We start from the raw sequence: 56252 nt of genomic DNA, 5'->3' as shown, positions 1-56252 counted from the left end.
CCGCCGTGGTGACCTGGGTTGCCGAGGAAGGCCTCCGGTTGGACACTGCCTCCGGTGGTGAACTGGCCGTCGCAGCCCGGGCCGGTATTGCCGGTGAGCGCGTGGCCTTGCACGGCAACAATAAATCCGACGCCGAGATCAACAGGGCGTTGGATATGGGCCTGGGCCGGATCGTGGTGGACAGCTTGGACGAGCTGACCCGGGTCGGTGCCATTGCCCAGGGCCGCGGTGAACTGGCCAAGGTGATGCTCCGGTTGACCCCTGGCGTGCACGCCCACACCCATGAATTCATTGCCACCGCGCATGAGGACCAGAAGTTTGGCCTGTCCATGGCGTCGGACAGCACTGAGGAAGCAGGACTTTCCGCCGCAGAGCAGGCAGTTGCCGCCGCAGCAGCGCACCCCGGGATTGACCTGCTGGGCCTGCACTGCCACATCGGCTCGCAGATCTTCGAACCTGACGGCTTCGCGCTGGCCGCCGAGAAGCTCCTGCGCTTCCTTGCTGCAATGCAGGATAAGTACGGCATCGTCATGCCCGAGCTGGATCTGGGTGGCGGTTACGGCATTGCCTACACTCCTGTGGATACCCCGCGCCCAGCCGCCGACATCGCGGTGGCCATGGCCGCCGTCGTGCGTTCCACCTGTGCCGAACTGGGCATCACGGCACCGCGGATTTCGATCGAACCGGGACGCGCGATCGTCGGCAGCACCACGTTCACGCTTTACGAGGTGGGAACGCGCAAAACCGTGCGCGTAGACGCTCCGGGCGGCGATGGCGCAGCCGACAACGTTACGTACCCCCGCCGCTATGTTTCGGTGGACGGCGGGATGAGCGATAACGCCCGTCCCGTGCTCTACGACGCGGATTACTCGGCGATTTTGGCCAACCGTACCTCGGACGCCGCCGCCCAGCTGTCCCGCGTAGTGGGCAAACATTGCGAGAGCGGCGACATAGTTGTTAGAGATGTATATCTGCCCGCGGACGTGGCAGCCGGAGATTTGTTGGCTGTCCCGGGGACCGGCGCCTACTGCTGGGCCCTGTCGAGCAACTACAACTACCTGGCCAGGCCCGGAGTTGTGGCCGTCCGCGACGGCTCTGCCCGGCTTATTGTCCGCGGAGAAACAGAAGAAGATCTATTGAACCGCGATATGGGAGCCTGAATGACGGAAATGCGAACCCTGAAGGTGGCCCTTCTGGGTTGTGGCAACGTGGGCGCACAGGTAGCGAGGATCCTTCTTGAGGACGCCGACGCCCTGGCTGCCCGGACAGGCGCCCGCCTGCAGTTGAGCGGCATTGCCGTCCGCAACCTGGACACCAAGCGCGACGTCGAGTTGCCGCAGGAGCTTTTCACCACCGACGCCGAGACCCTGGTCAAGGACGCCGACCTGGTCATTGAGCTGATGGGCGGGATTGAACCTGCCCGCACGCTCATCCTCGCTGCCCTGCGCAATGGCGCCTGCGTGGTCACCGGGAACAAGGCCCTGCTGGCCCAGGACGGACCCACCCTCTACGAAGAAGCGGACAAGGCTGGCGTCCAGCTCTCCTACGAAGCTGCAGTGGCCGGTGCCATCCCCATCCTGCGACCCATCCGCGACAGCCTCTCCGGCGACCGGATCACCCGCGTCCTGGGCATTGTCAACGGCACCACCAACTTCATCCTCGACCAGATGGACTCCACTGGTGCGCAGTTCGCCGATGCCCTCGCCGAGGCCCAGCGGTTGGGTTACGCAGAAGCCGATCCCACGGCCGACGTCGAAGGACACGACGCTGCCGCCAAGGCAGCCATCCTTGCCACGCTGTCCTTCCACACCCGGTTTGCCCTGGAAAACGTCTACTGCGAGGGCATCACCGCCGTCAGCGCAGCCGACATCGCTGCTGCCAAGGACGCCGGCTTTGTCATCAAGTTGCTGGCGATCGCCGAGAAGCTGGTCGACGCAGACGGCGCCGAGGGAGTTTCGGTCCGCGTGCACCCCACCCTCTTGCCTCGCGAACACCCGCTGGCTGCCGTCCGCGGGGCCTTCAATGCGGTGTTCATCGAAGCGGAAAACGCCGGCGAGCTGATGTTCTACGGCCAGGGCGCTGGTGGCACCCCCACCGCGTCTGCTGTTTTGGGCGACCTGGTCTCAGCTGCCCGCCGGCTGGTCCTGGGCGGACCGCAGCGGACCGAGACCACCACCGGTCACGTCCCGGCGTTGCCCATCGACGCCGCCGCGACAAGCTACTACATCGGCCTGGACGTGGCTGACCAGCCAGGCGTGCTGGCCAGGATCGCTCAGCTCTTTGCCGAGCACGGCGTCTCCATCGAAACCCTGCGGCAGGCTGTCCACCGCGAACCCGATTCCGTGCAGGAATCGGCAGAGCTCCGGATTGTCACCCACCGCGCATCCGAGGCCGCACTTGCGGCCACCGTCGAGGCCGTCAAGGGCCTGGACGTCGTCAATTCAGTGACATCCGTCCTACGGGTAGAAGGAGTCTAAGTGGCTCACCAATGGCGCGGCGTTATCCGCGAATACGCTGACCGTCTGCCCGTCACGGACGCCACCCGGGTCATCACCTTGGGCGAAGGCGGTACCCCGCTGGTGTACGCGCAGAAACTCTCTGAGCTCACCGGCTCCGAGGTCTACCTGAAGGTGGAGGGGATGAACCCCACCGGCTCCTTCAAGGACCGCGGCATGACCATGGCCATGACAGCTGCCGTGGAGTCCGGCGCCAAGGCCGTGGTGTGCGCCTCCACCGGCAACACCTCAGCTTCCGCCGCCGCGTACGCTACGGCTGCCGGCCTGACGTGCGCCGTGCTGGTGCCCGAAGGCAAGATTTCGATGGGGAAGCTCAGCCAGGCGATTGCCCACGGCGCAACCCTGCTGCAGGTTGACGGCAACTTTGACAACTGCCTGGACATTGCCCGCAAGCTGGGGGAGTCCTACCCCGTCTTCCTGGTCAACTCCGTGAACCCGGCCCGCATCCAGGGCCAAAAGACCGGGGCCTTCGAAATTGTGGACGCCTTGGGCGACGCCCCCGACATCCACGTCCTGCCCGTAGGAAACGCCGGCAACATCACCGCGTACTGGAAAGGCTACAAGGAGTACTCGGCGCCCTTCGAGTCCGCTACCGCCGGCACACTGCCCGCCGTCTCGACCAAGACGCCCACCATGTGGGGCTTCCAGGCGGCCGGTGCGGCCCCGTTCGTGGCGGGCCACCCGATCACCGAACCGGATACCATTGCCACGGCCATCCGGATCGGCAACCCTGCCTCATGGGACGGCGCCATCAACGCCCGCGACGAATCCGGCGGCTTGATCGATGCCGTCACGGATGAGGAAATCCTGCACGCCCACCGCTGGCTGTCCGCCCGCGAAGGCGTCTTCGTGGAGCCGGGCTCAGCAGCCGGCGTGGCAGGCCTGCTCAAGAAGCACGCCGCCAATGAAGTACCCGTAGGGAAGACCATCGTCATCACCGTCACCGGCCATGGGCTGAAGGATCCACAGTGGGCCCTGCGCACCGAGGATGGCGCTGAAGTACAGCCGGTCAAGGTGTCCAACGACGTGGTCACTGTTGCTGCCGCCTTGGGACTGGACGAAAAATAGCCGTGGACACCACCTCGCAGGCCGCTCCGGTCCTGGAAACTGTTGCGGCCGGGCAGCGCGTCACCGTCCGCGTGCCCGGAACCTCAGCCAACCTGGGCCCCGGGTACGACAGCCTTGGACTGGCGTTGGCCTTGCACGACACCCTCACCGTGGAGACCCTTGACGGCGACGCCTTGGAGTTTGACCTCCGCGGCGAGGGCGCCCAGACGCTGCCCCAGGACGCCAGCCACCTGGTGGTTCGCGCCATGGATGCAGCTTTTGAACGCCTGGGCTTCCGTCGCGGCGGCCTGCGGATCATCGCCGACAACGTCAACCCGCACGGCCGCGGCCTTGGCTCGTCGGCGTCTGCCGTCGTGGCCGCCGTAACAGCCGCCAACGCGTTGGTACCTGCCACCAGCAGCCGGGGCCGGAACTGGGTCCTGCAGCTCACCAGCGAACTGGAAGGGCATCCGGACAACGTTGCACCGGCCATCTTTGGCGGGCTGGCGCTCTCGTGGCAGGACAGTGACCGGTACAGCAGCACGTGCGCCACGGTTGCCAGCGGCGTCATTCCCATTGTTGCCATTCCCGACTACGAGCTCTCCACTGAAGCTGCCAGGGCTTTGCTGCCCGCATCGGTGGGGCACCACGCTGCGGCGATGAACTCGGGCCGCGCTGCCCTGCTCATCCACGCATTGACGTCAGATCCGGAATTGCTGTTCCCCGGCACCGAAGACTACCTGCACCAGAGCTACCGGGCCGAGGCCATGCGGCCCAGCGCCGCACTGATCAGGGCCCTGCGCGCCGCCGGCCATGCCGCCGTCGTCTCCGGTGCCGGTCCCACCGTGCTGGTGCTGGCCAACGGCGAGGTGGAGGCGGCTGCCGTCCTGGCACTGATTCAGGCAGCTACGGCAGAGAACAGCCAGGACATTGGCTGGCGCGTGCTGAAGCTGGCTGTGGACGTTGAAGGTGCTAAGGTGGACGTGCACCGGCGGTAATTGACGCCTACCAGAAACGTTGGTTCAGAAAGTAGCCAGCCGCACTGGTACTGCACAATCAATGCTGGTGCCACCTGCTCGGTCTGTCGCAGGAATTTGCAGCATTCAACTGCCCATTGACGTGTCAGTCCGGCGTGCCGCCCAAGTGTGGGGCGCAAGGTGTATCTCTTACCGGCGTTGCCGACCGCAAAAAATCAACTGGCAAGGCCGAAAATATCGCGGCTGCAGATCTGAACTGCAGCCCAGATCAAATCATTGCGCCCGGCTCCAGTCCGGGCGCCGTCGAGGGGGAAGGATCCTTCGTGACCGAAACCACTGAGCTGTTGCCAGCTGTGGACACAACATCTTCTGCTGCCGAATCACCGGCCGCACCTGCCAAGAGCAGCGGCCTGGCCGGCCTCAAGCTGGCCCAGCTGCAGGCTCTGGCCAGCCAGCTCGGTATCTCTGGCGGCTCGCGCATGCGCAAGGGCGATCTGGTGACCGCCATTTCCGCGCACCGTGCCGGCACCCCCGTGGTCAAGGCGCCCGCCAAGGCTGCCGAGAAGCCTGCCGAGAGCGTTGCCGCTCCCGAAGCGGCCGCAGCACAGTCGTCTGCCAAGCAGGCTCCTGCCCCGCAGGCTGCTGACGCGCCCGCCGAGCCTACCCGCGCCCGTCGTAGCCGGAGCCGCCGCGCAGGCAGCGACGGCGTTGTGGCGGCTGCCGCTGAGCCCACCGCGGCACCCGCCGCCGAACCTGCAGCGGAGCGCGCTGCCGCCGAGCCCGCAGGTGCAGAGCGCACCGCGTCGGAGCCTTCAGCTGCCCAGGCAGGGGAAGCTACCGACAGCGCCGAGCGTCGCCAGCCCCGCACCCGCAACCGCCGCCGCGGCGAGGCCGCAGCGACGTCCAGCCAGGACGCTGCTGCGGAGACCGCCGTCGAGCAGTCCGTTGCCGAGCCCCGCACGGAAGCGTCCACCGATGCAGCCGATGCCGGCCAGCGCGGTGATCGCCGGGAAAACTCCCGCGGCCGCGCCGCCCGCGATACCCAGGCTCGCGACTCGCAGTCCCGTGATACGCAGACTCGCGACTCGCAGCAACGCGACGCCAACGAGAACCGCGACAGCTTCGGCAGCCGCGACGCCGGCCAACGCGAGAACAACCGCGATCTCGACGAGAACGACGGCGGCAGTCGCCGGAATCGCCGCACGCGCCGGGACCGGAACGATCGCACGGATCGTAATGACCGCACCGATCGTAACGATCGCACGGAGCGCAACGACCGGACCGCCACCCAGGACCGGGACGCCAACTCCCGCAACGATCGCTTCCGTGACCGCAACGACCGTCGTCGTGGGCGTTCGCAGGGTCCGGACGTGGACGATATCGAGATCACCGAGGACGATGTCCTTCTGCCCGTCGCCGGCATCCTGGACGTGCTGGAGAACTACGCGTTCATCCGCACCTCCGGCTACCTTCCCGGCCCCAACGACATCTACGTGTCCCTGGCGCAGGTCAAGAAGTACAACCTCCGCAAGGGTGACGCCGTGGTGGGCGCCATCCGCGCACCCCGTGACGGCGAGGACCGCAGCCAGCAGTCGGCGCGCCAGAAGTTCAACGCCCTGGTCCGCGTCACGTCCGTGAACGGCAAGACGCCCGAGGAGCTCAAGGACCGCGTCGAGTTCGCCAAGCTCGTCCCGCTCTACCCGTCCGAGCGCCTGCGCCTGGAAACGGATCCCAAGAAGATCGGCCCCCGCGTCATCGACCTGGTGGCCCCGATCGGCAAGGGTCAGCGTGGCTTGATCGTCTCCCCGCCCAAGGCCGGCAAGACCCTCATCCTGCAATCCATCGCCAACGCGATCACCACCAACAACCCTGAGGTCCACCTCATGATGGTGCTGGTTGACGAACGCCCCGAAGAAGTCACCGACATGCAGCGCACCGTCAAGGGTGAGGTCATTGCCTCCACCTTCGACCGGCCCGCCGATGACCACACCACTGTTGCCGAACTCTCGATCGAACGCGCCAAGCGCCTCGTGGAGATGGGCATGGACGTGGTGGTCCTGCTGGACTCGATGACCCGTCTGGGCCGCGCCTACAACCTGGCAGCACCGGCCTCCGGCCGCATCCTGTCCGGTGGTGTGGATTCCGCAGCGTTGTACCCGCCGAAGCGCTTCTTCGGTGCTGCCCGCAACATCGAGAACGGTGGCTCGCTCACCATCTTGGCAACGGCGCTCGTGGAGACCGGATCCAAGATGGACGAGGTCATCTTCGAAGAATTCAAGGGCACCGGCAACATGGAACTTCGCCTGTCCCGGCAGCTCGCTGACAAGCGGATCTTCCCCGCCGTGGACGTCAACGCATCCGGGACCCGACGCGAAGAGAACCTGCTCTCCGCTGACGAGGTCAAGATCATGTGGAAGCTCCGCCGCGTCCTTTCCGGCCTTGAAACGCAGCAGAGCCTTGAGCTGCTGACCAACAAGATCCGGGAAACCCAAAGCAACGTCGAATTCCTCATGCAGATCCAGAAGACCACTCTGGGTAACAAGGCGGACAACGACAAATAGCTGAGCTCACCGCTCAAAATATGCTGGCTCGCCCTTATGCGGGCCAGCATATTTTGAGCGGTTCGTCGTTAAGTCACCGTTGTGCATTACTAGACTTGTACAAGTCGAAAGAGGTTCTGAAAATGTTTGAGTCCGTACAGGGACTGCTCGATGAGCATGATGCCATCCAGGCGCAGCTTGGCGATCCTGCTGTCTACGCCGACCAGCGGCTTGCCCGGAAGTTGGGGCGGCGTTCGGCCCAGCTCAACGGCATCGTTGAGGCGTACCACCGTTGGGAAGGCATCAGCGAGGACCTCGACGCCGCCAAGGAAATGGCAGCCGAGGATCCCGAGTTTGCCGCAGAAGTCCCTGAACTGGAGACTGCCCTCGAGGCAGCTGCGGCGCGGCTCACCCGTCTCCTCATCCCACGCGACCCAGACGACGCCCGTAACGTGATCCTTGAGGTCAAGGGCGGTGAAGGTGGCGACGAGGCAGCCCTGTTTGCCGCCGATCTGCTGCGGATGTACACCCGGTACGCGGAGTCGCGTGGCTGGAAGACCGAGATCATCTCCGCCACCGAGTCGGATCTGGGCGGCTACAAGGACGTGCAGGTTGCCGTCAAGGGCAGCTCCAACGATCCTGCCGAGGGTGTCTTTGCCCGGCTGAAGTTTGAAGGTGGCGTGCACCGCGTCCAGCGCGTTCCCGTCACTGAGTCCCAAGGCCGGATCCACACTTCCGCCGCTGGCGTGCTGGTGCTGCCCGAAGTGGACGAGCCCGAAGAGCTGGATATCAACCAGAACGATCTCAAGATCGACGTGTACCGTTCGTCTGGTCCCGGCGGGCAGTCCGTGAACACCACCGACTCGGCCGTCCGCATCACCCACCTGCCCACGGGCATCGTGGTGGCCATGCAGAACGAAAAGTCGCAGTTGCAGAACCGCGAGGCCGGCATGCGGGTCCTGCGGGCTCGCATCCTGGCGCACCAGCAACAGATCATCGACGCCGAAAACTCGGCGCAGCGGAAGTCGCAGATCCGCACCATGGACCGGTCGGAGCGGATCCGGACGTACAACTACCCGGAAAACCGCATCGCGGACCACCGGACCGGCTACAAGGCCTACAACCTTGACCAGGTCATGAACGGGGACCTTGAGCCGGTCATCCAGTCGGCCATCGAAATGGACGAACAGGCCCGCCTGGACGCCATTGGCGACTAGCGCGTCCCGGACATGAGCATTGCCCCCGGCCAGACGCTGGCTGCCGCAGTCACCGAAGCTACCGCCATCCTTGCCGACGCCGGCGTTCCCAGTCCGCGCGTAGACGCCGAACTATTGGCGGATCACCTGCTGAAGGTGGGGCTCGGCCGGCTTCGGGCCCTGTTGCTGGGCGATACGCCGGCGCCGGAAGGATACGCAGCACTGGTGGCCGAGCGGGCAGCGCGGACACCGTTGCAACACATCACCGGCGTGGCCTATTTCCGCTACCTCGAGCTGGCCGTGGGGCCGGGCGTGTTCATCCCGCGTCCGGAAACTGAGTCGGTGGTCCAGCTGGTCATCGACCACCTCAAGGGTGTGTCGCAGCCTAAAATCGTGGACCTGGGGACCGGGTCCGGAGCCATTGCCGGCTCACTGGCGGCCGAGGTGCCTGGCGCCGAGGTGCACGCCGTCGAGTTCAGCGCCTTCGCGCACGCCTGGGCAGCCAAGAACCTGCAGCCCCTGGGCGTCCACCTGGTCCTGGGGGATCTCCGAACGGCCCTCCCTGAACTCAACGGAACCTTCGACGTCGTGGTGTCCAACCCGCCGTACATTCCCGCCGACGCCGTTCCGCACGAACCCGAAGTGTTCCTCCACGACCCACCCGAGGCTCTGTACGGCGGGGGAGCGGATGGCATGGAACTCCCGACGGCGGCCGCCACCTCAGCTGCCCGGCTGCTGCGGCCAGGGGGCTACTTTGTCATGGAACACGCCGAGGTGCAGGCCGGCTGGATCGCCGCGATGCTGGACCGGCAGGGAATGTGGCGGAGCATCGAAACACATCTGGACCTCAACGGTAAGGAGCGCGCCACCAGCGCCCTCTTGGAGCATCCGCACACTTTGAAGTGAAAGAATGGGCCTGTGACCACAACGTACAACTGCACCACTGACGACCAGCGCGCCGCCGGACTCGAGCACGCCCAGCGAGCCATCAGCAGCAAGCAGGTGGTGGTCCTGCCCACCGATACTGTCTATGGCATCGCCGCAGACGCCTTCTCGGCCCAGGCCGTCACCCTCCTCCTGGCCTCCAAGGGCCGGAGCCGTGCCATGCCGCCGCCCGTGCTGATCCCGCGGATCAACGCCCTTGACGGGCTCGCCACCGATGTCTCCGACGATGCCCGCAAGCTCGCGGGTGCGTTCTGGCCCGGCGGTCTGACGCTGATCCTACACGCCCAGCCGTCGCTGGACTGGGACCTCGGCGAGACCAAGGGCACTGTTGCGCTGCGCATGCCGGCCGATGACCTTGCTCTCGAACTCCTCACGCTCACCGGGCCGTTGGCGGTTTCCTCAGCCAACCGCACCGGCCAGGCTCCCGCCCAAACCGCGGCCGAAGCACGCCAACAGCTCGCAGAGTCCGTCGAGGTGTACCTTGAGGGCGGCTTCCGGCCGCTGGAAGGTACCGACGCCGTTGCCTCCACCATCGTTGACGCCACCGGCACGGTGCTCCGGGTAGTCCGCGAAGGCGCGATCACCCTGGACCAGCTCCGGTACTACGTTCCGGCCATGCTGGGACTTGGCGAGGAAGCGCCGGTTGACGAGGACGAAGAGGTAACGACTGTCCCGGAGGTGGCTGTAGCTGCTGCCGCTGAGACTCCCGCCGTAGAAGTGCCGGCCGTCGCGGAAGCAGCTCCCGACGCCCCAGCCCCCTCCTCTGAACCGGGCAAGGCACCCTCGCGGCCGACTGAAGCCTGATGGCGCTGACCCGCCAGCCGGTTCCCGTCTTGGGGATCGACGCCACGCCCTTACGGGTGCCTGAACTCGTGGCGGTCTTGGGCCGCTACATCAGTGAGGGAACCACGCGGACCGTGTTGGGCCACAACTTGCACAGCGTCACCCTGTCGTTGTCTGACGCCGGCTTCAACGGCCTATATCAACGCAGCGACGTGGTGCTCCTCGATGGCGCTCCCGTCCTCTGGTTGTGGGGCACCACCGGCAAGGCTCAGGGGCCGGTGATGGATTACCGCCTGGGGTCCACCGACTGGCTGCCGGAACTGGGTAACGTCGCCGGCCTCGAGCGGATCGCCGTGCTCGGCGCTGGTGCCGACGCCAACGCTGCAGCGGTTGGCAGGCTGGCAGGAATTGTGCCGGGCGCAACGGTGGCTGGCTTCAGCGGCGCTGACTGGAACGCTGCGCTCGAGGAATCAGCGGTGGCCTGGCTGCACGAGCAGCAACCTCAGCTGGTCCTGTTGGGCCTGGGCATGCCGCTGCAGGAAGACGTGCTCCAGCGTCGCCTGGCCGAACTCCCGCCGGCGGTGTACTGCGCCGTAGGCGGCGCCATCGAGCAGCTGGCTGGCGCGCAGAAGCTGGCCCCTCGCTGGCTGGGCCGGCTGGGCCTGGAATGGGCGTGGCGGCTGGTCCTGCACCCCCAGCGGGTGGCTTACCGGGTTTTCGGCGAACCGTGGGTGCTGCTGTGGCTGCTCGCCAAGAGGCGCGTGACCGGCAAATCCGGCGCGTAGCAGGCCACCTTACTCGAGGCTGAGACTACCCTAGAACTTCTGGTCCGCCAGCGGCGCAAAGCCCTTACCGCGGAGACCAGCGGTGAACGCCTTGGCCCAGGACAGGAAGCCGCGCAGGTCGCGCTGCTGGATGAAGTATCCCGTGTAGCCGCCCACATCCGCCACGAAGGATTTGACCCGGAAGTAGCGGCGAATCAGGTAGCCCCGGTTGCGGTAGTAGTAGTACCGCTTGAACGCGGACTCCGGCACAATCACATGCCAGCGCGCACCGAAGACGTGCTTCGTCTCGGCAAATGCGTGCGGGTGGGTAATGGCCGCCGTGGTGACGGTGCCAAACCGGATCCCGGCCTTCCGCAGCCGGAGCGTGAAGTCCACCTCGTCGCCGCGGATGAACAGGCGTATGTCCGGCAGCCCTACCTTGAAGAAGACATCGGACCGGATCAACGCACCGTTGAAGAAGTGGCCGTCACCTGCCAAAAAGCCGAGGCGTTCGACAGCGGCCCGGCTGTGGGTGACCTGTCCGTCGATGCGGAAGAAGAAGGACAACTTGTCGGGCTCGCCCGGCGCCGTCACCAACGGAACCACCGCTTCAAGGTCGCGGGCCTCAGCCTCGCGAAGCAGCGTGGCGAGAATTTCCGGGTCGGCTGGCTCGGCGTCGTCGTCCATCAACCAGATCCAGGTGGCACCCGAGGCGATCGCCTTGAGCGTTGCCAGCGCGAAACCTCCTGCCCCACCGAGGTTCGCTTCGGAACGGACATAGTCCACGTTCGGATGGCCAGACGCCACATCCTTGGCAGGTGTGGTGCCACTGTCCACCAGGACCAGCGTCTCCACCGGAGCGGTCTGGGCGTTGATGGCGGAGAGGAGGACGGCCAGCTCTTTGGGCCGATCGAAGGTAACGGCTGCCACTGCAACGCGGGGGGTCATGGGGGTCCTTTCAGCATGGCTGCTGGGGCTTTCCCCGCTCGCTGTGCGCCCGTGTGGCGCAAAGCCATGAGGCTGTTGACGCTAGTATCTTTGACTAGAGTCCACTGTAATACAGCCCTGTATGGCACCACGCACTGCCTGCTGCGCGCCCGGCGACGGAGAATTTCATTTACCGAAGTACAGAGTCCAGGCCAGTGAGCCCACCCCTGCATGATCGATTGCGCACGCCCTCTGCCACGGCCACGTCGGCGCATGAAATGGCGCCCATGCCATGATCATGTACCTGTTGATGGGCCTCACCGCTGCCATTGTTTCCTACGGCGCCACCTGGGCTGCCAGGGTCGTAGGGCAACGGCTGGAGCTGAACCTGCCCATCCGCAGCCGCGACGTGCACTCGGTTCCGGTGTCCCGGCTGGGCGGCGTGGCCATCTTCATGGGGGTCTTGGTTGCGCTGATTGTGGCCAGCCAATCGTTCTTCGTGAAGGACATCTACCGGAACAACTTCCAACCCTGGGGAGTGCTGGCGGGCGCCGCAATCATTGTCCTGATCGGGGTGGCGGATGACTTGCTGGACATCCGCTGGTGGGTCAAGCTGATCGGCCAGAGTGTGGCCGGGCTGGTGGTGGCGGTCTGGGGCGTCCAGATGACCATCGTTCCATGGGTTCCCGAGCCGATCTACCTGGAAAACAACACCTTAAGAATCGTGCTCACGGCCGGACTGATCGTGGTCAGCATGAATGCCTTCAACTTCATTGACGGCCTGGACGGCCTGGCCGCAGGCGTTGCGATCATTGGCGGCACGGCCTTCTTCTTCACGGCCTACTGGGTGCACCGCAACGCGGTACTCCTCGACTATTCCGACCTGGCCACCCTGCTCACCGCGGTGCTGGTGGGAAGCTGCCTGGGTTTCCTGCCGCACAACTGGTTTCCCTCCAAGATCTTCATGGGCGACTCCGGGGCCATGCTGATTGGGCTCCTGATGGCCTCCGCCGGCGTGGTATCAACCGGCCAAATCACCTCCGGACTCTACGACCGCGTCAACGGCATTTCCACCATCATCCCCATCCTTTTGCCGTTCGCTGTCCTCTTCCTGCCGCTGCTGGACCTGGGCCTGGCAGTGGTCCGACGCACGGCACGCGGACGCTCGCCCTGGACCGCCGACCGCGGCCACCTGCACCACAAACTCCTGGACATCGGCTATTCCCACCGCGCCGCGGTGGTGCTGCTCTACCTGTGGACGGCGGTGCTGTCCTTCGGCGGGCTCGCCTTCGCCGTGTTCCCCTGGCAGGTGGTGCTCGTCGTGGACATCATTGCCACCTTGGCTATGGCGCTGGTCACAGCATGGCCGTATCTGACGCGGAAATCCGGGCAATCCGCTACGTAACGCCGTGCGGGTTTATTTCTATCTCGTGTAGAATTCAAGGGCAGCTTCAACTGCAACCAAACCACCCTTCAGTACCGACGATTGGGAACGCATGAGCTCCAACGCCGAGTCTGGGCCTGTGCCTGGAAACTCACCAGTTGGTGCTTCGGGACCCACGAAGTCGCTCTGGCTTCACCTGTTGAAAGTCAGCTCGATCGCCGGCGCGGCGGGCCTCATCCTCTGCTCAGCGTTGGCCACAGTGCTGAACGGCCTGACCGGTGGCCTCTCCAGCGCGTTCGGGGGAGTGTTGGTGATGCTGTTCTTCGGCATCAGCCTCCTCGTAGGCCATTACGTCGGGCGTAATAATCCGGCAGGTGCAATCGGCGTTTTCGTCGCCACCTACTTCATCAAGGTGGTTGGTTTCGCCGCCGTCCTCTTCATCCTTGGTGCGCCGGCCTGGCTCCACGACCGCTGGTTCGTGATCGGTGCGGTCGTCACCGTGGTCCTATGGCAGGGCGCCGAGATCTTCGGGTTCAGCAAGGCCCGCCTGCAGATCTACAACGATCCCGACAGCGAGGACTCCACCCATGCGTGAACGCGCAAACTCCCGTGACCGCCGTCGCTCCAACCGTTCCGCAACCAGCTCAGCGCCGGGTGTTTCAGACAACGGCAGGGACGGCGGATACAACGCTGGAATCGCCGTCTTCAGCTACATTATTGGCGGAATCATCGTCTGGAGTTTGATAGGGTGGGGACTGGATAATCTGTGGGGAACGCGCTGGATTGTGCTCGCAGGCGCTCTGCTTGGAGCCGTCGGAGGTTTTTACCTTTCCCACATGCATGGCCTCACCAGTTCACGTAAGACTACTGGCGAGCGTCACGCTGCCAGCGGGCCGTCCGAGGACGGCATGACAGATGCCAAATAATTTCACAGGGGGAGCAGCGGGCCATCCGGCCGCCGGTCCCCGCCCAACGCCCAATGATGGACACTGCAGAGAGGAAACGCGTTGATCGCGCTTGCGCTCCCGGCCCAAGATTCAGGAGAGTTCACTCCTCCTGGAATTAACGAAATGCATTTGCCGGCAATCCTGCCGTGGGGTGCCGATGAGGGATTCTCCAAGCAGATGCTGCTTGTTCTCCTCTCCGTCGTCTTTATCGCTATCTTCTTCGTGCTTGCAGCACGTAAAGGGCAGTTGGTACCCGGCAAGCTTCAGTTCGCCGGCGAGGCCGCCTACGGCTTCGTCCGCAACGGCATCGCCAAGGACATCATCGGCGGCAAGGACTTCATCAAGTATGTTCCGCTGCTGTTCAGCCTGTTCTTCTTCATCCTGGTAAACAACATCTACGGTGCAATTCCGTTCTTCCAACTTCCTACGTTCTCGCACGTCGGTGGCGCCTATGTCTTGGCCGGAATCGTTTACTTCACCTGGTTGATCATCGGCCTCAAGAAGAACGGAATCCGCTACTTCAAGCTGGCTACCGTTCCTTCAGGGGTGCCGTGGTACATCCTGCCGATCGTTATCCCGATCGAAATCATCTCCAACTTCATTGTCCGCCCGGTCACGCACAGCCTCCGTCTGTTCGCCACCATGCTCGCAGGACACTTGATCGTGATGATCGCTGGCTACGGCATCGAGTTCCTGGTCATGCAGGAGAACGTCCTGCTGCAGGGCACCTCGGTCCTGGTCCTGGCAGGCGCCATCGCCATGTACATGCTTGAAGCTTTGATCATGGTCCTGCAGGCCTACGTCTTTACCCTGCTGACCGCGATCTACATTGAAGGCGCACTGCACGCCGACAGCCACTAGGCTCCCTCACACTTCCCCATTGCGGGGATGAAGCAACCCAAACAACCTGCCACACGGGTGGCATCTTGAAAGGAAGAAAAATGGAAGGCACCATCAACGGCTCCATTAACCTCATTGGCTACGGCCTGTCCGCGATCGGTGGTGGTATCGGTGTTGGTCTCGTGTTCGCCGCTTACATCAACGGTGTGGCACGCCAGCCGGAAGCCCAGCGCGTCCTGCAGCCGATCGCATTCCTCGGCCTTGCGCTGACTGAAGCCCTCGCCATCCTCGGCCTGGTCTTCGCCTTCGTTCTTTCCTAAGAACCGAAGCGAAATTCAGAACCGAGTAGATAAGGACGGGTGAAATATGAATCAGCTGATCATCTCAGCCGCCACTGAAGGCGAAAAGGTCAACCCCCTTGTTCCCAATGTTTGGGAAATGGGCGTTGTCCTGGTTGGCTTCGCGATTCTCATGTTCATCGTGGTCAAGTTTGTTGTCCCGATGTTCGAGAAGACCTTTGCCGAGCGTGCCGAAGCCATCGAAGGTGGCATTGCCAAGGCTGAGAAGGCCCAGGCGGAGGCCTCTGCTGCACTCGAAGAGTACAAGCAGCAGCTGACGGACGCCCGCGCTGAAGCCAACCGCATCCGTGAGGAAGCCCGCGCCGAAGGCGCGCAGATCCTGGCTGAGCTGAAGGAGAAGGCGGGCGCCGAGTCTGCCCGCATCACCGCTCAGGCTCACACCCAGATCGAATCCGAGCGCCAGGCGGCCGTTGTGTCGCTGCGCGCAGAGGTTGGCTCGCTCGCCACCACACTGGCAGGCCGCATCGTCGGCGAAGCACTCAATGACGATGAGCGTTCAGCTCGCGTTGTGGACCGCTTCCTGGCAGATCTGGAGAACCAGAACGCGGGTGCTGCTAAGTAATGGCAGGTGTATCGAGTCAATCGCTGGCATCAGCGCTGGCAGGTTTGGAAGCAAAGCTTCCCACCGCGTCGCTTCAGTTGGCAAAGGAACTCTTCGGAATTCTGGGAACGGTGGACAGCTCGGCTGGTTTGCGCCGCGCCTTGACTGACCCGTCCCGCTCAGGCGACGAGAAGTCGGCGCTGGTCAGGCAGCTGGTTGGCGGGAAAGTCTCCGCTGATGCTGCTGACATCGCAGCCGGATTGGCCAGCTTGCGCTGGGCAGCCGCACGCGATATCGGCGATGCACTCGAGACCCTCGCCGCGACGGTTGTCATCTCCGTTGCCGAGACCAAGTCGGCCGTTTCCGCCTCCGGAATCTCCGGTCTGGAAGAACTGGAGAACGATCTGTTCTCCTTCAACCAGACTGTTGCCTCCAACCACGAGGTACAACGTGCCTTGTCCGAGCCGCAAGCCTCGGCCGCTGCCAAAACCACCCTCGTTGAGCGGTTGGTTCCCAGCGCCAGTGAGGAAGCAAAAATCCTCATCAGCCAGGCAGCAGCCCACCCACGCGGCGTCAAGCCGTCACGGCTCGTGGCCCAGTTCGCGGAGTTGGCAGCTAAGCGCCAGCAACGTTGGATCGCCACTGTTGCCGTGACCCGGCCCATGACACAGACCCAGCTGGACCGCCTCCAGGCGGGCCTAGATGGACTGTATGGACGGGAATTGAAAGTCAACGTCATCGTTGATCCTGCCTTGATTGGCGGCATCCGGGTCCAGGTTGGCGACGAAGTGCTTGACGCTTCCGTCATCACCCGCCTGGGTTCGCTGCAACGCCAGCTGGCCGGCTAGCCGGACAAGCACACCAAAACTGATACAAACCCCGGTCATCGTGAGCAACGATGATCACGAAAACAGGAGAGCAGGGACTGCAGATGGCCGATTTGACCATCAACGCCGACGACGTCCGTAATGCGCTGAACGAGTTCGCGGCGTCCTACGAACCCGGAAACGCAGAACGCGTAGAGGTTGGCCGCGTAACCACCGCAAGTGACGGCATCGCCCGTGTTGAGGGCCTTCCCTCGGTCATGGCGAACGAGCTGCTGCGTTTCGAGGACGGCACCCTGGGCCTGGCCCAGAACCTTGACGTCCGCGAAATCGGTGTGATCGTTCTTGGCGACTTCACCGGCATCGAAGAAGGCCAGGAAGTACACCGCACCGGACAGGTTCTGTCTGTTCCCGTGGGTGACGCGTTCCTGGGCCGCGTCGTGGATCCGTTGGGCGTGCCCATCGATGACCTCGGCGAGATCAAGGCTGAGACCACCCGTGCCCTGGAACTCCAGGCACCGGGCGTGACCCAGCGTAAGTCTGTGCACGAGCCCATGCAGACCGGTATGAAGGCTATCGACGCCATGATCCCGATCGGCCGCGGCCAGCGCCAGCTCATCATTGGTGACCGCCAGACCGGTAAGTCCGCGATCGCGATCGACACCATCATCAACCAGAAGGCCAACTGGGCTTCAGGGGATGTCACCAAGCAGGTTCGCTGCATCTACGTGGCTATCGGCCAGAAGGCATCCACCATCGCCGCTGTCCGCCAGACCCTCGAGGACAACGGCGCGCTGGAGTACACCACCATCGTGGCGTCTCCCGCATCCGACCCCGCAGGCTTCAAGTACCTGGCTCCCTACGCAGGTTCTGCCATTGGCCAGCACTGGATGTACGGCGGCAAGCACGTCCTCATCGTGTTTGATGACCTCTCCAAGCAGGCCGAGGCCTACCGTGCAGTGTCGCTGCTGCTCCGCCGCCCGCCGGGACGCGAAGCCTACCCGGGCGACGTCTTCTACCTGCACTCCCGCCTCCTGGAGCGTTGTGCCAAGCTCTCCGACGAGCTCGGCGCCGGCTCCATGACGGGCCTGCCGTTGATCGAGACCAAGGCAAACGACGTTTCCGCCTACATCCCGACCAACGTGATCTCCATTACCGATGGCCAGATCTTCCTCCAGTCGGACCTCTTCAACGCCAACCAGCGCCCCGCTGTTGACGTGGGCGTCTCGGTGTCCCGCGTTGGCGGTGCCGCACAGGTGAAGTCCATGAAGAAGGTTTCCGGCACGTTGAAGCTGGAGCTTGCCCAGTACCGCGACATGCAGGCCTTCGCCATGTTTGCCTCGGACCTGGACGCCGCTTCACGCCAGCAGCTCACCCGTGGTGCACGCCTGATGGAACTGCTCAAGCAGGGCCAGTACCAGCCGTTCCCGGTTGAAGAGCAGGTTGTCTCCATCTGGGCTGGCACCAACGGCCACTTGGATGACGTTCCCGTTGAGGACGTCAACCGCTTCGAGACTGAGTTCCTGGAACACCTCCGGCACAAGTCCTCCATCCTCACCACGCTGGCTCAGACCAACGTGATGGACGATGACACCGCTGCAGCTCTGAAGTCCTCGATTATCGACTTCAAGAAGGGCTTCTTCGGCGACGGCGACAACCACCTGGTGGGCGCAGGCCACGAGGCACACGAATCCCTCACCGAGGGTGACGTTGACCAGGAAAAAATCGTCAAGCAGAAGCGCTAGTTCCACTGAATCGGGTGTGCCGGGCCTGAGGGGCCGGCACACCGATTGAGGGAATGTTAGGAAAGGATAAGTATGGGAGCCCAGATTCGGGTCTACCGCCAGAAGATCAGCTCGACCACGTCGATGCGCAAGATCTTCAAGGCGATGGAACTGATCGCTACCTCGCGCATCGGCAAGGCCCGTGCGCGCGTAGCAGCTTCACTGCCTTACGCGAACGCGATCACACGCGCCGTTTCTGCTGTCGCAAGCCAAAGCGAAATCGACCACCCGCTGACCACTGAGCCGGAGCAGATCCGCCGCGCCGCAGTCCTGGTACTTACCTCGGACCGTGGCTTGGCTGGTTCCTACTCGGCTGGCGTCCTCAAGCAGGCGGAAGGTCTCAACGAGCTGCTCCACGCCGAAGGCAAGGAAGTCAAGACCTACCTCGTCGGACGTAAGGCCCAGGCCTACTTCGACTTCCGGAACCGGACCTATGAAAGGGTCTGGACCGGAGGCACCGACGCACCCGAGTTCGCCACCGCGCGCGAGATCGGTGAAGCATTGCTCGCCGAATTCGCTGCCGACTACGAAGACGGCGGCGTCGACGAGATCCACGTGGTCTACACCCGCTTCAAGTCGATGGTCACCCAGGAACCGACGGTCATCCGCCTTCTGCCCCTTGAGGTAGTGGAGGAGGAAGCCGCGTCGGAGTCGGAGCTGCTGCCGCTGTACGAATTCGAACCGGAAACGGAAAAGGTTCTGGATGCGCTGTTGCCCCGCTACATCGAATCCCGCCTCTTCGCAGCAATGCTGCAGGCAGCAGCTTCCGAGCTTGCCGCCCGCCAGCGTGCAATGAAGTCGGCAGGCGACAACGCCACTGACCTGATCAAGAAGTACACGCGTCTGCGCAACACGGCCCGCCAGGCCGAGATCACGCAGGAGCTGTCCGAAATTGTTGCTGGCGCCGACGCACTCGCGTCCTAGCCCGCACGGTATCGGTTCCTGCGGGACCTGCACCACAACAGATAAACTTAACGCCATCTACTGAGTGAAGTGAGAGAGATGACTGCCACTGCTACCGAACACGTAGCCGCAACGTCCGGTGCTACCGGTCGTATCGCGCGTGTTATCGGCCCGGTTGTCGACGTCGAATTCCCGGCTGACGCAATCCCGTCGATCTACAATGCACTATCCACCGAGATCACCCTCAACGGTGAGACCAAAACCATCACGTTTGAGACCTCCCAGCACCTGGGCGACAACCTCATCCGCGCCATCTCCCTGCAGGCTACCGACGGACTTGTCCGCGGCACCTCGGTGGTAGACAGCGGTGCGCCCATCTCCGTTCCCGTTGGTGACGGAGTGAAGGGCCACATCTTCAACGTCCTGGGCCAGCCCCTGGACATCACCGAGTCGGAACTGCAGACCACCGAGCGGTGGCCCATCCACCGCAAGGCTCCTGCGTTCGCAAGCCTCGAAGGCTCCACCGAGATGCTGGAAACCGGCATCAAGGTCATCGACCTTCTCACCCCGTACATCAAGGGTGGAAAGATCGGCCTGTTCGGCGGCGCCGGCGTGGGCAAGACCGTGCTGATCCAGGAAATGATCACCCGTGTTGCCCGTAACTTCGGTGGCACCTCGGTGTTCGCCGGTGTTGGCGAGCGTACCCGTGAAGGTAACGACCTCTGGGTTGAAATGGAAGAGGCAGGCGTCCTCAAGGACACCGCCCTTGTATTCGGCCAGATGGATGAGCCGCCGGGAACGCGTCTGCGCGTTGCACTGTCCGCCCTGACCATGGCGGAATACTTCCGCGATGTGCAGAACCAGGACGTGCTGCTCTTCATCGACAACATCTTCCGCTTCACGCAGGCAGGCTCCGAGGTTTCCACCCTCCTCGGCCGCATGCCTTCGGCCGTGGGCTACCAGCCCAACCTGGCTGACGAGATGGGTCTCCTCCAGGAGCGCATCACGTCCACCAAGGGCCACTCCATCACCTCGATGCAGGCCATCTACGTTCCCGCAGATGACTACACCGACCCGGCTCCGGCCACGACCTTCGCACACCTGGATGCCACCACGGAACTTTCCCGTGAAATCGCATCCCGTGGTCTGTACCCGGCCGTTGACCCGCTGACGTCCACCTCGCGCATCCTGGATCCCCAGTACATCGGCAAGGACCACTACAACACGGCTGTCCGTGTGAAGCAGATCCTGCAGAAGAACAAGGAACTCCAGGACATCATCGCCATCCTCGGCGTTGACGAGCTTTCTGAAGAGGACAAGATCGTCGTGTCGCGTGCACGCCGTATCCAGCAGTTCCTCTCGCAGAACACCTACACCGCCAAGCAGTTTACCGGCGTCGAAGGCTCAACGGTTTCCATCAAGGACACCGTCGAAGGCTTCACCGCTATCTGCGACGGCGAGCTGGACCACATCGCGGAGCAGGCGTTCTTCAACGTCGGTGGCCTCGATGACGTCGAGCGCCAGTGGGCCAAGATCCAGGAACAGACCAAGTAATATGGCTGAGCTTGAGGTTGAGATTGTCGCAGCAGACCACTTTGTGTGGTCTGGAGCGGCCAAGATGGTCAAGGCCCGCACCAGCGATGGTGAAATCGGAATCCTGCCCGGCCACTCGCCCCTGCTGGCGATCCTGGCTGAAGGTGAGCTGGCCATTGAGCCGGTAACCGGTGACCGCATTGCCGTGGACGTTGACGGTGGCTTCTTCTCCGTCGACAACAACCGCGTCGTCATTGTTGCCGACAACGCCAAGTTGGGCGGCTCGGCTACCGCTGGGATTCGCTAGCACGACCTTGGTGAACGCACCGGAATTTCCGTTCATCGCCTTGGCAGTCGCTTTTGGACTGCTGGTATTTGCACTGTGCCTTTCGGGGGTGCGCCGCTTCAATCTGCGGCGCGCCCTCGGCACCGTGGACGCCTCCATTTGCATGGCTGGAAACAGCTGGCAGATGGGGGTTTGTCGTTATCAGGACAACGACCTTGAATGGTTTCGGCTGATCTCGCTGAACGTCCGGCCCAAACACAAGTTCAAACGCAGTTCCCTCGAATTGCTGGGCCGCCGCAAACCCACAGAGGACGAGGCTGTCAGGGTTCAACCCGACGTCGTCATCGTGGAACTCCGCTACGAAGGCCAAGACGTGCGCCTTGCCATGAAGTTTGATGCCTACACAGGGCTGTCCTCCTGGCTTGAAGCCGGGCCTGTGGTGGGCGTGGGAACCTGGCGTTAGCGGCTGTGGATTGGTTCTATGACATTCGCTTGACTGACGGGCCCGTGTACTGGGGTGCTCTGGTCCTCGGCCTGCTGGGCGCTGCAGTCCTGCTGCTTCCGCCCCGGCGCGGTTTTGACCGCCGGCTCCTTCGCTGGCTCGTGACCGTCGTTGCCGCGGGCCTGCTGGCGTTCGCCGTGGTGCAGGCCGTTCACTGGGCGCTCATTAACATTTGGGCGGTCTTCCCGGAAAACATCCCGGACACCGTCCTGGCCTGGCTGGTTCCCGCCGTCGCCGCCTTCCTCCTCGTGTTGCTGCGTTGGTGCCGGTCGTCGTGGCGCGTCAGGGGACTCCGTGTGGTGGCGTTCGTGTTGGTGGGACTGCTGTCAGCAGTGCAGATCAACGCCTACTTCGGCTTGAACCGCACCGTCAGTGATCTGCTGGGGACCGCCGTTGCCAACGTCCCCGAGCTTGAACCTGCCCTGATGAGGTCAGCCGGTGCGCCCGACGGCGGATCCCGCCAAGGCTGGCAACCGCAAGGTGAGCTGCCGGCTGGGGGAGAGCTGCGCAAGTCCGCGATTCCCGGTACCGTTTCCGGGTTCGACGCCCGGGAAGCGTACATTTACCTGCCGCCCGCCTATTTTGCTGCCAACCGCCCTGCCCTGCCGGTCCTGGTCCTCGTGGCCGGGCAACCCGGCGGGCCTGCCGACTGGTTGACAGGTGGTGCTCTCCGTGGCCACATGGACACTTTCGCTGCAGCGCACGGCGGCGTGGCGCCCGTGGTGGTCATTCCGGATCCCAACGGCTCCCAGAATGCCAACACCATGTGCCTGGACAGCAAGATTGCCCAGGCTGATACGTACCTGGCCAAGGACGTGACCCAATGGATCAGTGCCACCCTGGCGGTGGACACCAACCACGCCTCCTGGGCTATTGGCGGCTTCTCCTTCGGCGGCACCTGCGCCATCCAGATGGGCACCCGGCACCCGGATCTCTTCCCGGCCGTCGTGGGATTCTCCAGCGAAGTTGAACCTGCGGTTGCCAAGGAACGCCAGAAGACCATTGACGCGTCCTTCCCCGGCGATGCAGCAGCATTTGACCGGCAGACACCCCTCGCCATGATGGCCACCGAGCGTTTCGACGGGCACGGAATGTACCTCACCGCGGGTCAGGACGATACTGAATTTGTGGGCTATCTCAAGACTCTCGCTGCGGCTGCCGAGGCGGCAGGCTTCACCGTGCGCGCCTACCAGGTGGAGCACGCTGGCCACTCCTGGGACACCTCCTCCCGCCGGATCGCTGATGCCTTGGACTTCCTGGCACAGCGCTGGGGGATGACGCCGTGAGTGGTGGGCAGCAAACCACCTTGGGGCTGGCCTGGGCCACTGTTGCCCGGCCGGTCCTGGGTCGGCTGGGACGCACTGTGGCAGCGGTGCCCGTGACCTTGGTTGTCTTGGTGCTATTCCTGGGAACGGCGGGCCTGACGGGTAGTTTCTTGGCCGGGCCGCCCGCGGGACTTCTCGATCTTGCGGGCGTCAGTCTTTCCGGGCTGCAGGATGGGCATTGGTGGACCATGTTCACCAGCATCTTCTTCGCCACCAACCCGTTGGCGTACGTGGCGGCATCGCTGATGATCTTGATTTTGCTGGGCCTGGCCGAGCGACGCCTCGGTGCGTGGGCCGCCGTCGTCCTCCTCCTCGGCGGCCAATTCGCCTCGATCAGTATCTTCCTGTTGCTGACGCAGGTGGCAGCTTTCGTGGGCGATGGCTGGCTGGACACCATGACCGACGTGGTGCTGATCGGTCCCTACGCACCAGTCCTGGCGGCAGGGCTGGCGGCCAGCGCCCGCATTCCGGTGCTGTGGCAGCGGCGATTGCGGACTGCGGTGCTCTCGGTGTCGCTCCTGCTCGTGCTGTACGTTGGCCACCCCGAAACGGTGATTGGTCTGCTGGGAGCGCTGCTGGGGCTCTTGGTTGGGTGGTGGATCCAGCGCGACGGCGGTCATCTCCGGCACCGATCCACGGGGCGGGAGACGAGGAACCTGCTGGCGTTGATGGTGGCGGTGTTTGCGGTGGGGCCCATTCTGAGCGGCATCACCCGAGCCCCCACCGGTCCGTTGGCCCTGTTGCGCGACGTGGTCTTGAACCCCATGCCCACCCTCAGCCAGATCACCTTCAACTGCGGCGCCACGGTGGAAGCCTCCTGTTTGGAGGCGGGCCGGTCAGGATTGGCGGGGCCCTTCGGCCTGGCATTGGCAGTGGTTCCGGTGATCCTGCTGCTGATCTGCGCCGATGGAATGCGGCGCGGGCGGAGCCTGGCGCTGATCATTGCCCTGGTCATCCAGCTGGCCGTGACCGCGCTGGCCGCCGTCTACCTTGCGCTCTTCGCCTTGGTCCCCTCCAGGCCGCAGGCGGCGCACGCTGCTCCGCTCGGCTCGGCGTTTGCGCACGTCCTGCCCTTGGTAGGCGTGCCGCTCCTGCTGGCCCTGCTGCTGTGGTTCAGTAGGCGCCAATTCAGGGTCCAGACCCTGCCCCGGTCGCGCCGTAACCTGCTGGCGCTGGTGGGCGGCTCCTGGTTGGTTCTGGCCAGCAGTTACACGGTGGCCTGGTTCGGCTCGGGTGGCATGCAGCGCGACGGCGGCATCCTGGGCCTGTTTGCCGAACTCGCCCGGCAATACGTGCCGGTGCCCATCCCGCAGTATTTCCGCAGGCTCTTCACCGACCGGAACACCATCGAGGCCGTCTTGTTCGCCTACTCGGGTCCGGTGTTTTGGACCATCGCCTTGATCGGTGTCTGGTGGGTGCTGGTGGGCAGGCGGCACAGCAGCGACTCAGGCCGACAGGACCGGAGCCGCGCCCGACAGTTGCTCCGGCAGGGCGGCGGCTCGCTGTCCTGGATGGCGCTCTGGGAACCCAACCTTTACTGGTTCAGCCCGGACGGGCGCGGGGCCATGGCATATCAAGAGCACGGCAGCGTTGCCCTGACCTTGGGCAGTTCGTTTGGCCCCGCCGCAGGGCAGCAGGAGGCCACCGAAGGATTCCTGGCGCACTGCCGCAGCCAGGCGATGATCCCAGCACTCTATTCCTGCGATGACAGCATCTGGCCCGCGTTGCAGGCCCGTGGCTTCTCCCGGGTGCCGGTGGCCCAAGAGACTCGGTTGGCGGTCCGCGAAATCGAATTCAAGGGCAAAGAATGGCAAAACGTCCGGACCGCGCTCAACCGCGCCGCCAAGCTCGGGGTGCAGGCGGTCTGGGGCCAGTACGCCCAGCTGCCGCTGGCGCTGCGGTCCAAGCTCAAGGAAGTGTCAGAGGAGTGGGCGGCCGCCAAGTCGGTCCCCGAAATGGGCTTCACCCTCGGCGGAGTGGACGAACTCGATGACCCCGACGTACTGTGCTGCCTGGCCGTGGACGCCGACGGCGCGGTGCACGGCGTCACCAGTTGGCTGCCGGTGTACGCCGATGGGCAACTCGTGAGCAGGACCCTGGACGTGATGCGCCGCGGTCCCGAAGGGTTCCCCGGGGTCATGGAGTTCCTTATCGCCTCGGCGGTCCTGGAGCTGCGAGACACCGTGGATGTCATCTCCCTCTCCGGCTCGCCGCTTGCCAGCAAGCCCGACGACGGCGGCCCGGCGACCGAGGTCGGCCATCCGGACCTGCCACCCGGCACCGCCGGGGTGGACGCAGTGGATGAGGTCAGCAGCTCTGCCGCCGCTGACCAGGCCGGGACGGAGAACCTGCTGCGGATCCTGGACCTGGTGGGCCACGCGCTGGAACCGGTCTACGGCTTCCGGTCCCTGGCGGCTTTCAAATCCCGTTTCAAGCCTGAGTACCGCTCGTTGTACCTGTACTACCAGGATCCGCTGCACCTGCCGGCCATTGGCCGCGCCCTGACCCGTGCCTACCTGCCGGGGCTATCGCTCGCGCAAGGTGCGAAGCTGGTCCGGACCCTGGTGAGCTAGGCGGGGAGCCTTAAAACAGGCGGGACTCTGAATCATCCACGCCGCGCATGGCATCGTAATCGAGGGTGACGCAATGGATGCCGCGGTCGTTCGCAAGCACCTTGGCCTGTGGTTTGATCTGCTGGGCAGCGAAGATGCCGCGGACGGGGGCCAGCAGTGGATCGCGGTTGAGTAGTTCCAGGTAACGGGTCAGCTGTTCGACGCCGTCGATGTCGCCGCGGCGCTTGAGTTCGATCGCCACAGTGGCGCCGCTCGCATCGCGCGCCAGAATGTCCACCGGCCCAATGGCGGTGAAGTACTCGCGGCGGATGAGGGAGAATCCGGTCCCGAGTGTCTCGATCTGGTCGGCAAGGAGGCGCTGCAGGTCCGCCTCGACGCCGTCCTTGATCAGGCCGGGGTCCACGCCAAGGTCATGGGCCGCATCGCTGAGTTTTTCGTGGATGTTGATGATCAACCGATCATCCGTCTTGGCCGACTGCACGGTCCACTGCTCCACCACACCGAGTTCCAAGTCAACCTCCTCCGGGGAGGTCACTCGCAGCGTGGCAGGCGGACTCATCCAGTTCAGCGGCTTATAGGAGCCGCCGTCCGAGTGAACCAACACCGAACCGTCAGCCTTTACCAGCAGGAGCCGGGTGGCCAAGGGGAGGTGGGCTTTCAGTCGGCCAACATAATCTACTGAGCATCGAGCTATTACAAGTCGCACGCCGTACACACTACCGGGTGTGGGTTGACCGCGGCGTGGGTGCCTGTCGTGGCAGCCCCCAGTTCCCAGTGCGCTGGGGTGCTGGGGCAGAATGGACGTATGCCGCGCTCCAATCGCCCCCGCCGCCCTGTTTCCGGGAAGACTGCGGCAGGCGGACGAAAGAGCGGCGCGGAGGTTCCCGAGTTGGACCTCGAACGGGCCAGGGCGGGCATCGCCCGGCGGGAAAGCGCCCCGGACGGCGACTGGATGGTCCGCACCATGACCGCCAAGAACGCGGAGAAAACCTACATTTGCCCGGAGTGTTCCACAGCCGTGCTGCCGGGAATAGCCCACTTGGTGGTTTGGAAAGACGACCATCTCTTCGGCGCCGCGGCAGGTCTTGCCGAACGTCGGCACTGGCACAGCAACTGCTGGGCGTCGCGGAGCTACCGCTACCGCTGACCTGCCGTTGGGCGCCGTGGGGTGGACACTGACTAAGCTGGCAGGCATGACTTTTGATCCGGCGTCGTACGAATTCAGCCAGGCCCCAGGCCCCACCACCATCCGCGCGTCCACCGTCCTGCCGGCCCGACGGGAGAATGTGGAACTGGTGACCGCCGACGGCGTGACGCTGGTGGGCGAATTGGCCTTGCCGGAGTCGGGTCCCATCCGGGCCACGCTCATCACCCTGCATCCGTTGCCCACCCACGGTGGCTTCATGGACTCGCACGTGTACCGTAAAGCTTCCTACCGGCTGCCAGCCCTGGCAGGCATTGCCGTGCTCCGGTTCAACACCCGGGGCACGTCTTCGCCCCGCGGAACCAGCGGCGGAGTGTTTGAAGAAGGCGTGGGGGAGCGTAATGACGTTGCGGCTGCCGTGCGTTTCGCCGTGGACCGCGGCTTGCCCAACCGATGGCTGGTGGGCTGGTCGTTCGGCACCGAACTGGCGCTGATGTATGGCGCGGCGGCGCCCGTAGCTGCCCAGATTGAGGGTGCGGTGCTGCTCTCGCCGCCGCTGCACCGGGCCAAAGACGAACACCTGGAACTGTGGGCCGCTTCGGCCAAGCCGCTCGCCGTGCTGGTCCCCGAGCATGATGACTTCCTGCAGCCCGCTGCGGCGGCGGAGCGGTTCGCCGTGATTCCGCAGGCGCGTCTGGTGGGCGTTGACGGCGCCAAGCACCTATGGGTGGGGGAGAAGTACGCGGCGCGGGTCCTGAACGAAATCGTCGCAGAAGTCAGTCCCGACGGTCCGGGGGCTGCGGGCCTGCCCACCGAGTGGGCCGGGCCCACCGCCACGGCAACAAACTAAAAACGGGCCGTCCCTGCACTGCGAACAGCGCGGGGACGGCCCGGAATCGGTGCCTAGTGTTGGTCCTGCCGGACGATGTAGATCTCCCGGATCAGCAGCAGCACCGCAGCAGCGGTAGGGATGGCAATCAGTGCCCCGAGGACGCCCAGCAGGCTGCCACCGGCGATCACGGAGATGACGGCCACGGCGCCCGGCACGGCAACAGCCTTTTGCATGATGCGCGGCGAGATGAAGTACGCCTCGAACTGCAGGTAGGCGAAGTAGCCGATCGCGTAGAAGACGGCGGTCTGCCAGCTCACGGTGAGTGATACCAGCAGCACCACCACGGCAGCGATCATGCCGCCCACCAGCGGGATGAAGGCCAGCAGTGCCACCACGAAAGCCAACAGCAGCGCGAAGGGGATTCCCAGGATGGACATCAGGATGAAGGCGAAGCTGGCGTTGAGCAGGGCAACGCAGACCTGGCCAATCACGTAGTTGCCTACCGAACGGGTGATCGCCTCAGAGAGTGCCTCCACCCGTTTCCGGCGTGAACGTGGTGCCAGGCGGTAGCCCCACTTCTTCATGGCGGGCAGGGCGGCCAGGAAATACAGGCTGAGGACCAACACGATCAACGTGCCGAAGAGCCCGTTCGCCACGGTAGAGCCGAAGCCCACCACGCCGCCGAAAATTCCGCCCATGGCAGCGGGATCGTTGACGAACTTGTCCAGCTCTTCCTGGATCCGGTCCCGCACGCCGAACTCGTCGTCCAGGCTGATGAAGAAGCTGGAGTTGATGAATTCACGGACCCACACCGGCGCCTGCTGCACGAGCTGGCTGACCTGCTCCACGATCGTGGGAATCAGGGTGGCGAAGAAGCCCACCACGGCACCGGTGAGCACCAGCAGCACCGCAACAATGCCTGCAGGGCGGGGGATCTTCCGCCGTTCCAGCCAGCCCACCACGGGTTCCAGGCCGAGGGAGATGAAGAGCGCCGCAACGATCCAGAGCAGCAACTGCGTGGTGTTGGATCCGATCCAATACACGAGCAGGGCCAAGCCAACGCCCACCGTGCCCATGAAGCCAAGGTAAAGGGGGTGCTGCTGCGACATCCTGGGACCCGGCCGGCCGTACTGGGCGCGTACCTTGCCGTCCTCGCCCTCGTCGTCGTCGCGGTCCTCGTCGTGGGAATCGTCGTGATGGTTGGCGTATTCCGGTGACATTTCGAACCTCAGCCGGGGCTGGGCTCCTGGCAGCGGCTGCCTGAGCCTGCGGAAGAGGCGGCTCACCAAGTCCACGGGAGACGCTTTGCGTAGTTGGGGGGCCGAACTGTTCGGATCGCCTGCACCCTCGTTGTCTGCTGCGGAGGTTGAATCCGTCTTGTCAGTCACTGGATCTGGGAACCTGTTCCGTGCGTTTTGCCGCCCATTTGGGCGCTTGTGATGATCATCGCAACAGTACCAGCCACCCTGTCAACACCTGCCGGGGCACCGGACGTGACCGGCCGTCGTCGTGATTCTGCCCTCATCTCCGGTACCGGTGATAACAGAACGGTTACTATTGAAGGTAAACCCCCGCTGATGATAGGTGTTTCCTTTGCGTTTTAAGACTGCAGCCGCACTCGTGCTGCTCGGCCTCCTGACACTCCTGGCAGGTATCGGCCAGCAGACCATCTGGGCTCCGTCCGAGACCTTCACCGCTGCCGCACCAGCTGATTCCGCTGCCGCACCGGTGACCGTCTTCGACAAGGACCTGCGAACCCTGCACGGCGGGACAGCCAAAATCACCATCGAGGGTGATGGCAACTTCGTGCTCGCCACCGGACGCCCCGATGACATCGCGGCGTGGGTTGGCCAGGCCGCGCACAACACCGTGACAGGTGTGTCTGAGGACAAGAAGGCCCTCCAGGTGGAGCATGCCGAGGGTGAGGCCACCGTGCCCAACCCTGCGGGCTCTGACCTCTGGGTGTCCACCGAGAACGCCAGCGGCAACCTCGAATACACGTGGACGCCGCCTGCTGACGGCGACTGGTCACTGCTCTTGGCCTCGGACGGAACAAAGGCTGCGCCGGCCAGCGTCTCCATCACCTTCCCGAACGACACCGCCACGCCGTGGGCTGTGCCGTTGATCGTCTTGGGCTCACTCATCATCCTCGCGGGTATCGCTTTGGCAGCCTGGTCTGCCCGCAAGGGTAAGAGCGGCGGTGTCGACGGCGGCAAGCCGGCGGCCCCTGGCACTGACGGCAAGTCCACGGGCCCGGGCAGCCGACGGGCACCGGGCACGAGCACGCCGTTGACCATGGCAGCAGCAGCCGTTGCGACGGTATTGGTTGCCGGTTCGGCCACTGCGGCCGTAGCAGCATCGCCGTCACCGGACCCCACTGCCTCGTCGGATGCTGCCGCGTCCACGGCATCCCCCGTTCTGCTGGATGCGCAGTTCCGCCGGATCCTGGAGCAGGTTTCCAGCGCAGTGGACGCTGGCGACGCCGCACGCGATGCGGCTCAGCTTGCTTCGCGGGTAGGCGGTACTGAACTGGAAGTCCGTACCCAGAATTACAAGATCCGTTCCCAGGTGGGCACGTATGAGGCCCGGATGCCCGTCCGGTCCACCAAGCTCCTGACCACCGTGGTGACCACCAACCGGGACTGGTCGCGGTCCGTGCTGGCCGTGACGCAAGGCGACGGGAACGTGGTGCCCCAGCTCCTGACGCTGGTCCAGGCGTCACCGCGCGAAAACTACAAGCTGGTGCAGACCACCCCGCTCCAGCCGGGAACCACCTTCCCCACCATCGACCGTGGCACCGAGACGCTGGCTCCAGCGGACAAGGCAGGCCTTGCGTACAGCCCGCAGGAGGCCCTCGCCGGGCTGGCTGACCGTTTGGGCAACGCCGATTCGGCCTACAAGGACAAGCTGGTTGAAGGTGCATCCTCGCCCTACATCGCCGATACGTTGTCCTACCAGGCCGAGGTGGTCAAGTCGGGCGAGAACGGCAACTTCAGCTTCACGCACAAGGTTGACCCGAACAGCATCACGGTGTTCCGAACTGCTGACGGTGGCGCCCTGGTGGAAGGCCGGATCAACTTTGGCTTCGAAGGCACCCCCAAGGCTGCCGGTGACAAGCTGACTATCGGCGAAGACGCAGCAGCCCTGGCTGGCGGCACGGAAACCACCACCGGCATGGTGCTGAGCTTCGTGGAGTCCATGGCGATCTACGTGCCGCCGGCAGACAGCGCCGATCCGATGAAGTTGGTCGCGGCGACCCGCGGCCTGGTGGGAGCTTCGTTCAAGTAGTCCCATGACCGCAGTACCCCTGGCAGCGGCCGGAGTGGCTAGAGTGGAAAGCATGAGTTCGCCTGCTTCCCGTCCTGTCCCTCCAGCCGCTGCCAACTTGCTTAACCTGCGTGGCGCCGTCGACCTTTCCAGCCTCAAACAGCGGCCGGCAGCACCTGCCGGCAGCGCTGCGGCCGGGAGCCAGCAGCCACCAGCCAACGGTGGCCAGCCGGTCAGCGTCAGCGTCAACGAGGGCAACTTCCAGCAACTCGTGGAGTTGTCCGCGCAGGTGCCGGTGGTCATCGCGTTGTGGGCGCCATACTCGCCGGAATCCACCAGCATGCGGGACACCCTGGAACAGGTAGTGGCCAGCTACGCCGGAAAGCTGGTGCTCGGCACCGCGGACGTTGAGGCGTTCCCGCAGTTGGCGCAGGCTTTCCAGGTGCAGGCAGTCCCCACGGCCGTGGCCGTCATCAAGGGCCAGCCGGTACCGCTTTTTGAAGGCGGCGCCGAGGAGACGCAGATTCGCGGCATCCTCGACGAGCTGCTCAAAGTGGCTGCCGCCAACGGCGTAACCGGCAGCCTCGACGCAGCAGCTGCTGCTGGCGAAGGCGCGGACGGTGAGCCTGAGCCCGCCCCGTTGCCGCCGCTGCACCAGGCCGCCTTCGATGCGATTGAGGCCGGCGACTATGACGCAGCGGCCGCAGCGTACCGGCAGGCGCTGAACGAGATGCCTGCAGACCATGAGGCGAAGGCCGGGCTGGCCCAGGTTGAATTGATGGCTCGCCTGCAGCCGCTCGCCGCCGAGGAATCGGATGCGCTGCGGCGTCGTGCCGCTGACGAACCAGACAGCCTCGACGCTCAGTTGGGGGTAGCTGACCTGGACATTGCCGGTGGCCATATTGAGGATGGCCTGCACCGCCTGGTGGCGTTTATTGGCCGCAACTTCGGCCCAGAGCGCGAAACAGCCCGGGTTCGCCTGCTGGAACTCTTCGACGTGGTTGGCGTGTCCGATGAGCGCGTGGCCAAGGCTCGGCAGGCCCTGGCCAGAGTCCTCTTCTAATGTCTGCGTTGTTCGAACCGCTGTCCTTGCGGTCCCTGGACCTGGCCCATCGGGGCTGGGTCTCGCCCATGTGCCAGTACAGCTGCGATCCGGACGTGGCACCTGGCGTCCCCACGGACTGGCACCTGATGCACTTGGGCTCTTTTGCCACCGGCGGCGCGGCCCTGATCCTGACCGAGGCCTCGGCCGTAAACCCCGCGGGCCGGATCAGTCCGCGGGATGCTGGTCTCTACAACGACGACCAGGCCGCTGGTTGGCAACGGGTCATCGATTTCGTCCACCGGCATGGGACGGCAGAGACCAAGATCGGCGTTCAGCTGGCTCACGCCGGACGGAAAGCAGCCACGTACTGGCCGTTCTCCGGGGAGCAAGGTTCAGTGCCGGCGTCCGACGGCGGCTGGGAGACCGTGGGCCCCTCTCCATTGGCGTTTGACGGCTTCGCGGTGCCCACCGAAATGACGGAACAGCAGATCCATGGGGTAATCGACGACTTCGCCGCAGCGGCGGTCCGGGCCGTTGACACCGGGTTTGACACGGTGGAACTCCACGGTGCCCACGGGTACCTCCTGCACCAGTTCCAGAGCTCGCTGATCAATCAGCGCTCTGACGCTTGGGGCGGCGACGAAGCCGGCCGGAACCGGTTGACACTGGCGGTGGTTGACGCTGTGCGCGCCGTGATTCCCGATGGCATGCCGCTTTTGCTTCGGCTCTCCGCCACCGACTGGGCTCCGGGTGGAGTTGATCTTCCGGCCACCGTACGGCTGGCCCACCAGGCGCGGGAGCAGGGCGTGGATCTCATCGACGTGTCCAGCGGGGGAGCGGTGCGCCACCAGCAGATTACTCCTGGCCCGGGCTACCAAACCGGTTTCTCAGCCACAGTGCGTCGGGAAGCCGGTGTAGCCACCGGTACCGTCGGCTTGGTGACGTCTGCCGGGCAGGCCGAACATGCTGTGGCCTCGGGCCAGGCGGACGGCGTGTTCCTGGGGAGGGCGGCGCTGCGGGATCCGCACTGGTGGCTGCGCGCGGCCTTCGAACTCGGCGTCGAACTGCCGTGGGCACCGCAATATGAGCGGGCAGCTGCCCGGCATTCGTTCTGATTGCCTGGGCTGGGTGTCGATCACCCAGCCCGGCACACCTTGTGAACTGAGGCGTAGCCATGCCAGAGCAGGATCCGAAAAGTATTGAACAGCGGCTGACGGAGTCCATCCTTGAGTTGCTGGCCGCCCGCGCGTCGACGTCCACCATCTGCCCGTCGGACGCAGCCCGGGCTGTAGGGGACGACTCCTGGCGTGAGCTGATGGAGCCAGCTCGGGCTGCGGCCAGGAAGCTCGTGGCTTCCGGCGAGGTGGAGATTACCCAAGGTGGCGTGGTGGTGGACCCGGCTACCGCCAAGGGGCCCATCCGGATCCGAAAAGTGGTCCGGCCTGAGAATCACCCCAAGAGTTCGTCCACGTAGCACCAGCGCCAGTCTTCGCCTGGTTCAATGCTGCGCATGACGGGATGGCCGGTCTCCTGGAAGTGCCGGGTGGCGTGCCGGCCCACTGATGAGTCGCAGCAGCCTACCTTTCGGCAGGTCAGGCACATGCGCAGATGAACTGGTGCGGTGCCGTCGCGGAGACAGTCTGCGCAGAATGGCTCTCCTGGCACTGTTGGGTCTGTAGGCTCCGTGGGCTCTGCAGGCGGCACTGGGGCTTCGGCATGTTGAAGGTGCACGCACGTGCCGCCAGGCTGGGCGATTCCCTCGCCGCCGCCTGCACTGCCAGCGTCCACTTCGTCCAGGGCGGCGTCCAGCATCGATTCCTCGATGTCTAGCCGCTCCAGGACTTCGGTGAGGACCTCGTGCGCGAAATCGCCACCCCGGCGCAATTCCAAAACCTTCGTGCGTTCTGCTTCGAGCATGGCCAGCCGCAGCTGGGAGTAGCGCTGACTGGGAGTGGCAGCGTCCGCCGTCGGCCGCCCCAACCGCTCCCAGGCGGCCAGTCCGCGCTCCTGGGTGCGGCGTTTGAGCATGTCCATGACCTCAGGCGGATCGCTGGCCAGCCGTAGCTCGTCCAGCTTGGCCACTCCGGCCGAGGTTGCAAGCTGCATCAGCGAGGCCTGATTCAAGGCATCTTCGCGGCGGTCCGGACCCGGCACACCTAGCCACCTGACCAGCGCAGGTAGGGTGAAGCCCTGCAGGACCAGGGTGCCGGCCACCACCACCAGGGCAGCCAGCACCAGGACATTACGGTGTTCCAGGTCAGCAGGCAAGGTCAGCACCGCCGCGAGGGTGACCACCCCGCGCATGCCCGCCCAAGAGACAGTGGTCGCTGCCTGCCACGTGGTGGTGCCCTCGGCCCGACGGACGGCAGGGATCAGCCGGGGCACATAGGTGGCCGGGAAAACCCAGAGGGGCCGGAGCACCAGGACCGCCAGCAGAATGAGGGCACAGCCCACCCAGACCCTGCCCACACCCAAGGAATCGTCCTGGACCCCCTCGATGATGCTGCGCACCTGCAGCCCGATCAGCAGGAACACGGAATTCTCCAGCAGGAACTGAACCGTGTCCCAGTTGCTGCGCGCGCTTTGCCTGGCGGCGCCGTTGGGCATGGAAGGCGCCTTGGTCCCCATGACCAATCCGGTCACGACGACGGCCAGCACGCCTGAGGCGTGGATGGCCTCCGCCGGCAGGAACGCCACGAACGGCGCCATCAGCGAGGTGGCCGTGTTGATGGCGACGTTCCGGACGCGTTTGCGGATTTCGGTCAGAACATAGGCCGCCGCAATGCCCACCAGCAGTCCGCCGCCTGCGGCCAAGGCGAAACCGCCGGCAATATCCAGGGCGGAAACACTGCCGGCGATTGCGGCAATCGCTGCCCGCAGGCACACCAGGGCGGTGGCATCGTTGACCAGCGACTCGCCCTCGAGGATGGTGACGATCCTCCTCGGCATGCCCACGCGCCGGGCAATGGAGGTGGCGGCTACGGCGTCTGGCGGCGCCACAACAGCACCCAGGGCGATCGCTGCAGCGAGCGGAATCTCGGGGAACAGCCACCAGACCACGAAACCCACGGTTACGGTGCCGAACACCACGTAGCCCACCGAGAGCAGCCCGATGTTGCGGATGTTCGAGCCGAAATCGAAGAGGGAGGAACGGAACGCAGCTGCGTAGAGTAATGGCGGCAGCAGCCCGATGAGGACCAGTTCTGGGTTCAGCTCAATGGGCGGAATGAAGGGCAGGAATGACCCGGCCACGCCGGCCAGCACCAACAGCAGCGGAACGGAAACGTTCAGTTTTCGGCCCAGTGCGCTGGCGGCGCAGACCACGCCGACGATCACGAGCAGGCCCAGTGCGATGTCCATGAGCACAGTCTGACAGGTGGGCCGACGCTGCAGTATCCGTGGACCCCTGTGGGCGGTCCTACGCCTATTTCACTACTCCTCCGGGAGGACCCGCAGCGGGGGTACAGACGGTTAGGGTGGCATTATGACTGCTCAGGAACCTGTAAAGGCGCCCCCGACCGCCACCGCGCCAGCGCTCGCCATCGATGGCCTGGCCAAACGATTCGGCGACAAAGTCGCCGTAGATGGCATCAGCCTCAATGTCCCAGCCGGATCGTTCTACGGCATTGTGGGCCCCAACGGAGCCGGCAAGACCACCACGCTGTCCATGGCCACTGGCCTGCTTCGCCCCGACTTCGGCCACGCCGTGGTGCACGGGGTTGATGTGTGGGCCCGCCCGCTCGAAGCCAAAAAACTGATGGGCATCCTGCCCGATGGCGTCAAGCTCTTTGACCGGCTCACCGGCGAACAGCTCATCACCTACGCCGGGCTGCTGCGCGGCATGGACAAGGACGTCGTGGCCACCCGGGTCCGTGAGTTGCTTGCCGCTATGGACCTGAGCAAGGACGCCGGCACCCTGGTGGTTGACTACTCGGCCGGTATGACCAAGAAGGTGGCGCTGGCCTCGGCCCTCATCCACGCCCCGCGGTTGCTGGTCCTGGACGAACCTTTCGAGGCGGTTGACCCCGTCAGTGCAGCCAACATCCGGTCCATCTTGGACGGCTATGTGCACTCTGGTGGCACGGTGATCGTTTCCAGCCACGTGATGGACTTGGTGCAACGCATGTGTGACCACGTGGCTGTGGTCTCGGGTGGGCGGCTCTTGGCCGCTGGCACCGTGGACGAGGTGCGCGGTGACGCGTCCCTCGAAGACAAGTTCGTGGAACTCGTAGGCGGCCGGAACACGACGGAGGGACTGGAATGGTTGCGCACCTCGTAAGGCTCAAGCTCACCCTGCTCCGCAACGGCCTCCGCCGCAGTCCGTGGCAGCTGGTTGGCTTGGCGTTTGGCGCTCTCTACGCCCTAGGCATCATTGGTGCCTTGGTGATGGCCTTGGTCTTTCTCCGGAACCAGCCGACCGAACTGGCCGCCACTGCGGTGGTGCTCGGCGGCGCCGTGGCCATCATCGGGTGGGCCATTATTCCGGTGATGATTTCCGGGACCGACATGACGTTGGATCCGGCCCGCTTCACCACTTTTGCCATTCCACTGAAAAAAATGCTCCCGGGCCTGGCGCTGGGCGGGTTGATCGGGATTCCCGGTATCGCCACCGTCCTGGTGTCGCTTGCCACGGTGGCTACCTGGTGGCATGGCGTCCTGCCGGCCGTCGCAGCCCTGGTGGGTGCCGTCCTCGGTGTGCTGACCTGTGTGGTGGTCTCCAAGGTCACCACCACTGCCACGGCAAGCCTGGCCTCCTCCCGGCGGTTCAAGGACGTCAGCGCCATCGCCTTCATGGTCCCCCTTGTTCTCCTGGGACCCATCATTGCCGGCGTCACCCGGGGAATCGTTGAATCCTCGGCGTTCCTACCGGAACTCGCCCGCACGCTCGCATGGACACCCCTGGGCGCACCGTGGGGACTTGCCGCCGACGTCACGGCCGGGAGCTACGGCCAAGCCGCCCTCAAGCTGCTGATCGCGGCGGCGACCATCGGCGTCTTGTCCTGGCTTTGGAAAACGCTGATGCAGCAGGCGTTGGTGACTCCGCCGTACAGCGGAAGCAGTAAGCGCAAGGGCAGCAAGTTGGGTCTGTTGGGACTCTTCCCGGCAACACCCACCGGCGCGGTCACCGCCAGGGCCCTGACGTACTGGCTGCGCGATCCGCGCTACTCGGGCTCCCTGGTGGTGATTCCACTGCTGCCGGTGGTCCTGGTATTTTCCGGTGCGCAGAGCGGCGAGTTCGGTGCATTGGCCATCTTGGCGCCGCTGTGTGCTTTTATCCTGGCCTGGTCCATCTCCGCCGACGTCTCGTACGACAATACGGCGTTTGCCCTACATCTAGCCACAGGCGTTTCGGGCCGTGCCGATCGGCTGGGACGGGCGCTGGCCTGCCTCCTGTTCTCCCTCCCGACGGTGTTGATTTTCGCCTTTGGCTACGCCGTGCTGGCGGACTCGTGGGCCATGTTGCCCGGCTTGTTGGGGCTCAGCCTCGGCATCCTCTTCTCGGGCCTGGGCTTGGCGTCCTTGGTTTCGGCCCGCTACACCACTCCGGTCCCGCTACCCGGTGACAGCCCCTTCAAGAAACCGCCGGGCAACATGGGCCAGACCCTGCTGGTGCAGTTCGGCGGGATGGCGGTCTTGTTCGTCCTGGTCTTGCCGGAAGTGGGCTTGCTCATAGCCGAATTGGTGACAGGCAACAGCGCCTTGGGCTGGCTCAACCTCATCCTCGGTCCCGTGCTGGGCCTGGTCCTCTTCGTTGTGGGCGTCAGGATCGGCGGAAAATGGCTCGACGCGCGCGGACCAGAACTGCTGGCGCAGGTCGGCGTCAACAAGTAGAAACGCGTGTTGTGAACCGTCGACGCCGGCACCCAGGAGGTGCCGGCGTCGAACGTTTCTCCGCTGGAAAGGCTAAGATGGTTGGCATGACTAGCATGACGGATCCCCTCGAAAACGACCCGATGCGCGAGTTGTCGGGGGCTGGCACGTCCACGGCCACCATTGAGCGCGAAGAACTCCGCCAAGAGGTTGAGCCCGGTGACCGGGAGCGTTTTTCACACTACGTGCGCAAGGAAAAAATCATGGAGTCCGCCCTCAGCGGCGAGCCCGTCATTGCCCTCTGCGGCAAGGTGTGGACACCGGGCCGGGATCCCAAGAAGTTCCCTGTCTGCCCTGAGTGCAAGGACGTGTATGACGGCCTCCGGCCGGGCGGAGACGGCGGCAAGGGCCCAGGCGGCAAGGGTCCGGGCGGTAATAACAAGTAGTGACGGATACACTCTTTGGCGGCCCCACGCTGCCTCCGGCCTACCCGGAGCGCGCAGCTTGGGGAACCGCCCCGAAGCTCCGTGCCTGGCAGCAGGAGGCGCTGGACGCCTACCTGCGCACCTCGCCCAGGGACTTTCTTGCGGTCGCCACCCCCGGTGCTGGCAAGACGACCTTCGCCCTACGCGTAGCCTCCACCTTGATCGAGGCGGGGGTGGTCAACCGGATCACCATCGTGGCGCCTACCGATCACCTCAAGCGGCAGTGGGCGGACGCCGCCGCCAAAGTGGGAATCGCCATCGATCCCAACTTCAAGAACTCCGACGGCCAGCACGGCAGGGGCTTTATTGGCGTTGCCGTCACGTATGCCCAGGTGGCGAGCAAACCGATGTTGCACCGGGCCAAGACGGAGGCTGCCCGCACCCTGGTGATCCTCGACGAAATCCACCACGGCGGCGAAGCACTGTCTTGGGGCGATGGACTGCGTGAAGCGTTCGATCCCGCGGTGCGCAGGCTCTCACTGACGGGAACGCCGTTCCGCTCCGACACTTCGCCGATCCCCTTCGTTGAATACGCGCAAGACAAAGACGGCATCCGCCGCTCCCGCGCCGACTACACCTATGGCTACGGCAACGCCCTGCGCGACCACGTGGTCCGGCCCGTGATGTTCATGGCGTATTCCGGCCAGATGCGCTGGCGGACCAGCGCTGGCGAGGAGATGGCCGCATCCCTCGGCGAGGCGGCTGTCACCAAGGACGTCACCTCCCAGGCGTGGCGCACCGCCTTGAATCCCACCGGGGCGTGGATTCCTGCCGTCCTGGCAGGTGCAGATAAGCGCCTCAGTGAGGTCCGGCGTTCCGTTCCCGACGCCGGCGGGCTGGTCATTGCCACGGATCACGACGACGCGCGGGCCTATGCCGGGCAGCTGAAGCGGATCACCGGTGAGTCTCCCACCATCATCCTTTCTGACGATGCCAAGGCCTCGAGCAAGATCGAAGATTTCACCGCCAGCGATAAACGCTGGATGGTGGCGGTCCGGATGGTCTCCGAGGGTGTGGACGTCCCCCGGCTGTCAGTAGGTGTTTATGCAACGTCCACCTCCACGCCGTTGTTCTTCGCCCAGGCGGTGGGCCGTTTTGTGCGTGCCCGCAAACGCGGCGAAACCGCGTCCGTCTTCCTGCCGTCCGTGCCGCAGCTGATGGCCTTGGCCAACTCCATGGAGGCCGAACGAGACCATGCCCTTGACCGGCCGGAAAAGGAAGACGCCGACGGGCTCTTCAACCCGGAGGACTCGTTGCTGGACGAGGCCAATCGCGAAGAAAAGGCGTCAGACGGCCTGACCAAGGGCAAGTTCGAGGCCCTTGATTCGCAGGCGTCGTTCGACCGTGTGTTGTTCGACGGCGGCGAGTTTGGGACCGGCGGCGAGGTGGGCTCCGACGACGAAATGGACTTCCTCGGGATTCCCGGGCTGTTGGACGCTGAGCAGGTGGGGACGCTTTTGCGGCAGCGCCAGCATGACCAGCTCAACCGTAAGAGTCGCGCCGCCCCCGCGCCGGCAGCAGTGCAGTCCGTCCCAGACCACCGGATGCTGATGGACCTGCGCAATGAGCTGGCCAAGAATGTTTCGGCCTGGTCTGCCCGGACCGGCACTCCCCACGGCGTTATTCATACCAAGCTCCGGACAGTATGCGGCGGTCCACCGGTGGCGCAGGCAAACGAAGAGCAGCTGCAGTCCAGGCTCCGGAAATTGCAGGACTGGTTCATCGGCCGGACATAACACTGTTGGCAGCTGGCACGGCTAGCACCTGGAATTGCTGGGAGTGGCACCAGTCGGGTGCCATACCACCCCGAAACCTTAGGGTTCGGCAGGCACTTCCAGTGCTGGCAACCGTGAAAGGTAACTGGCAAAGCCGTTGTGGACGGTGCTGTGGTGCCGACCTGAGGTGCGAATCCTGGTGAGGTCGGTGGCTCGTACGCGGAGACCGCCGGCGCGGGCTGCGTGGACGAACTCCCTGTCTTCGTGCACCGGGATGCTTTTGAAGCCGCCCAGTTCCCGGTAGGCACTGGCGCGGAAGGCCAGGTTTGCGCCGTGGATGTGGGGGTGCCCTTCGGCGAGGGTGTGGGCCTGGCGCCAGAGCAGGTGTTGGTGTGCTGAGAGTTCTTGCCGGACAGGCTCCACCGTGCCCACCACCACGTCCCAGCCCTCGAGCCCAAGCCGCCAGTGCTGTTCAATCCAGTCCCTGGGCACCACGGAATCCGCGTCGGTGTTCAGGATCCACGTGTGGCCTGCTGGTGCTCCCGTATTTTCCAGGGCACGGCGGATGCCGATGTTCCGGGCTGCTCCCACACAGCCAGCATCACTGTGCACGACCTCCACCTGGGCGAAGTCCGCAATGACCTGGTCCGACGCATCGGTGGTTCGGTCCAGGACCACCGTCACGGAGACCGGTACGTGCGGGAACAGAATGTGGAACCTGGCCGTGGCTCCGGTGAGCGCAACGAGGCAGCGCCGCAAGAGGGCCTCTTCGTTTCGGGCCGGGACGACAATGACCACGGCATCGAGGGGAGCCGTCATGATGGGTCCGTGAAGGCAAAAAGGTCGAGCCGGAAGTCGTCCTCGAGATAGCAACCCAGCCCCGTCAGCCGGGCATCGTTGCGCAGCGCGTCGTGGACGGCGTCACCGTTGAGCGGCCACCCGTCAATCGGGTGCCGCCAGTGGCAGGCCACGACAGCGGCGCCGGGCAGGGCCGAATGCGCCATTTGTTGCAGGAGGTGGCTGAGTTCGTCGCCGCTAAAGTAGTAGCCGGTCTCGGACAAAACATAGAGGTCGAAGTGTTCGTTCGGCCAGCTCGCCGGCACCTCAAGCTGGACGATCCGAACGCCGGGCAGGGCAGCGGTCCGGGCTACGGCCGTGCTGACGGCCTCGCCGCTGACGTCGATGCCCAGAAGCTTTTCGCACCGGTGGGCCAACTCAGCGGTCAAGACGCCGGTGGAGCAACCAATTTCCAGGGCCGAGCTGAAGCGGGGGTGGGGGAGTGCAGCCAAGGTCAGGGCTCGCTTGCGCTCCTCATACCAAGAGGACGGCGCCTGCCAAGGCTCGGCGCCCTGGGCGTGGATCAGGTCGAAACGGTTCCCCACCCAAGAGGTTCCTTGTCGTTGCGGGGGCAAGAAACGACCAGCGCTGTCGATGAACACTTCAAACGGCCGACGAAAGTAGTCAAGCACATGGCCCGGCAGGAGGGTTTCGTCGCCCGCGGCAGGGGAGAGGGGCTCCACTTGGCTGCGGTGTTCGGCCATGGCCAGCGCCTTGCGGCCGCGTTCCGTCTCGCCCAGTTCCAGCGAGCGGAGCGCCGCCCATGGCACGTCACCGCTGCTGGGCGTGCCCCAAAACCAGAGCCAGATGGGATATTCCAGGACGGCGCAGCCGGTACTGGCAGCAACCTGCAGTGCCACGTCACCGGCCACCTCGTGGTCGGTGTGCCCGTCGCCGGACCACGGGGCCACAAGCAGTACCCGGGCTGGGTCCTGGCTGCACAACCCGTTGAGCTCTGCGGCAAGCTGCGACCGGGAATCAGCCAGCCGGCCATCAACGAACCCGCCTTCCAGCAGTACGGCGTCATGAGCGAGGCAAGCCAACGCCCGCCTCAGCTCGTGTATACGCAGGTCGCCCAGTTGATCCGGCGTCATGGTGGGTGACTGCGGGTGCGAGTTCTGCCCCCGCGTTGCCACGATCAGGACGATGTCCACGTGGTGTGCGTGCGCCTGGCTGATGAGCCCGCCAGCGGCCAGTGACTCATCATCCGGGTGGGCCGCTAGGACAACCAGTCGATCAAAGCGGGACCAGTCCAGCACCAGCGGGGCCACGGACCCTCCGGCCAGGGCTTCCGCCCAGTCGGATTCGAGCGTGCCGGGCTCAGCCAACGTGAAACTCACCATGGTTGCTTGCCCGCCTCCACCAGCAGGGTGCCCAGTCCAACCAGGGATCGCTCGCCGTGGTCTTGGCGAAGGTACAGCGACAGGTCCGCGACGCGCTTCGCATGCTCGGGATTAAAGGCAAGCGGGGCCGGGCCCATGCCGTGGGCGGAGATGTCGAGGACCGTCTCAACGCTCTGCACCACCACTGCCCTGGCCCGCGCAGCAGTAATCTGCGGGGCAGCGGTGGAGTGGAAGTCCTCGGCAGCAGTGCGGAGGGCAGCCACACTGCGTTGAATGGCCGTGTCCGCCATCCCCAAGTGCATGAGGGCAATCGCATCTGGCGTCCTGCTGGTGCAGTGCGTAAAAAGTGCCCGCGCCAAGGCCACCATGGCCCCATGCCAGACGGCCGCCACCCCCACCCCGCCCCAGGCGAAACCTGGCCGGTCCAGGTACCAGTTGGTTGCGCCGATCGGTTCCGCACGTGCGGCGGAGAGCTGCAACGCCCGGCTGGGAACCTCTGCCAGGCCAATGCCTACCCAGGCCGGACCAATAGTGGTGACCCCGTCCTGGGTGAGGTCGACGGCGAAGGCCCGGCGGCCGCCGTCGACCGCTGCCGTGATGATGGCGTGCGGCAGGGTCTCGGCAAGCGAGCACCACGGCTTGCTGCCCTCCAGCACCCAATCTGTTCCGTTCGGCTGGGATGCCTGCAGGTGGTGGCCTGCGCCCTCCGCGGCGTAGACGCCCCAGGCGAGTTCCGGCTGGTGGGCCAGTGCGGAGCCTGCCTCCGTCAGGATGTTGAGCGCGTCCAGGTGCGGTTCGATGCAGCGGGCCACCCCAAGGTCCACCGCACCGAGGGTTGCCAGGACTTCCCATTGTGCGAGGAACCCGCCGGAGTTCAGCCGCGGGGAGGTTTGCGTGAGTTTCCGGGCCAGCTCCAACGACGACGCCGGGTCGCCGACGCACTGCGCGGCATGCCGGACGAGGGAATCCAACTCGCTGTCCGGGGCGGAGGCCGCAGCGATCCGGACGGGTGTTGGGAATGCGGCGCCGGCGGCAGGGGGCGGCGTTCCTGCGGCGGCCTGTTGGGTACTTTCGGCTTGGCCGATGCTCATGGGAGTCAGACCTCATCTCCGGTGCGCTGCAATTTCACCAGGGCCTGCTTTGTGCCGCGCTGGGTCAACACGTGCACCACCGCACCCGTGGCGGCGGAGACGAGGGCGAAGGACAGGACGCCGATCAAGGAATCGTCGAGGTCCGTCCCGTCCGTAGGCGGGTTCTTGCCCGTTGATTTCTTCCAGGCCGCGGTCAGGACTTTGTTGGCCACGAATCCCGCTCCGATGCTTGCGCCGAGGCCCAAGATCTTTACCAGTACGTTCATTCCAGCTCCTTATGATGTGCGTCCGTGAGGCACCGTGATCGTGTGCCAACGGCTGGTGGAAACGGCAACGGGTCGGTGACCTGCGCTGCCGCATGGGTCTGTGGTGCCGCGTGGGTCCGTACTACTGCAGCGGCCACGACGTCGGCCAGGCGTCCGCCGTCGGCATGGGCGGCCCTCTGCAGGCGCTCGCCCGAGCCCCTGGCCATAATCCGCCCCAGACCGGCACTGACAGCATCGAAATCTCCCGCCTGCGTCAGTGGCTCCTGGGCATGCTCCAGGGCTGCCACAACGATGTCCGCGGCAGGGCTCGGACGGTGCAGGAAAGGGTGCAAGAGGTTGGTTTCGACGCCGAAACGGCTGGCCTGCCAGGTGGCCAACCGCAGGAGGGTGGCAGGGATCAACGCAGGGCTACGGCCGTGCTTCCATTCGTTGGCGCTGGCCTCAACCAGCCCCCTGATCAGCGTGGCAAGAGTACAGGCGTCCTCGCTGGCCATGCAGACATCGGCGATCCGGATTTCCACTGTGGGATGCGTCCGGGAAAGCCGGGCGTCAAAGTAGACCATTCCTTCGTCGAGGAGAACATCGGTGGACAGCATCGAGTCCACGAGTTGGCGGTAGCCGGCAACTGACCCGTAGATCGGCATGGGCCCAGCCGACGGCCAGCGGTTCCAGATTTGCGACCGGTAGCTGGCGAAACCGGCATCGACTCCCGCCCAGAACGGTGAGTTGGCGCTCAATGCCAGGACGAGCGGCAACCAGACCCGGATCCGGTCCAGGACCGCAATGCCCTCCTCCTCCGAGTCGATCGACACATGGACGTGCAGCCCACAGGTGAGTTGCTCGCGTGCAATGAGCCCAAACTTCCCGGACATCGTTGCGAAGCGCGCATCCCCATCGGTGGGGGTTGCTGCAAAGATGGGTGGCGTGGCCAACGCTGCCACGCGCGCACCGACGGTCGCCGCCGCAGCGTCGGCAAGGGCCCGCCCGGTCTGGATGTCTGTCAGCAACTCCGCTGCCGTGAAGCAGGGGCGGGTGTTCGCTTCGATCTGCTCCTGCTTGAACTCTGCATGCAAGGAGGGGCCGTCCGCAGGGGAACCGCTGGCCATCTGCAGGAGCCGGGTGGCCAGGGGCAGTGGTGCACCCGTGCTCGGATCGACGATCAGCAGCTCTTCCTCTACACCGAAGCTACGCATCGGACACCTGCTTCTGCGCCGGAAATCTGGGCTCAGGAATCCCGCAGGGCCGAGACCAGTTCGGCCTTGCGTTTACTTGAATACCCGGTCAGGCCGATTTCCTTGGCCCGGGCTTTGAGCTGGGAGACCGTCCAATTCTCGTAGCTGCCAGCTTCGCCGCCCTTACGTCCCGTGGCACTGCGGCCGTTGTTGGCCGCAGCATTGGAAATTCGTGCTGCCTTCTGTTTCGACGCACCGTCCCCGCGCAGTTCTTCGTACAGCTCAGGATCTTTCAGGCTCGGATTCTTGGGTCCAGGCATGATCAGTGGTCCTTTCCTTCGCTCGGGCTCGTCCGGTGCCGAAACCCTTGGAGGTGATTTAGTAAGTCTACGTAGTATTTTCGGCGCGGCGCAACGATCACTGGCCCGGCACTGAGTCACTCAGCGGGCGCGCACCACCGGAACGTCATTCCACTCCGTGGTGTAGCGGGGAGACAACATTTCGCGTCGTGTTGCCCACTGGGATCCTGAGCGGAGCCCGCCGTTGCCAAGGCCAATACTCTTGCGGCCAAAACGTTCGGCGATGGCGTCCATCAATGGTCCAAGGCTGCGGTCTGGTGTGTCCGCGAAGGTCATCAGGGTGTCCTGGCTACCGCCGGGGCTGAGGTCCCGGACAACGACCCCCACGCGCATGTAGGGCGTCCCCTCGCGAATTTTCGGCAGGAGTTGCTGCGCCGCGCGGAGAATCTCCAGCGGATCTGAGGTGGGGGAGGGAAAGGCGACGTCCACCGAGTGCGACACCATCGGCTCGGCGACGAAAGACGACGTGCGGGCAAAGGCGTTCAGGTTGCCCGCCACCAGTCCCTTCTTGCCCAACCGCACCGCAGCGCCCTGGGCGTAGACGCTGAGCGCCTGGCCCACGTCCCGGACGCTGGTGGCGGGCGTGACGAAGGAGCGGGAAAAGAGTATCTGGCTGTGGTCTCGGGATTCGTCAACGGTGATGCACGGCGTCCCCTGCAACTCCAAAACGGTGCGCATCAACACGACGGAGAAACGACGCCGGATCTTCAGGGGGTCAGCGCAGCGCAGGTCCCAGGCCGTGTGGATCCCTATTCCTGCCAACTTGGGGCCGTTGCGCCGGCCAACGCCCCAGATCTTCTGTGCGGGAAGATTCCGCAGCAGCCGCTCCCGGTCCGCGGGGGAGGCGGCGTCCCAGTGGCAGACGCCCTGGAACTGGGGGTTGTTCTTAGCCCACTGATTGGCCAGCTTGGCCAACGTCTTCGTTGACGCCAAGCCTACGCAGACCGGCAACCCCACGTTCCGGCGGACGCCAGCACGGATCTGGCGGCCCGCAGCCGTCTGTTCCGTCGTGGACCCGGGCAGGCTCACGAAGGCTTCGTCAATGCTATAGATCTCCGTGGCCAGGGAGTGCCGATCCAGGTACTCTACTGGTAGCGCCGATTGTTGCTGAGTTGCGTATTCAGCGGCTTCCGACTCTTCTCCCAATGAATGGTGGGGCGCTGATCACCAATGATTGATCAGCGCTTGCTGTATAGTTCAGTACATGCTGACTATTGCTTCGCGCCTCGACGTCATGAACCGGCTCGGCCGGGCCATGGCGGACCCGACGCGCTCCCGGATCTTGATGACTCTGCTGAACGCCCCGAGCTATCCGGCCGTGCTCTCGCGCGAGCTGGAGCTGACCCGCTCGAACGTCTCGAACCACCTGACGTGCCTGCGTGACTGCGGGATCGTGGTCGCCGAGCCTGAGGGTCGCCAGACGCGCTACGAGATCGCTGACCCGCATCTTGCGGCTGCGCTCGTCGCGCTCGTGGATGTGACGCTGGCGGTCGATGAGCACGCGCCGTGTGTGGACTCGTCGTGCACGGTGCCGGGCTGCTGCGGTACAGGGGCGGACGCGTGAGCGCGGCGTGTAGCTGCGAGCACGAGCCTGCCACTGCGGCGGAGGATGAGACCGAAGAGGTGGAGCGGCCCTGGTGGAGGGACCGTGGGATCATGGTGCCGGTCTTCTCCGGTGTCGCGTTCCTGGCTGGTCTGATCCTTGAATGGTCCGGGCTCGAGATCCCGGCGCTCGTACTGTTCTGGATCGGCCTGCTGCTGGGCGCGTCGACGTTCACTCCTGGCGCGATTCGGAAGCTGTTCAAGGGCAAGCTCGGGATCGGGCTGCTGATGACGATCAGCGCGATCGGCGCGGTCATCCTCGGCTATGTGGAGGAGGCCGCTGCTCTGGCGTTCTTGTACTCGATTGCTGAGGCGCTTGAGGACAAGGCGATGGACCGTGCCCGTGGCGGCCTGCGGGCGCTGCTGAAGCTCGTGCCGGAGACGGCGACCGTGCTGCAGAGCGGCGTCTCTGCGCAGGTGCCGGCGAGGGAGTTGACGGTCGGCCAGGTCATGGTGGTCCGCCCGGGCGAACGGATCGCAACCGACGGGATCGTCCGCTCTGGCCGCTCAAGCCTGGACACCTCGGCGATCACCGGGGAGTCGATCCCCGTCGAGGTCGAGCCCGGGGACGCGGTGTCGGCCGGCGCGATTAACAGCTCCGGCGTGCTGGAGGTCGAGGCGACTGCGGCCGGTACCGATAACTCGCTTACGACGATCGTGGAGTTGGTCGAGAAAGCGCAGACGGAGAAGGGCGAGCGTGCGCGTCTCGCGGACCGGATCGCCCGCCCGCTCGTACCCGGTGTGCTGATTCTCGCAGCGCTCGTCGCGATCATTGGGTCACTGCTGGGCGACCCGGAGGTATGGATCACTCGTGCGCTCGTCGTGCTGGTAGCGGCCTCTCCGTGCGCGCTGGCGATCTCGGTGCCGTTGACGGTCGTTGCCGCGATCGGCGCGGCGAGCAAGTTCGGCGTGATCATCAAGTCCGGCGCGGTCTTCGAGCGCTTCGGCACGGTCCGGCACGTCGCGGTCGACAAGACCGGCACCCTGACCCGTAACGAGCCCGCGGTCACCGCGGTCCTCACTGCGAACGGCATTGCCGAGGAGCAGGCGCTGGCTTGGGCGGCGGCTCTGGAGCAGCACAGCACGCATCCACTTGCGGCGGCGATCACCGCTGCAGCCCCGGGTGTTCCCGTGGCCGCGGATGTGACCGAGCAGGCCGGGCACGGCATCGACGGCACCGTCGATGGCGCTCGTATCACGGTCGGCAGCCCCCGCTGGCTCGACGCCGGCGAGCTCGGCGACCGGGTTGCAGGGCTTGAGGAGCAGGGCATGACTGTCGTGATCGTGCACCGCGACGAGGCACCGGTCGCGGCGATCGGCGTCCGCGACGAGCTGCGTCCGGAAGTCCCCGAGGTGGTCCGCACGCTTGCGGATCAGGGCGTCGGCATGACGATGCTCACCGGGGACAACGCCCGCACCGCTCGTGCGCTGGCTGCGCAGGCCGGGATCGCTGATGTGCGCGCGGAGCTGCGCCCTGAGGACAAGACGACCGCGATCGGCGAGTTGTCGAAGGCGGGATCGGTCGCGATGATCGGTGACGGCATCAACGACGCCCCGGCCCTGGCGTCCGCGGACATCGGCATCGCGATGGGAGCGACCGGCTCCGATGCGGCGATCGAGTCTGCGGACGTGGCCTTCACAGGTCATGATCTGCGGCTCATCCCGCGGGCGTTCGATCACGCGCGGCGGGGCCGGCGGATCATCAACCAGAACATCATCCTGTCCCTGCTGATCATCACCGCACTGCTCCCGCTCGCGCTCTTCGGGGTCCTGGGGCTCGCGGCTGTCGTCCTGGTCCACGAGGTCGCGGAGGTCATCGTGATCCTCAACGGCCTGCGCGCCGCACGCACCCGCACACCACGAATGGAAAGCTGATGCTCGCAACCATCGGGTCGGCGATCGGCCTGTTCGCGGCGACCAACATCGACGACATCGTCGTGCTCACCGTGCTGTTCCTCGCCTCCAGCCGGGGAAAGCCGCGACCGTGGCAGATCGTCGCAGGCCAGTACCTCGGGTTCATCACACTCGTCGTGATCAGCGTGATCGCCGCGCTCGGTCTCACGATCGTCCCGGACGAATGGGTCGGCTTCCTGGGTCTGATCCCGCTCGGCATCGGCATCTGGACGCTCATTCGCGGCCTGCGCCGTAACGGCGACGACGATGATGACGACTCCAAGATCACCGCGGTCGGACTATGGGGGGTCGCCGGGATCACGATCGCCAACGGGGCCGACAACATCTCCCTCTACACGCCGATCTTCCGCACCAGCTCGCCCGGCGACGTCGCGGTCATGATCGTCGTGTTCCTGATCCTCGTCGCCGTCTGGTGCGCTGCCGGGCGACTGATCGGCACCCACAAGGCCGTCACCGAAACGCTCGAACGTGTCGAGCACTGGCTCGTCCCCGTCGTGTTCATCGGCCTGGGCCTGTTCATCCTCATTGAATCCGGCGTTATCGTCCGTCTCTTCGAGGCCCTCGCATGACCCCGGACACGAATACCGACGTTGAGTCGGCATCGGCGTCGGGAGAGCGTCCGCAGAGAGGACGCTGGCGGCTCACTGCCTGGGCGCTTCTGATCGCAGTGGTCGTCGTCGTGATCGATCAGGGAACGAAAGTGTGGGCCGAGGCCACCCTGTCGGAGCACGAGCGCATCCCGCTGATCGGCGACCTGTTGGGCCTGCAGCTCGCGTACAACCCCGGCGCGGCGTTCTCCTTCGGGGAGAGCTTCACCTGGGTGTTCGCTCTCATCGCCGTCGCGGCCACGGCCACCGCGATCGTGTTCGCGTTCCGGGTCCGACGCCCCGGGTGGGCGATCGTGATCGGTGCGCTCGGCGGGGCCGCTGCTTCGCACGCCGGCGACCGGCTTTTCCGCCAACCAGGATTCGCCCGGGGGCACGTCGTCGACTTCCTCGCCTACGGCAACTGGTTCATCGGGAACCTCGCCGACATCGTGATCGTCACCGCTACGATTGCCGGAGCGCTCCTGATGCTCCGCGGCACCGAGAACTGAGAGGGCCAACCATGGAGATCACCCTGCAGTACTTCGACGGCTGCCCGAACTGGGAAGTACTCGACCGCCGGCTTGCTGAGCTGCTCGACGGTCGATCAGATATCCGCGTCACACGACAGTTGGTCGAGACCGCCGAGGACGCCGAGCGCCTCGGATTCCACGGGTCACCGACCGTCCTCGTCGACGGCGTCGATCCCTTCGCCGACGAGCACACGCCGGTCGGGCTCGCCTGCCGGGTGTTCCGTACCCCTGCCGGGCTGGGAGGCTCTCCGACCGTCGAGCAACTGCGCGAAGCGATTTCCGGCCCGGCTCTGACGGGTGATGCTTGATCAGGGGTGGGTGGAGCGGAGAGCCGGGTAATCGGACCACTCGCCACCGGCGAGACGCGACCATGAGGCAGCGGATGCCGTCGTGATGCCGAGGAGATCCGAGACGATCCGGGGATGCAGTTGCCGGGTGAGCTCGATGAGCGCTGTCGTGCGGGCGCTCCCGGCAAGCAGGCCTTCGGCGCGAAGGCGACGGCTGAGCGGCCCCGGGGTGAGGTGACGGCCCGGGTTCCGGCCGGGGAACAACCACCCTTCAGGATGGCCCTTTGTGGCATCGACGAGCTCGACGATGGCGTCGCCGAGGATCTCTGGGACCTTGATCGGCTCGGCTCCGACGGTGAGCGTCACGGGCTGCGAGCTCGTATCGACCTGTGCCCGGGTGATCGTGACGATGCGGGTCAGCTGGATGCCGTAGAGCAGTACGAGGAGACCCGCGGCCCGGGTCTTCGGGTCCATGTCGGCATCGGACAGGAACCTGCGGGCCATCTGCCATCGGTGGTCGGAGGCATAGTCTCGCCCTTCGAGGCGATGGGCTCGAAACTCGACGCGAAGGGTGCTCAACCGGTGCTTTCGCAGCCAGCGAGTGAACGGTGCCAGCGCGTCGCGTTGGCTGGGCGAATCGGTCAGATGCGCGTCGAGTAGGCGCTGCGGAAACGTCGCCAGCGTCTCCTGGTGCGACCGGATCTCTCCAAGGAACGCGGCGCAGTACTTCAGCGCAGTCCGTTGCCTCTGGAATCCGGAAGCAGGGCTGGACGCGATGCGCAGTGCCCGAGTGGATCGGAGGAGCTCCCAGGTGCAGTATCGGCGCAGGATCAACCGGTCCTCGGGATGGTCGATGCCATCGAGCCAGTCGTTGAGCCAGTGGGTGAAACGCGTGCCCTCGACGTCGAGCTCCGGCAGCACGCCGGAACGGACCAGCAGTGAGAGGAGGAACGCGACCGACTGTCCCGACCGGGCTCGGGTGATGATCGCCTCGGCGGTGAGCGGCAGGGTCCCGTCCGCGAGCTCGCGGAGCACCATCGCGCACTTGCTCTTGTGCAGCCAGCGTTCGAGCGACGCCGCTTTGCCATGGTGCGTGAGCAGATAGTCAGCAAGGGGGTGGAGGTCCGCGCGGATCTCTCCCGCATCGTCGGCGAGCAGTTGCTGGATCGCGACGGGCCGGCGGCACTCGACGCAGAGGTGATGTTTGCGGATCTCCTCGATCGAGCCGCATCCGGGGCAGGCCATCGTGATCGGAGTGCCCGCGCAGTCGGCGCAGACCATCTGGCCATTCATGAAGCCGGTCAGGAACACCCTGCGCGCGCACTCGGGACAAGGTTGTGGTCTGCGCATCGCGTAGTAGCAGCGCGCGCATACTCGTCGTCCGTCGAGGTGGGAGGCGACGCGGCCAGGTTCTCCGCAGAGACCACAGGTCTTGATCGGTGCGGTGTAGCAGGCCAGACAGACCAGTTCCGGGCGACGGACGATGATGGTCGCATGCTGACCGCACCGCGAGCAGTCGCCGAACGATCGAGGGTCGGCTCGCCAACAGTCACGGCAAAAGCGCTGTCCGTCGATCGTGCGCTGCACGGGCCGGACCCGGCCACAGGACGCGCACGAGACGGACCGGGCGTTCCGCTCGCATCGGGAGCAGTGCCGACCACCGCCCGGCGTCTTGTGGGGCATTCTCACCGCGCGTCCGCAGGACTCGCACGTCGGCAGCATCACCCGGCTTGCCCCTTCTTCGACCAGCGCGCGGGCCAGATCCTGAACGGTCACCGGCACGTTCGCATGCTGCCCCTCCAGGACTCCGGGCTGCTTGATCAGCGCGAGCTCAAGAAGCCGCTGCGTGAGGGGTACTGGCGCAACCGAATGCACGATCTCAGCGATTCGCTCGCGAGAGATTTCGGGAACGAGAGGGTGGACGAGAGCGACGACTTCAGCGACTCGCGGCAGCTGCGGAGGCTTGGCCACCGCGGCTACTTCGTACGCGGCCGACGAATCGCCGCGCGAACAGGACGGAGATCACCGATCGACCCCCGTGTCGCCTCCTCGCCCACCGCCACCGGGGCCAAGGCCTCCCGGCGAGTGATCGTCACGAGATCGTTGAGCGAGCACTCCAGTGCATCGCACAACGCCGCCAACACGTCAAGACGCACCCGCTGTGGCGGCTGAGTCACCAGCCGATAGACCTGCTCCCGGGACAGGTCGATGCCGCGCTCTTCGAGCAGGGGCTTCAGCTTGGAGGTCTGGAAGATCCCGCGCGAAGCCATCACGCTGCGCAGATTCCAGCCGGTGTCGAGCTCAACGGTCATCAACTTCTCCTTCGATGAGGGCCTTCAGCGCTTCGGCGAGCACGCGGTTCTTGTAGTCCGAACTGACGGAGGCGTAGATCGAGGTCGTCGAGGCATGCATATGCCCGACCTGCTCTTGGACGAATCGATCGGCGTACCCGAACTCCAGAAGGTGCGTGACATAGGAATGCCGGAGGCTGTGCAGCGTCAGATCCTTCGACAGGCCGGCTTCATCACGCAGCTCTGCGAACCTCCGGTCGAGATACCCAGCAGACAGACGCGTACGGCGCTCGGTCACCCAGAGCGCGTCGAGGCGGTCTCCGGGCGCGAAACGGGCCCGGGCCTGCTCGAGCCATTGCTGCATTCCGGGCACCCACCAGTCGAACTCCGGCACCAGCAGCACCGTGCGACGTCGTGGCGCGCCACCGCCCGCCGCCTTCGCCCATCGCACGTGAACCGCGCCGTAGCGCCCCCACTGCCGCATCTTCGCGTTGTGGTGCAAATCGACGGTATCGAGCATCACCGCCTCAGTGCGGCGCAGACCGAACGCGTAGACCGTCTTCAGCAACTGGGCATCCCGCAACGCGCCGAGCGCACCCTTTCTCCCGGAGCTCACGAGCAGCTCGACGCGAGCGTCGGCCGTGTCAAACAGGCGCTCAATCTCGTCGTACGTGAACGGGCGACGCTTCCCATCGCCTTCAAACTCGAACCGATGCGCCACCGTGTTCCACGGCAGACACACCTGCGAGGGGACCTCCCCAAACTCGCGATCGCAGATCTCCATCCAGTCGTACAACGGGTTCGTGAGGTAATCACAGAACCCACGGATAGACCCATGGTTGGCGCGCATCGTCGACAGCGTCCGAGTGCGACCGCCGGACTCAGCAGTGAACTCATCCACATCCGCGACCGTCCACCTCCATGGCGGTTTGTCCACGAAATCACGGAACCGCGTCACCGTCGCCGTCCGGTTCCGTATCGTCTGCTCACGGAGTCCGCGCGACAGCTGCTGGTTCCGCCAACCATCGATCATCGCGCTGAAAACCTGCGCTTCCGGGTTCGCCAGTGCGACGTTCGATGCTGACGTGATCAGCCGAAGCGCCGCTGGAGAAGCCCCAAAATCTTGCATTAGATGCAACAAAGTATGGGACAGTGCATCACCCTGTCAACTCAGATCTCAGCATCCGCCAGATCTCGCTGTTATGGTCAGAGCAGATCCGCACCTCTCTGGTGAATAGACGTCGTTTGCAAGTGTGAACAGTTGCATTCACTGCAACATGCGAGGGTTCATGACGCGTGCGCTCAGGTCACCGTACAGTTCGTAATTGCTGGACAGCCCAACGAGTCCCCATGCCTTCGCCTGCGCCGCAATCTTGAACCACGGCGTGCCCATGTCGATGCCCAGGGCCTTGGCCTCAGCGCTGCGGGTAATGACGCAGCCGTCATTGTTGGACAGGATCACCACCGGCCGGTTTTCGAGTTTAGGGTTGAAGACCCGCTCGGCGGACACGTAGAAGTTGTTCACATCCACCAGCGCGAAGCACGGTCGGGCCGGCGCGGACTCAGGTGTACCGCTCGCAGCGACTGCGTGCCCACCGTTCACGTCAGACTCGGTGCAGGCAGCGGGTGACGACGCCCCAGATACCCAGGTCAGCAGCAGGGTCCACCGCGATGGTCTCAAACCCAGGATGGTCCGCCACTAAGGCGGTTCCTGCCGGGGTGTGTACCAGTCGCCGGACCAGCATTTCGCCGTCGAGGACTGCCACCACCACCGATCCGCTCTGCGGCTCCAGGGAGCGGTCAACGATGAGTTCGTCGCCGTCGGCGATACCCGAGCCCACCATGCCATCACCCTGGACCCGCATGATGAAAGTGCTGGTGATATCACCGATCAGGTGCTTGTTCAGATCAATCCGAGCGCTGAAGTAATCCTGCGCCGGTGATGCAAAGCCGATGGGCAGGTACGACTCGCCCGGTGGTTTCGCCGCAATGGAATCCATGACCTGCACCTCACTTCATTAGAACACTTGTTCTAATGAAACAGCATACTAGGCCAGCTCGACTCCGCCCAGTTCAAGCTCGGCAAAGACGTCGGAGAGGTCATCGCCGATGCCTGCCGTCAAGGCTTCCACCACAGTGACTCCGTAACCGGCCTGGACTGCATCGAGGGCCGTGGCCCGGACGCAGTAGTCGGCGGCCAGTCCCACAATGACGACATCATCGACGTCGTTCTCCTGCAGCCATTCGTCGAGGCCGACGGCGTCCAGGTCCACCTGTGACTCCGTGCCCGGCATGGACCCCGGCTGGCGCTCGCCGGTGGGAACTGCGTCTTCCGGTGCCAGCAGCCCCTCGAATCCCGAGTAGGCAGCCGAGAACTGTCCCTTCCGGAAGTAGGCCTCGATGTATTCGGTATCAAGGTCAGCGTGGAGTTCCGCTCCTGACGTGCCAGCGACGCAGTGCGGCGGCCAGCTGTCCTTGAAGTCCGGTTCCGCGGAGAAGTGCCCGCCCGGATCCACATGCCAGTCCTGGGTGGCAACTACATGGTCGAATTCACCCTGGTGTGCGTCGACGTATTCGCTGATGGCGCCGGCGAGGTCGGACCCACCGGCCACGGGAAGCGTTCCACCTTCGCAGAAGTCGTTCTGGACGTCCACGATAATCAATGCGCGAGACATCAGCTCTCCTCGTAGGTAGTAGGGATGGCAGGTTCGCCGCGTTGCAGGCGGTTGACCACAGAGGGCAGCTCCGCCATGGAATCCGCGTGCCGACGGCGGGCTCGCCGAACGCCCTCGGCTCCCGTCCAGCCGGGAAGCAGTTCGCCGTTCTTCATGAACTGCTGGAGCAGCTGCCGGTCATTGCCGTCATCTTCAGGCCTGTGACCGATACCCACAATCTCGGCGGCTGCGATGCCGCGGTCGTTGAGCTTGCGCAAAGCGTACTTCCTACCGCCAACGCTCGCCTTGTTTTTCGCTGCCTTGGCCACCGAGACGAAATCACCAGAGTCGTTGGTGCGGCTCACCAGTTTGTACACCATGCTGGCAGTAGGGGCACCGGAACCGGTCACCAGCGACGTGCCCACGCCATAAGCGTCCACGGGAGCCGACTGCAGGGCAGCGATCGCAAACTCGTCGAGGTCGGAGGTAACCATGATCTTGGTGTTGACGTTGCCGAGATCATCCAGCAGGGTGCGCACCCACTGTGCCTGGGCCACCAGGTCGCCCGAGTCAAGGCGGACCGCACCCAGTGCGGTCCCGGCCAGGTCCACTGCCGTGCGGACGGCCGCTTCGACGTCGTACGTATCCACCAACAGCGAGGTTCCGGTGCCGAAGGACGCGAGCTGGGCCTCGAACGCATCGCGTTCGGTATCGTGCAGCAGCGTGAACGAATGCGCGGCAGTACCCACGGTTTTGAGGTCGTAGCGCATGCCGGCCTCAAGGTTCGACGTGCTATCAAAGCCAGCAATCACGGCTGCCCGGGCAGATGCCACTGCGGCCTCCTCATGGGTCCGGCGCGAGCCCATCTCAATGCACGGACGGCCGCCAGCCGAGCGGATCATCCGGGACGCGGCCGAGGCGATGGCGCTGTCATGGTTCAAGACCGAGAGGACGTACGTCTCCAGCATGCACGCCTCGGCAAACGTTGCCTCCACGATCAGGATAGGAGAGTTGGGAAAGTACGCTTCGCCCTCGGCGTAACCCCAGATATCGCCGGTGAACCGGTACGACTCCAGGTAGTCCAGCGTCTGCTGGTTGACCACCTTGGTGCGCGCCAGGAACTCCAGCTCGGCCGGGCCGAAACGGAAGTTAGCCAGCCCCTCCAGCAACCGGCCAGTGCCCGCCACCACGCCGTAACGGCGGCCGTCGGGCAGCCGCCGGGCGAAGGCCTCAAACACCGACTTGCGTTGCGCGGCGCCCGAATGCAGGGCCGCCTGCAACATGGTCAGTTCGTAATGGTCTGTATATAAGGACGTGCGGGGATGCTCCCAGCCAGCAGAGGTGCTCACGAAAATTACTCTAGTCCCCACCCGCTCCCACGTCTTGCTTCGCTGCGCCGCGGGGCCCTCGCGGGCGTGGGCCCAACCACCCGCTCCCACGTCTTGCTTCGCTGCGCCGCGGGGCCCTCGCGGGCGTGGGCCCAACCACCCGCTCCCACGTCTTGCTTCGCTGCGCCGCGGGGCC

General features: G+C 64.9%; 55 protein-coding genes and 1 pseudogene (1 of these 56 cut by a window edge). 38 read left to right on the top strand and 18 right to left on the bottom strand.

The features are described 5' to 3' along the window. The 9 genes from lysA to PSET11_RS08220 all read left to right on the top strand — a co-directional run. Nucleotides 1–1160, top strand: the 3' portion of a protein-coding gene (gene lysA / locus PSET11_RS08260) for a diaminopimelate decarboxylase (RefSeq protein WP_377947358.1). Its footprint begins 301 nt before the window's first position; 1160 of the gene's 1461 nt are visible here — the last part of the coding sequence; its start codon lies beyond the left edge, outside the window; its stop codon occupies nt 1158–1160. After that, complete coding sequence (locus PSET11_RS08255) at nt 1161–2477, top strand: homoserine dehydrogenase (RefSeq protein WP_124091627.1); 1317 nt, start codon at nt 1161–1163, stop codon at nt 2475–2477. Next, nucleotides 2478–3584, top strand: coding sequence for a threonine synthase (thrC, locus tag PSET11_RS08250; RefSeq protein ID WP_124091626.1), 1107 nt, complete (start codon nt 2478–2480; stop codon nt 3582–3584). Nucleotides 3585–3586: 2 nt separating this feature from the next. Then, complete coding sequence (gene thrB / locus PSET11_RS08245; RefSeq protein WP_124091625.1) at nt 3587–4561, top strand: homoserine kinase; 975 nt, start codon at nt 3587–3589, stop codon at nt 4559–4561. A gap of 302 nt (nt 4562–4863) precedes the next feature. Further along, on the top strand, nt 4864–7101 hold the full coding sequence (gene rho / locus PSET11_RS08240) for a transcription termination factor Rho (RefSeq protein ID WP_124091624.1): 2238 nt from the start codon (nt 4864–4866) through the stop codon (nt 7099–7101). Nucleotides 7102–7223: 122 nt separating this feature from the next. Continuing rightward, complete coding sequence (gene prfA, locus PSET11_RS08235) at nt 7224–8297, top strand: peptide chain release factor 1 (RefSeq protein ID WP_124091623.1); 1074 nt, start codon at nt 7224–7226, stop codon at nt 8295–8297. Between the two features lie 12 nt (nt 8298–8309). Next, nucleotides 8310–9182, top strand: coding sequence for a peptide chain release factor N(5)-glutamine methyltransferase (gene prmC, locus PSET11_RS08230; protein WP_124091622.1), 873 nt, complete (start codon nt 8310–8312; stop codon nt 9180–9182). A gap of 12 nt (nt 9183–9194) precedes the next feature. Further along, on the top strand, nt 9195–10025 hold the full coding sequence (locus tag PSET11_RS08225) for an L-threonylcarbamoyladenylate synthase (protein WP_124091621.1): 831 nt from the start codon (nt 9195–9197) through the stop codon (nt 10023–10025). Then, nucleotides 10025–10789 carry a WecB/TagA/CpsF family glycosyltransferase gene (locus tag PSET11_RS08220; protein WP_124091620.1) on the top strand — a complete coding sequence of 255 codons (765 nt, stop codon included), beginning with the start codon at nt 10025–10027 and terminating at the stop codon, nt 10787–10789. The genes PSET11_RS08225 and PSET11_RS08220 overlap by 1 nt, the downstream gene beginning before the upstream one ends. A 30-nt stretch (nt 10790–10819) precedes the next feature. Here PSET11_RS08220 and PSET11_RS08215 read toward each other — a convergent pair whose 3' ends face one another. Continuing rightward, on the bottom strand, nt 10820–11716 hold the full coding sequence (locus PSET11_RS08215) for a glycosyltransferase (RefSeq protein ID WP_124091619.1): 897 nt from the start codon (nt 11714–11716) through the stop codon (nt 10820–10822). A gap of 271 nt (nt 11717–11987) precedes the next feature. On the opposite strand from PSET11_RS08215, the gene PSET11_RS08210 reads away from it, so the two are divergent. The 14 genes from PSET11_RS08210 to PSET11_RS08145 all read left to right on the top strand — a co-directional run bounded on the left by PSET11_RS08210 (nt 11988) and on the right by PSET11_RS08145 (nt 25496). Beyond that, the gene (locus PSET11_RS08210) at nt 11988–13100 is read left to right on the top strand and encodes an MraY family glycosyltransferase (protein WP_124091618.1); all 1113 of its coding nucleotides are present in this window, start codon (nt 11988–11990) and stop codon (nt 13098–13100) included. Between the two features lie 91 nt (nt 13101–13191). Continuing rightward, on the top strand, nt 13192–13674 hold the full coding sequence (locus tag PSET11_RS08205; protein WP_124091617.1) for a Cg1360 family ATP-synthase-associated protein: 483 nt from the start codon (nt 13192–13194) through the stop codon (nt 13672–13674). Continuing rightward, a complete protein-coding gene (locus PSET11_RS08200; RefSeq protein WP_124091616.1) occupies nt 13667–14005 on the top strand; it encodes an AtpZ/AtpI family protein in 339 nt (112 codons plus the stop codon). Before PSET11_RS08205 ends, PSET11_RS08200 begins: the two co-directional genes overlap by 8 nt. Before the next feature lie 81 nt (nt 14006–14086). After that, the gene (atpB, locus tag PSET11_RS08195) at nt 14087–14887 is read left to right on the top strand and encodes a F0F1 ATP synthase subunit A (protein ID WP_124091615.1); all 801 of its coding nucleotides are present in this window, start codon (nt 14087–14089) and stop codon (nt 14885–14887) included. A gap of 80 nt (nt 14888–14967) precedes the next feature. Next, the gene (gene atpE, locus PSET11_RS08190; protein ID WP_124091614.1) at nt 14968–15186 is read left to right on the top strand and encodes an ATP synthase F0 subunit C; all 219 of its coding nucleotides are present in this window, start codon (nt 14968–14970) and stop codon (nt 15184–15186) included. Nucleotides 15187–15232: 46 nt separating this feature from the next. Next, nucleotides 15233–15787, top strand: a complete 555-nt coding sequence (locus PSET11_RS08185; RefSeq protein ID WP_124091613.1) for a F0F1 ATP synthase subunit B — start codon at nt 15233–15235, stop codon at nt 15785–15787. After that, nucleotides 15787–16614, top strand: coding sequence for a F0F1 ATP synthase subunit delta (locus PSET11_RS08180; RefSeq protein WP_124091612.1), 828 nt, complete (start codon nt 15787–15789; stop codon nt 16612–16614). Before PSET11_RS08185 ends, PSET11_RS08180 begins: the two co-directional genes overlap by 1 nt. Nucleotides 16615–16697: 83 nt before the next feature. Further along, a complete protein-coding gene (gene atpA, locus PSET11_RS08175) occupies nt 16698–18335 on the top strand; it encodes a F0F1 ATP synthase subunit alpha (RefSeq protein WP_124091642.1) in 1638 nt (545 codons plus the stop codon). A 72-nt stretch (nt 18336–18407) separates the two neighbouring features. After that, the gene (locus tag PSET11_RS08170; RefSeq protein ID WP_124091611.1) at nt 18408–19298 is read left to right on the top strand and encodes a F0F1 ATP synthase subunit gamma; all 891 of its coding nucleotides are present in this window, start codon (nt 18408–18410) and stop codon (nt 19296–19298) included. Between the two features lie 78 nt (nt 19299–19376). Continuing rightward, the gene (atpD, locus tag PSET11_RS08165; protein WP_124091610.1) at nt 19377–20831 is read left to right on the top strand and encodes a F0F1 ATP synthase subunit beta; all 1455 of its coding nucleotides are present in this window, start codon (nt 19377–19379) and stop codon (nt 20829–20831) included. A 1-nt stretch (nt 20832) separates the two neighbouring features. After that, entirely contained in the window at nt 20833–21117 is a 285-nt protein-coding gene (locus tag PSET11_RS08160) for a F0F1 ATP synthase subunit epsilon (RefSeq protein ID WP_124091609.1), read from the top strand. A 10-nt stretch (nt 21118–21127) separates the two neighbouring features. Then, the gene (locus PSET11_RS08155; RefSeq protein WP_124091608.1) at nt 21128–21559 is read left to right on the top strand and encodes a DUF2550 domain-containing protein; all 432 of its coding nucleotides are present in this window, start codon (nt 21128–21130) and stop codon (nt 21557–21559) included. Nucleotides 21560–21564: 5 nt separating this feature from the next. Then, entirely contained in the window at nt 21565–22884 is a 1320-nt protein-coding gene (locus PSET11_RS08150) for an alpha/beta hydrolase-fold protein (protein WP_124091607.1), read from the top strand. Continuing rightward, nucleotides 22881–25496 carry a bifunctional lysylphosphatidylglycerol flippase/synthetase MprF gene (locus PSET11_RS08145; protein ID WP_124091606.1) on the top strand — a complete coding sequence of 872 codons (2616 nt, stop codon included), beginning with the start codon at nt 22881–22883 and terminating at the stop codon, nt 25494–25496. The genes PSET11_RS08150 and PSET11_RS08145 overlap by 4 nt, the downstream gene beginning before the upstream one ends. 10 nt (nt 25497–25506) lie before the next feature. Here the strand turns inward: PSET11_RS08145 and nucS are convergent, their stop codons facing one another. Then, nucleotides 25507–26202, bottom strand: coding sequence for an endonuclease NucS (gene nucS / locus PSET11_RS08140; RefSeq protein WP_124091605.1), 696 nt, complete (start codon nt 26200–26202; stop codon nt 25507–25509). A gap of 99 nt (nt 26203–26301) precedes the next feature. Here nucS and PSET11_RS08135 point away from each other — a divergent pair, with 99 nt between their 5' ends. Next, nucleotides 26302–26643, top strand: a complete 342-nt coding sequence (locus PSET11_RS08135) for an ATP/GTP-binding protein (RefSeq protein ID WP_124091604.1) — start codon at nt 26302–26304, stop codon at nt 26641–26643. A gap of 46 nt (nt 26644–26689) precedes the next feature. Then, nucleotides 26690–27490: an alpha/beta hydrolase gene (locus tag PSET11_RS08130; RefSeq protein ID WP_124091603.1), complete on the top strand. Its 801-nt coding sequence runs from the start codon at nt 26690–26692 to the stop codon at nt 27488–27490. 53 nt (nt 27491–27543) lie between these two features. Here the strand turns inward: PSET11_RS08130 and PSET11_RS08125 are convergent, their stop codons facing one another. Continuing rightward, nucleotides 27544–28767 (bottom strand): AI-2E family transporter, encoded by a 1224-nt coding sequence (locus PSET11_RS08125; protein WP_377947356.1) that lies wholly within the window; start codon nt 28765–28767, stop codon nt 27544–27546. A 298-nt stretch (nt 28768–29065) separates the two neighbouring features. On the opposite strand from PSET11_RS08125, the gene PSET11_RS08120 reads away from it, so the two are divergent. The 4 genes from PSET11_RS08120 to PSET11_RS08105 are packed head-to-tail and all read left to right on the top strand — an operon-like array spanning nt 29066 to nt 33258. After that, nucleotides 29066–30760 carry a hypothetical protein gene (locus tag PSET11_RS08120; RefSeq protein ID WP_238989087.1) on the top strand — a complete coding sequence of 565 codons (1695 nt, stop codon included), beginning with the start codon at nt 29066–29068 and terminating at the stop codon, nt 30758–30760. Nucleotides 30761–30812: 52 nt separating this feature from the next. Then, nucleotides 30813–31802: a tetratricopeptide repeat protein gene (locus PSET11_RS08115; protein ID WP_124091601.1), complete on the top strand. Its 990-nt coding sequence runs from the start codon at nt 30813–30815 to the stop codon at nt 31800–31802. Further along, nucleotides 31802–32899, top strand: coding sequence for an NADH:flavin oxidoreductase/NADH oxidase (locus tag PSET11_RS08110; RefSeq protein ID WP_124091600.1), 1098 nt, complete (start codon nt 31802–31804; stop codon nt 32897–32899). Before PSET11_RS08115 ends, PSET11_RS08110 begins: the two co-directional genes overlap by 1 nt. 59 nt (nt 32900–32958) lie before the next feature. Next, nucleotides 32959–33258, top strand: coding sequence for a DUF3253 domain-containing protein (locus PSET11_RS08105; RefSeq protein ID WP_124091599.1), 300 nt, complete (start codon nt 32959–32961; stop codon nt 33256–33258). Here PSET11_RS08105 and PSET11_RS08100 read toward each other — a convergent pair. Next, complete coding sequence (locus tag PSET11_RS08100; RefSeq protein WP_124091598.1) at nt 33234–35144, bottom strand: Na+/H+ antiporter; 1911 nt, start codon at nt 35142–35144, stop codon at nt 33234–33236. The genes PSET11_RS08105 and PSET11_RS08100 overlap by 25 nt on opposite strands. Before the next feature lie 124 nt (nt 35145–35268). Between PSET11_RS08100 and PSET11_RS08095 the strand changes: the two genes are divergently transcribed. The 4 genes from PSET11_RS08095 (at nt 35269) to PSET11_RS08080 (ending at nt 39816) form a co-directional block, all read left to right on the top strand. Further along, complete coding sequence (locus tag PSET11_RS08095; protein ID WP_124091597.1) at nt 35269–36063, top strand: ABC transporter ATP-binding protein; 795 nt, start codon at nt 35269–35271, stop codon at nt 36061–36063. Next, a complete protein-coding gene (locus PSET11_RS08090; protein WP_124091596.1) occupies nt 36045–37616 on the top strand; it encodes a transporter in 1572 nt (523 codons plus the stop codon). The genes PSET11_RS08095 and PSET11_RS08090 overlap by 19 nt, the downstream gene beginning before the upstream one ends. A gap of 77 nt (nt 37617–37693) precedes the next feature. Next, complete coding sequence (locus tag PSET11_RS08085) at nt 37694–38041, top strand: DUF3039 domain-containing protein (RefSeq protein WP_124091595.1); 348 nt, start codon at nt 37694–37696, stop codon at nt 38039–38041. Next, nucleotides 38041–39816 carry a DEAD/DEAH box helicase gene (locus PSET11_RS08080; protein WP_124091594.1) on the top strand — a complete coding sequence of 592 codons (1776 nt, stop codon included), beginning with the start codon at nt 38041–38043 and terminating at the stop codon, nt 39814–39816. The genes PSET11_RS08085 and PSET11_RS08080 overlap by 1 nt, the downstream gene beginning before the upstream one ends. A gap of 78 nt (nt 39817–39894) precedes the next feature. On the opposite strand, the gene PSET11_RS08075 is transcribed toward PSET11_RS08080, so the two are convergent. From PSET11_RS08075 to PSET11_RS08045, 7 genes are all read right to left on the bottom strand, one after another. Then, nucleotides 39895–40614 (bottom strand): glycosyltransferase family 2 protein, encoded by a 720-nt coding sequence (locus tag PSET11_RS08075; RefSeq protein WP_124091593.1) that lies wholly within the window; start codon nt 40612–40614, stop codon nt 39895–39897. After that, entirely contained in the window at nt 40611–41975 is a 1365-nt protein-coding gene (locus PSET11_RS08070) for a bifunctional PIG-L family deacetylase/class I SAM-dependent methyltransferase (protein WP_124091592.1), read from the bottom strand. The genes PSET11_RS08075 and PSET11_RS08070 overlap by 4 nt, the downstream gene beginning before the upstream one ends. After that, nucleotides 41969–43066 carry an acyl-CoA dehydrogenase family protein gene (locus PSET11_RS08065; protein WP_124091591.1) on the bottom strand — a complete coding sequence of 366 codons (1098 nt, stop codon included), beginning with the start codon at nt 43064–43066 and terminating at the stop codon, nt 41969–41971. The genes PSET11_RS08070 and PSET11_RS08065 overlap by 7 nt, the downstream gene beginning before the upstream one ends. Nucleotides 43067–43071: 5 nt before the next feature. Further along, nucleotides 43072–43332 carry a DUF4235 domain-containing protein gene (locus PSET11_RS08060; protein WP_124091590.1) on the bottom strand — a complete coding sequence of 87 codons (261 nt, stop codon included), beginning with the start codon at nt 43330–43332 and terminating at the stop codon, nt 43072–43074. Continuing rightward, nucleotides 43329–44525 (bottom strand): glutamate--cysteine ligase, encoded by a 1197-nt coding sequence (locus PSET11_RS08055; protein ID WP_124091589.1) that lies wholly within the window; start codon nt 44523–44525, stop codon nt 43329–43331. The genes PSET11_RS08060 and PSET11_RS08055 overlap by 4 nt, the downstream gene beginning before the upstream one ends. A gap of 32 nt (nt 44526–44557) precedes the next feature. Continuing rightward, nucleotides 44558–44824, bottom strand: coding sequence for a DUF7218 family protein (locus PSET11_RS08050; RefSeq protein ID WP_124091588.1), 267 nt, complete (start codon nt 44822–44824; stop codon nt 44558–44560). A 120-nt stretch (nt 44825–44944) separates the two neighbouring features. Then, nucleotides 44945–46009, bottom strand: coding sequence for a DUF4113 domain-containing protein (locus PSET11_RS08045; RefSeq protein WP_124091587.1), 1065 nt, complete (start codon nt 46007–46009; stop codon nt 44945–44947). Between the two features lie 58 nt (nt 46010–46067). Between PSET11_RS08045 and cmtR the strand changes: the two genes are divergently transcribed. From cmtR to PSET11_RS08020, 5 genes are read left to right on the top strand one after another with little or no spacing between them, the layout of a single operon-like run. After that, nucleotides 46068–46427 carry a Cd(II)/Pb(II)-sensing metalloregulatory transcriptional regulator CmtR gene (gene cmtR / locus PSET11_RS08040; protein ID WP_036297877.1) on the top strand — a complete coding sequence of 120 codons (360 nt, stop codon included), beginning with the start codon at nt 46068–46070 and terminating at the stop codon, nt 46425–46427. Next, nucleotides 46424–48340: a heavy metal translocating P-type ATPase gene (locus PSET11_RS08035; RefSeq protein WP_203415938.1), complete on the top strand. Its 1917-nt coding sequence runs from the start codon at nt 46424–46426 to the stop codon at nt 48338–48340. Before cmtR ends, PSET11_RS08035 begins: the two co-directional genes overlap by 4 nt. Continuing rightward, nucleotides 48340–48948 carry a cadmium resistance transporter gene (locus PSET11_RS08030; RefSeq protein ID WP_036297875.1) on the top strand — a complete coding sequence of 203 codons (609 nt, stop codon included), beginning with the start codon at nt 48340–48342 and terminating at the stop codon, nt 48946–48948. Before PSET11_RS08035 ends, PSET11_RS08030 begins: the two co-directional genes overlap by 1 nt. Continuing rightward, nucleotides 48945–49475: a signal peptidase II gene (locus tag PSET11_RS08025; RefSeq protein ID WP_036297873.1), complete on the top strand. Its 531-nt coding sequence runs from the start codon at nt 48945–48947 to the stop codon at nt 49473–49475. Before PSET11_RS08030 ends, PSET11_RS08025 begins: the two co-directional genes overlap by 4 nt. An 11-nt stretch (nt 49476–49486) precedes the next feature. Beyond that, on the top strand, nt 49487–49804 hold the full coding sequence (locus PSET11_RS08020; protein ID WP_058631820.1) for a hypothetical protein: 318 nt from the start codon (nt 49487–49489) through the stop codon (nt 49802–49804). Here the strand turns inward: PSET11_RS08020 and PSET11_RS08015 are convergent, their stop codons facing one another. The 7 genes and pseudogenes from PSET11_RS08015 to PSET11_RS07985 form a co-directional block, all read right to left on the bottom strand. After that, a complete protein-coding gene (locus PSET11_RS08015) occupies nt 49805–51754 on the bottom strand; it encodes a hypothetical protein (protein WP_238989084.1) in 1950 nt (649 codons plus the stop codon). 5 nt (nt 51755–51759) lie between these two features. Further along, nucleotides 51760–52095: a helix-turn-helix domain-containing protein gene (locus PSET11_RS08010; protein WP_124091585.1), complete on the bottom strand. Its 336-nt coding sequence runs from the start codon at nt 52093–52095 to the stop codon at nt 51760–51762. Continuing rightward, complete coding sequence (locus PSET11_RS08005; RefSeq protein WP_238989083.1) at nt 52085–53203, bottom strand: tyrosine-type recombinase/integrase; 1119 nt, start codon at nt 53201–53203, stop codon at nt 52085–52087. Before PSET11_RS08005 ends, PSET11_RS08010 begins: the two co-directional genes overlap by 11 nt. A gap of 159 nt (nt 53204–53362) precedes the next feature. Further along, nucleotides 53363–53608 (bottom strand): annotated as a pseudogene (locus PSET11_RS08000) (Y-family DNA polymerase); the annotation flags it as partial. Between the two features lie 70 nt (nt 53609–53678). Further along, nucleotides 53679–54074: a LexA family protein gene (locus PSET11_RS07995; protein ID WP_124091583.1), complete on the bottom strand. Its 396-nt coding sequence runs from the start codon at nt 54072–54074 to the stop codon at nt 53679–53681. A gap of 48 nt (nt 54075–54122) precedes the next feature. After that, the gene (locus PSET11_RS07990) at nt 54123–54749 is read right to left on the bottom strand and encodes an isochorismatase family protein (protein ID WP_124091582.1); all 627 of its coding nucleotides are present in this window, start codon (nt 54747–54749) and stop codon (nt 54123–54125) included. Beyond that, nucleotides 54749–56077: a nicotinate phosphoribosyltransferase gene (locus PSET11_RS07985; RefSeq protein WP_124091581.1), complete on the bottom strand. Its 1329-nt coding sequence runs from the start codon at nt 56075–56077 to the stop codon at nt 54749–54751. Before PSET11_RS07985 ends, PSET11_RS07990 begins: the two co-directional genes overlap by 1 nt. Nucleotides 56078–56252: the final 175 nt, after the last annotated feature.

Origin of the sequence: Arthrobacter ulcerisalmonis, assembly GCF_900609065.1 — a bacterium.
Lineage (GTDB): Bacteria > Actinomycetota > Actinomycetes > Actinomycetales > Micrococcaceae > Arthrobacter > Arthrobacter ulcerisalmonis.
Note: the sequence above shows the minus strand (reverse complement) of the source record. Positions and strands in the feature narration are given on the sequence as shown.

Excerpts from the sequence above, each read along its gene's own strand:
- PSET11_RS08255 (WP_124091627.1), top strand. The coding sequence starts at position 1,161 with ATGACGGAAATGCGAACCCTGAAGGTGGCCCTTCTGGGTTGTGGCAAC.
- prfA (WP_124091623.1), top strand. The coding sequence starts at position 7,224 with ATGTTTGAGTCCGTACAGGGACTGCTCGATGAGCATGATGCCATCCAG.
- prmC (WP_124091622.1), top strand. The coding sequence starts at position 8,310 with ATGAGCATTGCCCCCGGCCAGACGCTGGCTGCCGCAGTCACCGAAGCT.
- PSET11_RS08220 (WP_124091620.1), top strand. The coding sequence starts at position 10,025 with ATGGCGCTGACCCGCCAGCCGGTTCCCGTCTTGGGGATCGACGCCACG.
- PSET11_RS08215 (WP_124091619.1), bottom strand. The coding sequence starts at position 11,716 with ATGACCCCCCGCGTTGCAGTGGCAGCCGTTACCTTCGATCGGCCCAAA.
- PSET11_RS08210 (WP_124091618.1), top strand. The coding sequence starts at position 11,988 with ATGATCATGTACCTGTTGATGGGCCTCACCGCTGCCATTGTTTCCTAC.
- PSET11_RS08205 (WP_124091617.1), top strand. The coding sequence starts at position 13,192 with ATGAGCTCCAACGCCGAGTCTGGGCCTGTGCCTGGAAACTCACCAGTT.
- PSET11_RS08200 (WP_124091616.1), top strand. The coding sequence starts at position 13,667 with ATGCGTGAACGCGCAAACTCCCGTGACCGCCGTCGCTCCAACCGTTCC.
- atpE (WP_124091614.1), top strand. The coding sequence starts at position 14,968 with ATGGAAGGCACCATCAACGGCTCCATTAACCTCATTGGCTACGGCCTG.
- PSET11_RS08185 (WP_124091613.1), top strand. The coding sequence starts at position 15,233 with ATGAATCAGCTGATCATCTCAGCCGCCACTGAAGGCGAAAAGGTCAAC.
- PSET11_RS08180 (WP_124091612.1), top strand. The coding sequence starts at position 15,787 with ATGGCAGGTGTATCGAGTCAATCGCTGGCATCAGCGCTGGCAGGTTTG.
- atpA (WP_124091642.1), top strand. The coding sequence starts at position 16,698 with ATGGCCGATTTGACCATCAACGCCGACGACGTCCGTAATGCGCTGAAC.
- PSET11_RS08170 (WP_124091611.1), top strand. The coding sequence starts at position 18,408 with ATGGGAGCCCAGATTCGGGTCTACCGCCAGAAGATCAGCTCGACCACG.
- atpD (WP_124091610.1), top strand. The coding sequence starts at position 19,377 with ATGACTGCCACTGCTACCGAACACGTAGCCGCAACGTCCGGTGCTACC.
- PSET11_RS08160 (WP_124091609.1), top strand. The coding sequence starts at position 20,833 with ATGGCTGAGCTTGAGGTTGAGATTGTCGCAGCAGACCACTTTGTGTGG.
- PSET11_RS08135 (WP_124091604.1), top strand. The coding sequence starts at position 26,302 with ATGCCGCGCTCCAATCGCCCCCGCCGCCCTGTTTCCGGGAAGACTGCG.
- PSET11_RS08130 (WP_124091603.1), top strand. The coding sequence starts at position 26,690 with ATGACTTTTGATCCGGCGTCGTACGAATTCAGCCAGGCCCCAGGCCCC.
- PSET11_RS08115 (WP_124091601.1), top strand. The coding sequence starts at position 30,813 with ATGAGTTCGCCTGCTTCCCGTCCTGTCCCTCCAGCCGCTGCCAACTTG.
- PSET11_RS08110 (WP_124091600.1), top strand. The coding sequence starts at position 31,802 with ATGTCTGCGTTGTTCGAACCGCTGTCCTTGCGGTCCCTGGACCTGGCC.
- PSET11_RS08105 (WP_124091599.1), top strand. The coding sequence starts at position 32,959 with ATGCCAGAGCAGGATCCGAAAAGTATTGAACAGCGGCTGACGGAGTCC.
- PSET11_RS08100 (WP_124091598.1), bottom strand. The coding sequence starts at position 35,144 with ATGGACATCGCACTGGGCCTGCTCGTGATCGTCGGCGTGGTCTGCGCC.
- PSET11_RS08095 (WP_124091597.1), top strand. The coding sequence starts at position 35,269 with ATGACTGCTCAGGAACCTGTAAAGGCGCCCCCGACCGCCACCGCGCCA.
- PSET11_RS08090 (WP_124091596.1), top strand. The coding sequence starts at position 36,045 with ATGGTTGCGCACCTCGTAAGGCTCAAGCTCACCCTGCTCCGCAACGGC.
- PSET11_RS08085 (WP_124091595.1), top strand. The coding sequence starts at position 37,694 with ATGGTTGGCATGACTAGCATGACGGATCCCCTCGAAAACGACCCGATG.
- PSET11_RS08075 (WP_124091593.1), bottom strand. The coding sequence starts at position 40,614 with ATGACGGCTCCCCTCGATGCCGTGGTCATTGTCGTCCCGGCCCGAAAC.
- PSET11_RS08070 (WP_124091592.1), bottom strand. The coding sequence starts at position 41,975 with ATGGTGAGTTTCACGTTGGCTGAGCCCGGCACGCTCGAATCCGACTGG.
- PSET11_RS08065 (WP_124091591.1), bottom strand. The coding sequence starts at position 43,066 with ATGAGCATCGGCCAAGCCGAAAGTACCCAACAGGCCGCCGCAGGAACG.
- PSET11_RS08060 (WP_124091590.1), bottom strand. The coding sequence starts at position 43,332 with ATGAACGTACTGGTAAAGATCTTGGGCCTCGGCGCAAGCATCGGAGCG.
- PSET11_RS08055 (WP_124091589.1), bottom strand. The coding sequence starts at position 44,525 with ATGCGTAGCTTCGGTGTAGAGGAAGAGCTGCTGATCGTCGATCCGAGC.
- PSET11_RS08050 (WP_124091588.1), bottom strand. The coding sequence starts at position 44,824 with ATGCCTGGACCCAAGAATCCGAGCCTGAAAGATCCTGAGCTGTACGAA.
- cmtR (WP_036297877.1), top strand. The coding sequence starts at position 46,068 with ATGCTGACTATTGCTTCGCGCCTCGACGTCATGAACCGGCTCGGCCGG.
- PSET11_RS08030 (WP_036297875.1), top strand. The coding sequence starts at position 48,340 with ATGCTCGCAACCATCGGGTCGGCGATCGGCCTGTTCGCGGCGACCAAC.
- PSET11_RS08025 (WP_036297873.1), top strand. The coding sequence starts at position 48,945 with ATGACCCCGGACACGAATACCGACGTTGAGTCGGCATCGGCGTCGGGA.
- PSET11_RS08020 (WP_058631820.1), top strand. The coding sequence starts at position 49,487 with ATGGAGATCACCCTGCAGTACTTCGACGGCTGCCCGAACTGGGAAGTA.
- PSET11_RS08010 (WP_124091585.1), bottom strand. The coding sequence starts at position 52,095 with ATGACCGTTGAGCTCGACACCGGCTGGAATCTGCGCAGCGTGATGGCT.
- PSET11_RS08005 (WP_238989083.1), bottom strand. The coding sequence starts at position 53,203 with ATGCAAGATTTTGGGGCTTCTCCAGCGGCGCTTCGGCTGATCACGTCA.
- PSET11_RS07995 (WP_124091583.1), bottom strand. The coding sequence starts at position 54,074 with ATGGATTCCATTGCGGCGAAACCACCGGGCGAGTCGTACCTGCCCATC.
- PSET11_RS07990 (WP_124091582.1), bottom strand. The coding sequence starts at position 54,749 with ATGTCTCGCGCATTGATTATCGTGGACGTCCAGAACGACTTCTGCGAA.